The sequence below is a fragment of the Acuticoccus kandeliae genome (genome assembly GCF_003073115.1).
Map to the genome: position 1 here is coordinate 57,672 of NZ_QBBV01000001.1, position 57,671 is coordinate 115,342.

General features: G+C 68.6%; 49 protein-coding genes (2 of these 49 cut by a window edge). 24 read left to right on the plus strand and 25 right to left on the minus strand.

Annotated features, from left to right (window positions below; genetic code table 11):
- Together DBV35_RS00250 and DBV35_RS00255 are read left to right on the plus strand one after the other, a co-directional pair.
- A protein-coding gene (locus DBV35_RS00250; RefSeq protein ID WP_205648399.1) for a cyclase family protein crosses the window boundary here: on the plus strand, positions 1-237 show its 3' end. 681 nt of this gene lie to the left of the window's left edge; the window shows 237 of its 918 coding nt (coding positions 682-918); its start codon lies beyond the left edge, outside the window; its stop codon occupies positions 235-237.
- A 357-nt stretch (positions 238-594) separates the two neighbouring features.
- Complete coding sequence (locus tag DBV35_RS00255; protein WP_170134850.1) at positions 595-5,211, plus strand: malectin domain-containing carbohydrate-binding protein; 4,617 nt, start codon at positions 595-597, stop codon at positions 5,209-5,211.
- A gap of 90 nt (positions 5,212-5,301) precedes the next feature.
- On the opposite strand, the gene DBV35_RS00260 is transcribed toward DBV35_RS00255, so the two are convergent.
- The gene (locus tag DBV35_RS00260; protein ID WP_108658262.1) at positions 5,302-5,544 is read right to left on the minus strand and encodes a hypothetical protein; all 243 of its coding nucleotides are present in this window, start codon (positions 5,542-5,544) and stop codon (positions 5,302-5,304) included.
- Positions 5,545-5,778: 234 nt separating this feature from the next.
- Between DBV35_RS00260 and DBV35_RS00265 the strand changes: the two genes are divergently transcribed.
- On the plus strand, positions 5,779-8,046 hold the full coding sequence (locus DBV35_RS00265; RefSeq protein WP_170134851.1) for a BTAD domain-containing putative transcriptional regulator: 2,268 nt from the start codon (positions 5,779-5,781) through the stop codon (positions 8,044-8,046).
- 41 nt (positions 8,047-8,087) lie between these two features.
- Here the strand turns inward: DBV35_RS00265 and DBV35_RS00270 are convergent, their stop codons facing one another.
- Both DBV35_RS00270 and uxuA read right to left on the minus strand, forming a co-directional pair.
- Positions 8,088-9,551: a mannitol dehydrogenase family protein gene (locus tag DBV35_RS00270; RefSeq protein WP_108658264.1), complete on the minus strand. Its 1,464-nt coding sequence runs from the start codon at positions 9,549-9,551 to the stop codon at positions 8,088-8,090.
- Positions 9,548-10,756, minus strand: a complete 1,209-nt coding sequence (uxuA, locus tag DBV35_RS00275; protein ID WP_108658265.1) for a mannonate dehydratase — start codon at positions 10,754-10,756, stop codon at positions 9,548-9,550. The genes DBV35_RS00270 and uxuA overlap by 4 nt, the downstream gene beginning before the upstream one ends.
- 101 nt (positions 10,757-10,857) lie before the next feature.
- Between uxuA and DBV35_RS00280 the strand changes: the two genes are divergently transcribed.
- The 4 genes from DBV35_RS00280 (at position 10,858) to DBV35_RS00295 (ending at position 14,434) form a co-directional block, all read left to right on the plus strand.
- On the plus strand, positions 10,858-11,604 hold the full coding sequence (locus DBV35_RS00280; RefSeq protein WP_108658266.1) for a GntR family transcriptional regulator: 747 nt from the start codon (positions 10,858-10,860) through the stop codon (positions 11,602-11,604).
- Positions 11,601-12,578, plus strand: coding sequence for a TRAP transporter substrate-binding protein (locus tag DBV35_RS00285; RefSeq protein WP_108658267.1), 978 nt, complete (start codon positions 11,601-11,603; stop codon positions 12,576-12,578). Before DBV35_RS00280 ends, DBV35_RS00285 begins: the two co-directional genes overlap by 4 nt.
- A 69-nt stretch (positions 12,579-12,647) precedes the next feature.
- Entirely contained in the window at positions 12,648-13,157 is a 510-nt protein-coding gene (locus DBV35_RS00290; protein ID WP_108658268.1) for a TRAP transporter small permease, read from the plus strand.
- Positions 13,157-14,434 (plus strand): TRAP transporter large permease, encoded by a 1,278-nt coding sequence (locus tag DBV35_RS00295; RefSeq protein WP_108658269.1) that lies wholly within the window; start codon positions 13,157-13,159, stop codon positions 14,432-14,434. The genes DBV35_RS00290 and DBV35_RS00295 overlap by 1 nt, the downstream gene beginning before the upstream one ends.
- 22 nt (positions 14,435-14,456) lie before the next feature.
- Here DBV35_RS00295 and DBV35_RS00300 read toward each other — a convergent pair whose 3' ends face one another.
- Positions 14,457-18,014: a serine hydrolase gene (locus DBV35_RS00300; RefSeq protein WP_170134852.1), complete on the minus strand. Its 3,558-nt coding sequence runs from the start codon at positions 18,012-18,014 to the stop codon at positions 14,457-14,459.
- Positions 18,015-18,182: 168 nt separating this feature from the next.
- A complete protein-coding gene (locus tag DBV35_RS00305) occupies positions 18,183-19,466 on the minus strand; it encodes an NAD(P)/FAD-dependent oxidoreductase (RefSeq protein WP_157961505.1) in 1,284 nt (427 codons plus the stop codon).
- Positions 19,467-19,643: 177 nt separating this feature from the next.
- Here DBV35_RS00305 and DBV35_RS00310 point away from each other — a divergent pair, with 177 nt between their 5' ends.
- On the plus strand, positions 19,644-20,612 hold the full coding sequence (locus DBV35_RS00310; RefSeq protein ID WP_108658272.1) for a LysR family transcriptional regulator: 969 nt from the start codon (positions 19,644-19,646) through the stop codon (positions 20,610-20,612).
- Here DBV35_RS00310 and DBV35_RS00315 read toward each other — a convergent pair.
- Entirely contained in the window at positions 20,609-21,751 is a 1,143-nt protein-coding gene (locus tag DBV35_RS00315; protein WP_108658273.1) for an aminotransferase class V-fold PLP-dependent enzyme, read from the minus strand. The two genes, DBV35_RS00310 and DBV35_RS00315, sit on opposite strands and share 4 nt — an antisense overlap.
- A gap of 4 nt (positions 21,752-21,755) precedes the next feature.
- Positions 21,756-22,739 carry an ornithine cyclodeaminase family protein gene (locus tag DBV35_RS00320; protein ID WP_108660476.1) on the minus strand — a complete coding sequence of 328 codons (984 nt, stop codon included), beginning with the start codon at positions 22,737-22,739 and terminating at the stop codon, positions 21,756-21,758.
- A gap of 366 nt (positions 22,740-23,105) precedes the next feature.
- On the opposite strand from DBV35_RS00320, the gene DBV35_RS00325 reads away from it, so the two are divergent.
- Both DBV35_RS00325 and DBV35_RS00330 read left to right on the plus strand, forming a co-directional pair.
- Positions 23,106-24,239, plus strand: coding sequence for an NAD(P)/FAD-dependent oxidoreductase (locus DBV35_RS00325; protein WP_108658274.1), 1,134 nt, complete (start codon positions 23,106-23,108; stop codon positions 24,237-24,239).
- A gap of 20 nt (positions 24,240-24,259) precedes the next feature.
- A complete protein-coding gene (locus DBV35_RS00330) occupies positions 24,260-24,607 on the plus strand; it encodes a RidA family protein (protein ID WP_108658275.1) in 348 nt (115 codons plus the stop codon).
- A 65-nt stretch (positions 24,608-24,672) separates the two neighbouring features.
- On the opposite strand, the gene DBV35_RS00335 is transcribed toward DBV35_RS00330, so the two are convergent.
- Genes DBV35_RS00335 through DBV35_RS00360 form a run of 7 tightly spaced genes read right to left on the minus strand, consistent with a single transcriptional unit; the run spans position 24,673 to position 31,549 of the window.
- The gene (locus tag DBV35_RS00335; protein WP_108658276.1) at positions 24,673-25,641 is read right to left on the minus strand and encodes an ABC transporter ATP-binding protein; all 969 of its coding nucleotides are present in this window, start codon (positions 25,639-25,641) and stop codon (positions 24,673-24,675) included.
- Positions 25,638-26,642, minus strand: a complete 1,005-nt coding sequence (locus tag DBV35_RS00340; protein ID WP_108658277.1) for an ABC transporter ATP-binding protein — start codon at positions 26,640-26,642, stop codon at positions 25,638-25,640. The genes DBV35_RS00335 and DBV35_RS00340 overlap by 4 nt, the downstream gene beginning before the upstream one ends.
- Entirely contained in the window at positions 26,639-27,517 is an 879-nt protein-coding gene (locus DBV35_RS00345) for an ABC transporter permease (protein ID WP_108658278.1), read from the minus strand. The genes DBV35_RS00340 and DBV35_RS00345 overlap by 4 nt, the downstream gene beginning before the upstream one ends.
- A complete protein-coding gene (locus DBV35_RS00350) occupies positions 27,517-28,455 on the minus strand; it encodes an ABC transporter permease (protein WP_108658279.1) in 939 nt (312 codons plus the stop codon). The genes DBV35_RS00345 and DBV35_RS00350 overlap by 1 nt, the downstream gene beginning before the upstream one ends.
- A gap of 57 nt (positions 28,456-28,512) precedes the next feature.
- Positions 28,513-30,078, minus strand: coding sequence for an ABC transporter substrate-binding protein (locus DBV35_RS00355; protein ID WP_108658280.1), 1,566 nt, complete (start codon positions 30,076-30,078; stop codon positions 28,513-28,515).
- Positions 30,075-30,356: a hypothetical protein gene (locus DBV35_RS30050; protein WP_157961506.1), complete on the minus strand. Its 282-nt coding sequence runs from the start codon at positions 30,354-30,356 to the stop codon at positions 30,075-30,077. Before DBV35_RS30050 ends, DBV35_RS00355 begins: the two co-directional genes overlap by 4 nt.
- A complete protein-coding gene (locus DBV35_RS00360; RefSeq protein ID WP_108658281.1) occupies positions 30,353-31,549 on the minus strand; it encodes a trans-sulfuration enzyme family protein in 1,197 nt (398 codons plus the stop codon). The genes DBV35_RS30050 and DBV35_RS00360 overlap by 4 nt, the downstream gene beginning before the upstream one ends.
- Positions 31,550-31,645: 96 nt before the next feature.
- On the opposite strand from DBV35_RS00360, the gene DBV35_RS00365 reads away from it, so the two are divergent.
- Positions 31,646-32,545 carry a LysR substrate-binding domain-containing protein gene (locus DBV35_RS00365; protein WP_108658282.1) on the plus strand — a complete coding sequence of 300 codons (900 nt, stop codon included), beginning with the start codon at positions 31,646-31,648 and terminating at the stop codon, positions 32,543-32,545.
- Positions 32,546-32,799: 254 nt separating this feature from the next.
- Positions 32,800-33,663 (plus strand): aldo/keto reductase, encoded by an 864-nt coding sequence (locus DBV35_RS00370; RefSeq protein WP_108658283.1) that lies wholly within the window; start codon positions 32,800-32,802, stop codon positions 33,661-33,663.
- Positions 33,664-33,667: 4 nt separating this feature from the next.
- Here DBV35_RS00370 and DBV35_RS00375 read toward each other — a convergent pair whose 3' ends face one another.
- The 7 genes from DBV35_RS00375 to DBV35_RS00405 are packed head-to-tail and all read right to left on the minus strand — an operon-like array spanning position 33,668 to position 38,868.
- On the minus strand, positions 33,668-34,675 hold the full coding sequence (locus tag DBV35_RS00375; RefSeq protein WP_108658284.1) for a CopD family protein: 1,008 nt from the start codon (positions 34,673-34,675) through the stop codon (positions 33,668-33,670).
- Positions 34,672-35,022 carry a copper resistance CopC family protein gene (locus DBV35_RS00380; RefSeq protein ID WP_108658285.1) on the minus strand — a complete coding sequence of 117 codons (351 nt, stop codon included), beginning with the start codon at positions 35,020-35,022 and terminating at the stop codon, positions 34,672-34,674. Before DBV35_RS00380 ends, DBV35_RS00375 begins: the two co-directional genes overlap by 4 nt.
- 34 nt (positions 35,023-35,056) lie before the next feature.
- Entirely contained in the window at positions 35,057-35,338 is a 282-nt protein-coding gene (locus DBV35_RS00385; RefSeq protein WP_245943793.1) for a copper-binding protein, read from the minus strand.
- A 21-nt stretch (positions 35,339-35,359) separates the two neighbouring features.
- On the minus strand, positions 35,360-36,763 hold the full coding sequence (locus DBV35_RS00390) for a multicopper oxidase family protein (protein ID WP_108658286.1): 1,404 nt from the start codon (positions 36,761-36,763) through the stop codon (positions 35,360-35,362).
- Positions 36,760-38,220 (minus strand): TolC family protein, encoded by a 1,461-nt coding sequence (locus DBV35_RS00395; protein ID WP_108658287.1) that lies wholly within the window; start codon positions 38,218-38,220, stop codon positions 36,760-36,762. The genes DBV35_RS00390 and DBV35_RS00395 overlap by 4 nt, the downstream gene beginning before the upstream one ends.
- Positions 38,217-38,447: a hypothetical protein gene (locus tag DBV35_RS00400; RefSeq protein WP_108658288.1), complete on the minus strand. Its 231-nt coding sequence runs from the start codon at positions 38,445-38,447 to the stop codon at positions 38,217-38,219. Before DBV35_RS00400 ends, DBV35_RS00395 begins: the two co-directional genes overlap by 4 nt.
- A gap of 58 nt (positions 38,448-38,505) precedes the next feature.
- Positions 38,506-38,868, minus strand: a complete 363-nt coding sequence (locus tag DBV35_RS00405; RefSeq protein ID WP_108658289.1) for a hypothetical protein — start codon at positions 38,866-38,868, stop codon at positions 38,506-38,508.
- An 813-nt stretch (positions 38,869-39,681) separates the two neighbouring features.
- Between DBV35_RS00405 and DBV35_RS00415 the strand changes: the two genes are divergently transcribed.
- From DBV35_RS00415 to DBV35_RS00425, 4 genes are all read left to right on the plus strand, one after another.
- Positions 39,682-41,070, plus strand: a complete 1,389-nt coding sequence (locus tag DBV35_RS00415) for a multicopper oxidase family protein (protein ID WP_170134853.1) — start codon at positions 39,682-39,684, stop codon at positions 41,068-41,070.
- 88 nt (positions 41,071-41,158) lie between these two features.
- The gene (locus tag DBV35_RS30055; RefSeq protein WP_157961507.1) at positions 41,159-41,308 is read left to right on the plus strand and encodes a hypothetical protein; all 150 of its coding nucleotides are present in this window, start codon (positions 41,159-41,161) and stop codon (positions 41,306-41,308) included.
- 249 nt (positions 41,309-41,557) lie between these two features.
- Positions 41,558-42,043 (plus strand): c-type cytochrome, encoded by a 486-nt coding sequence (locus tag DBV35_RS00420; RefSeq protein ID WP_108658292.1) that lies wholly within the window; start codon positions 41,558-41,560, stop codon positions 42,041-42,043.
- Positions 42,044-42,181: 138 nt separating this feature from the next.
- Entirely contained in the window at positions 42,182-42,724 is a 543-nt protein-coding gene (locus DBV35_RS00425; protein ID WP_157961508.1) for a hypothetical protein, read from the plus strand.
- Positions 42,725-42,932: 208 nt separating this feature from the next.
- On the opposite strand, the gene DBV35_RS00430 is transcribed toward DBV35_RS00425, so the two are convergent.
- The gene (locus DBV35_RS00430) at positions 42,933-44,030 is read right to left on the minus strand and encodes a type 2 periplasmic-binding domain-containing protein (protein ID WP_157961509.1); all 1,098 of its coding nucleotides are present in this window, start codon (positions 44,028-44,030) and stop codon (positions 42,933-42,935) included.
- A 91-nt stretch (positions 44,031-44,121) separates the two neighbouring features.
- Between DBV35_RS00430 and DBV35_RS00435 the strand changes: the two genes are divergently transcribed.
- Positions 44,122-44,754, plus strand: coding sequence for a TetR/AcrR family transcriptional regulator (locus tag DBV35_RS00435; RefSeq protein WP_108658295.1), 633 nt, complete (start codon positions 44,122-44,124; stop codon positions 44,752-44,754).
- Positions 44,755-44,969: 215 nt separating this feature from the next.
- Here DBV35_RS00435 and DBV35_RS00440 read toward each other — a convergent pair whose 3' ends face one another.
- Positions 44,970-45,869 carry a LysR family transcriptional regulator gene (locus DBV35_RS00440; protein ID WP_108658296.1) on the minus strand — a complete coding sequence of 300 codons (900 nt, stop codon included), beginning with the start codon at positions 45,867-45,869 and terminating at the stop codon, positions 44,970-44,972.
- A 118-nt stretch (positions 45,870-45,987) separates the two neighbouring features.
- On the opposite strand from DBV35_RS00440, the gene DBV35_RS00445 reads away from it, so the two are divergent.
- The 6 genes from DBV35_RS00445 (at position 45,988) to DBV35_RS00470 (ending at position 53,976) form a co-directional block, all read left to right on the plus strand.
- Positions 45,988-47,043, plus strand: a complete 1,056-nt coding sequence (locus DBV35_RS00445; RefSeq protein WP_108658297.1) for a TRAP transporter substrate-binding protein — start codon at positions 45,988-45,990, stop codon at positions 47,041-47,043.
- Positions 47,040-47,675 carry a TRAP transporter small permease subunit gene (locus DBV35_RS00450; protein ID WP_108658298.1) on the plus strand — a complete coding sequence of 212 codons (636 nt, stop codon included), beginning with the start codon at positions 47,040-47,042 and terminating at the stop codon, positions 47,673-47,675. The genes DBV35_RS00445 and DBV35_RS00450 overlap by 4 nt, the downstream gene beginning before the upstream one ends.
- A complete protein-coding gene (locus DBV35_RS00455) occupies positions 47,672-48,955 on the plus strand; it encodes a TRAP transporter large permease (protein ID WP_108658299.1) in 1,284 nt (427 codons plus the stop codon). Before DBV35_RS00450 ends, DBV35_RS00455 begins: the two co-directional genes overlap by 4 nt.
- Before the next feature lie 76 nt (positions 48,956-49,031).
- Complete coding sequence (locus DBV35_RS00460) at positions 49,032-51,110, plus strand: hydantoinase/oxoprolinase family protein (RefSeq protein WP_108658300.1); 2,079 nt, start codon at positions 49,032-49,034, stop codon at positions 51,108-51,110.
- A complete protein-coding gene (locus tag DBV35_RS00465) occupies positions 51,107-52,834 on the plus strand; it encodes a hydantoinase B/oxoprolinase family protein (RefSeq protein WP_108658301.1) in 1,728 nt (575 codons plus the stop codon). The genes DBV35_RS00460 and DBV35_RS00465 overlap by 4 nt, the downstream gene beginning before the upstream one ends.
- On the plus strand, positions 52,831-53,976 hold the full coding sequence (locus DBV35_RS00470) for an alanine racemase (protein WP_108658302.1): 1,146 nt from the start codon (positions 52,831-52,833) through the stop codon (positions 53,974-53,976). The genes DBV35_RS00465 and DBV35_RS00470 overlap by 4 nt, the downstream gene beginning before the upstream one ends.
- Before the next feature lie 62 nt (positions 53,977-54,038).
- Here DBV35_RS00470 and DBV35_RS00475 read toward each other — a convergent pair whose 3' ends face one another.
- A complete protein-coding gene (locus DBV35_RS00475) occupies positions 54,039-55,256 on the minus strand; it encodes a GGDEF domain-containing protein (protein WP_157961511.1) in 1,218 nt (405 codons plus the stop codon).
- Between the two features lie 568 nt (positions 55,257-55,824).
- On the opposite strand from DBV35_RS00475, the gene acmB reads away from it, so the two are divergent.
- On the plus strand, positions 55,825-57,018 hold the full coding sequence (gene acmB / locus DBV35_RS00480; protein ID WP_108658304.1) for a methyl acetate hydrolase AcmB: 1,194 nt from the start codon (positions 55,825-55,827) through the stop codon (positions 57,016-57,018).
- A gap of 85 nt (positions 57,019-57,103) precedes the next feature.
- Here acmB and DBV35_RS00485 read toward each other — a convergent pair whose 3' ends face one another.
- A protein-coding gene (locus DBV35_RS00485; protein WP_108658305.1) for an acetamidase/formamidase family protein crosses the window boundary here: on the minus strand, positions 57,104-57,671 show its 3' portion. 374 nt of this gene lie beyond the right edge of the window; only the last 568 of its 942 coding nucleotides appear in the window; its start codon lies off the right edge, out of view; its stop codon occupies positions 57,104-57,106.

The following is a 57,671-nucleotide window of genomic DNA, read 5'->3' on the forward strand; positions in this document are numbered from 1 at the left end:
AAGATCATCTTGACCGGCGCCGACACCTGGGCCGTCGAGGCGGTGCCCGGCGAGAACGCCGACAAGCCGTTCGAATGCCACATGCAGCTCCAGACACGGCGCGGGATCTGGAACATCGAGAACCTGGACCTCAGCCAGCTCGTGGCCGATGGCGCGCATGAGTTCCTGTTCGTCTGGGCCCCGCTCAAGATGAAGGGGGCGACGGGGTCGCCCGGCAACCCGGTCGCGCTCTACTGACTTGCGGCCAACCGAGCGCCCGCGACGGCGCTCGGTCTCTGCGCAAAGCGTGCGCGCTCAGGGCCGAAATCGCGCGTTTTTCAGCCCGTCCTCATGTCGCCATGGAGATTTAGAAGAGTTATAATCTTTCTCATCAACGCACCAGTATTGCGGCGCTCATAAAATAAAAAGGGGAAAAAGGTGGCGCAATTCGTAATCGACGACACGTTCGGGAAGACTCAGGACGGGCCGGGTCAGCTCTACGGATACAGGCTTCCTGTTCTCGGGTCCGGATATACGGGTTACAGCTTTCCGCCAGCGTTTTCCGGTGCGGCGTTTCAGGTGCAGGCGCCTGTCTCCGGCCCGGCGGAAGACAGTTTGGTCGGGAATTCGTCCGGCGGCTGGGCCGATGCTTTCTTCGGTGCCGCGGGTGACGACACGCTCGTCGGCCTCACCGGCGGCGACTATCTCGTCGGCGGCAGCGGCGACGATTCCGTGGAAGGCGGCGACGACAACGACAGCATCTGGGGTGATTATTCCGACACCCACGTGATCGTCGAAGTCGATTCATTCAACTACTGGCGAAACCCGTCGGAGGCGGATCCCAGCGTCGTCGGCAACGACATGCTGGACGGCGGCGACGGCGCCGACACGCTCTATGGAGGCCCCGGCAGCGATCAGCTCTATGGCGGGCCCCGCGGCGCCGGGAACACGGATGTCCTCACCGGCGGCGACGACGCGGATGCGTTCTATCTCACCTACACGTCGCAATCCTCAGGCGGCGGGACCAGCTTCTGGGCCGGATTTGCCGAGGAATATGTCGCCGGCATCGGGGGTGACGGGGTCAGCGCCGGGGTGAGCGCGCTCGGCGGCGCGGTCGCGAAGGACTTCTTCGAGACCGTCGCCGGATCCGTTCTCCTCGGCGGCATGAGCACGGCCCTCGGCGACCTCGCGGGCGCGGGCATCAGCCTCCTCTTCGGCATGAACAAATCGCCGACGCCGCAGCCGACCGGTGAGGACGTGATCGTCATCACCGACTTCGACCCCCGCGAGGACGTCCTCTTCCTGCCGCTCGACACGGGCGGCGGCTCGGGCAGCGATGCGATGACGCTGGAGGCGATCCCGGCGAATTTCGGCTCCGCGGCGACGAACAACCCCTACACGCCGACAGGCAACAACCCGAACTCGGCGACCGGTGAATCCGGCTGGGGCATCCAGTTCACGAAGGGAACGTCGAACACGATTTTCGCCGAAGTCTTCCTCGACCCGGACTTCCTCGCCGATTTCGGCATCAAACCCGGAACCTCCAGCGAGGTTTCGTACGACTTCATCCATGACATCTTCAACCTCGCCGTCGTCATCGACGAGAACGGGGTCCAGCAGTCCGAGAATGTCTATCCGTTCCCGACGGACCCCGCGGCCTATACGGACGGCGTCGTCCCATCGGTGGCCGACACGCCGGTCGACTTCAAGGCGCCCAGCGACACGCTCACGCGCGTCTATGGTGCGTTCGGCCCGCAGATCTTCGTCGCGCCGACGACGACTCTGACCACCGTCTTCGTCGCCGGCACCAACATGGGCGACATCGCCTTCATCACCGTCGACGGTTTTGCACCGGACGACTGGGACAATGCCGCCGTGGTGGCCCAGGTCAGCAATGCGTCCTTCATCCAGGGCTATGGCGGGGACGACATCCTCAACGGCTCCATGGGCGAGGACAGCATTTTCGGCGGCGATGGCGACGATTTCATCTACGGTTGGAACGCCGCCAGCGCGCCGAACCGCGACCAGCTCTATGGCAATGGCGGCGACGACACGCTGTTCGCCGCAAAGCCGCTCGGCGGACGCGCCGCGGCGGATTTCGACGGCGACGACACCGTGTCGGGCAATGTCGGCAACGACACGGTGTCGTTCACCTTTTCGCGCGTTGCCGTCACGGCGAGCCTTGCGACCGGCACCGGCACCAACGCCGGCGACGACGCCTCCGCCGGGCCCGCCTACACCTTCGTCAATGTCGAGAATCTGACGGGCACCGATTACGACGACTCCCTCACCGGCGATGAGAACGACAACATCTTGCAGGGCAATGCCGATACCGACACGCTCGACGGTGGCGGTGGCAATGATACGGCCGCCTATACCGACAATGTCGGGAAGGTCGCGGCCAGCCTGCCGGACGGGACGGCCAGCGAATATGGCGCGGACGGGTCGAGCGACGCCGGCACCATCCAGTCGACGGACCTCCTGAGCGGGATCGAGAATCTCACCGGCTCGGCCTTCGACGACACCCTCACCGGTGACGATGACGACAACATCCTTCAAGGCAATGCCGGCAGCGACTGGCTGGCGGGCGGAGGCGGCAACGACACCGCCTCCTACGCGGACAATAGCGGGAAGGTGACGGTCGACCTGAAGGCCGGGACGGCTTCGGAGTTCGGGCCGAACGGCGGATCGAGCGCCGGGACGATCGTCTCGACCGACAGCCTTTCCGGCATCGAGAACGTCGTCGGCTCGGCCTATGCCGACGTGATCGCCGGGACCGACGACGGCGCGGAGGCGCTGTCCGGCGCGGCGGGCAATGACAGCCTCTCGGGCGGCGGCACAAACGATACACTCGACGGCGGCTCGGGCGACGACACGCTCGATGGCGGCGACGGCGACGATGCCGCCACCTATGCCGAAGACCTCGGCAAGGTGGCCGTGGACCTCGCCGCGGGCACCGCCCAGCAATATGGCGAGGACGGGACGGACGCTGCCGACACCGTGGCCTTCAAGGACGCGCTTTTCGGCATCGAGATCGTGGTCGGCTCCGACTATGACGACACCCTCCTCGCGTCGGACGATGGCGAGGATTTCAACGGCGGCGCGGGTGACGACACCGTCTATGGCGGCGCGGGCAACGACATCCTGGACGGCGGCGACGACGACGATGTCGTGAGAGGCGATGACGGCGATGACAGCCTCATCGGCGACGACGGCAATGACCTGCTGAACGCCGGCGACGGCGCGGACACGGTCGATGGCGGCGACGACAACGACACCGTCTACGGCGGTCTCGGCGCCGACACGATCACGGGCGGCGATGGCGACGATTCCCTCGTCGGGGGGACGGACGGGGTCCTCTACAGGGTGAACGCGGGCGGCGACGCGGTCCTCGCGCCCGACGGCAGCCTCGATTGGAGCGAGGACACGGCGGCCGACAAGAGCCCCTACCTCGTCACCTCCGGCAACATCTTCGATACAGCGGCCCCGATCGACTACGTTCCGGCGGCTGTCAACGATCAGCCGATCGACCTCTTTGACCAGGAGCGATGGTATTCCAGCCACATGACCTGGGAGTTTCCGGTCGAGACAGACGGAAACTACGAGGTTCGCCTCTATCTCGTGGAAGGCGTCGAAGAGCCCAACCCGAACACGCCACCCCCCACGCGCATCTTCAACGTGGAGATCGAAGGCACCGCCACCGGCGATTTCGTCGACATCAATCCGTTCGTCCAGGGTGGCCAGAACAATGGCGGTCTCGGCCGCCAGCCCTACGTCTTGGCGAACACGGGCAAGGTCACCGACGGAACGCTGACGCTGACCTTCGTCCCGCAGGTCCAATATCCGAAGATCAACGCGATCGAGATCGTGTCGTTGACCCCGTCCGACGCGTCGGGCAACGCGATCGGCGGTGGTGACGGCAACGACACCATCCTCGGGGACAAGGGCAACGACACGCTGTCGGGCGACGCCGGCAACGACACGATCACCGGGGGCGCGGGCGACGACATCTTCGTCCTCGCGGAGGGCGACGAGACCGACACGATCACCGACTTCGAGATCGGCATCGACCTGATCGGCCTCGCCGGGGACCTGACGTTCGATGACCTCGTCCTGTCCGGCTCGTCGATCCGCTACGGCAGCGTGACGCTCGCCACGCTGGAAAATGTCGACACGGCGAACCTCACCCAGAACGATTTCGTGCCGCTCGACCCGGATGTCGCGCCGGACCCGATCACCGATGGCGGGGGCGGAACGGCGGGTGACGATTCGATCTTCGGCTCCGATGCGGCCGACACGCTGGCGGGCCTTTCCGGCAACGACACGCTGAACGGCAATGGCGGCGATGACGAGATCGATGGCGGCTTCGGCGACGACGTCATTCGCGGGGATGATGGCGACGACTGGATTGTCGGCGGCTCCGGCGACGACACGGCGACCGGCGGTGACGGGCGCGACGAACTCCGCGGCGGGTCAGGCCACGATGTCCTCGCAGGCGCGGGCGGCAACGATACGATCAACGCGGGTGCGGGGCATGACGGCGTCAATGGCGGGTCGGGCCACGATGCCATCGACGGCGGCGGGGGCAACGACACGCTGAACGGCAACACCGGCAGGGACACGCTGGACGGCGGCGCGAACGGCGACGACAGCCTCGCCGGCGGCGACAGCGCCGACCTGATCAGCGGCCGCACCGGTCAGGACGTGCTGGACGGCGGGAGGGGCCAAGACACGCTCCAAGGCGGTCGCGGCGACGACAGCATCGCGGGTGGCAGCGGCGACGACCTTGTCCGGGGTGGACAAGGCGCCGACGACCTCTCCGGCGATGAAGGCGACGACCTGATGACTGGGCTCGCCGGTGGCGATGGCATCCACGGCGGGCGCGGGGACGACACCCTCGCCGGCGGCGACGGCGACGACGTGCTGGAGGGCGAGGCCGGGGACGATCTGCTCCGCGGCGAGGCGGGGGACGATTTCCTGCGCGGCGGTTCCGGAGCGGACCGGATGTCCGGCGGAACCGGCGAGGACATCTTCGCGATCGCCGTCGGTCCGGGCGGCGACATCATCGTGGACTTCGAACTCGGCGCGGACCGGATCGGGCTCGAGGGCGGGTTGCGGTTCGGCGACCTGTCGTTCGATGGGGCGCACATCAGCGTCGATGGCGAAATCATCGCGACGCTGAGGGGCGTCGACACCAGTTCGCTGAGCTATCTCGATTTCGTGCTCGTGTAGGGGCGGGGAGCAGCGGGCTCGCGGATCGGACGAGGATGCCGGACGTGCCCGGAGAGGGGCACGCCGGCTCTCACCCGCCCGCGCGGTTCGTCACTGCGCGGGGCGCACCAGGACCGTGTACCGGCCGATATGGGAGCGCGGCACGCAGTCCTCGTATTTCTCCGCGTCCTCGTCGGGGCAGACATGGGCGGGGACGAGGTAGTTGTCGGTCTTGATCAACAGCTCGACCTCGGACGTCGGCTGCTCGCCGCCAACAGCGGGGTCCGCATACGAGGATGTGGCGATGGCGAGGATGGCAAAGCCGGTGGCGGCCGCCAGGATGATGGCCTTCATTGCGGTCTCCTTGGTCAGTCTTCGGATTCCGCCTCATGCAGATCCGGATCTTCGTGATTGGGAGAGCCGGCCATGGAGCCGTGACTGTGCTGTCATCGCGGGCGTTACACTTGCGTGAAAGCCGCCGGAAACCGTAAAATCGCGGGCGCTGGCCGCAGAAAGATTGGCGGGTGAAGGAGCCGCAGCGACCCGATGGGCGCTCCGCCGCCGAATCGCCCGCGCTGGGGGGCCACCATGGGGAAGGATCAGGACACCTCCGTCGATCCCGCGCCGTTCCAATTCCGGCTGGTCGGTCGCGCCCGCGTGCGTGTGGCCGGCGAAGAGCGCCCGATCTCGGCGACGAAGCATCTCCTGCTGCTGGCGCGTCTCGCGCGCACGTCCGACCGTGCCGCCACGCGCGAGCAGCTTTCCGCCTTCCTCTGGCCCGGCTCTCCCCCCGAGAACGCGCGCGCGAGCCTGCGCCAGGCGCTGACCCGGCTGCGCGCGACGCTCGACGGGCCGGTGGATCCGTTCGAGGCCGACCCCGTGCGCGTCGCCTTGCGGCACGGGGCCTGGGAGACCGACCTCGACGAGACGGGCGATGCGGGCGCAAACCTCGCGTGCGGCGGGACCTTTCTCGACGGGATCCAGGTTCGCGAGCCGGAGATCGAGGAGTGGCTGGAGGCCGAGCGGCGCACCGTCGCCGCGACGGTCGCGACGCGGCTCCGAAGCGCCGTCCATGCGTGCGTCGCGGCGGAGGGGCCCGAGAGCGCGATCCCGCTCGCGCTGCGCCTCGTCGCGCTCGACCGCCTCGACGAGGAAGACCATCGCCTGCTGATGCGCCTCTACCACCAGAGCGGGCGACGATCGCAGGCGCTCGGCCAGTTCGAGCGGCTGAAGGCGGTTCTCGACAAGGAGATCGGCGCGGTGCCCGATCGCGAGAGCCGCCAGCTCGCCGAGGAGATCCGCCGGGGGGCGCCGCCAGCGCCCGCCGCTCCCGTGCCCGGCCCCGCGGCGCACAATGGCGGGTCCGGCGCTGCGCAATTGCACGCATATCCTGCCGCGAACGGGGCGAATGGCGAGGCCATCATGCATCCGGGCGCGGCGGCGACGATGCCGGCGGGGCGCCCGCGGTCGCCGCCGACCTTGCTGTCGGGCCTCGGCGGGTCGACGCGCGCGGGGGCGGTGACCCGCGGCCGTGCGGGGCGGCGCCGGCGGATCGCGGCGACGCTCGCGCTCGCCGCGGCGGCGGGGGTGGGCCTCTGGTGGGCGAAGCCGTGGCGCGCGGCGACGCCGACGGCGTCCGAGGCGCGGATGACCTATCCGCTGCCGCAGGTGCCCTCGATCGCGGTGCTGCCCTTCGCCAACATGACCTCGGAGGGCGTGCCGGACGTGGTGATCGACGGCCTGGTGGAGGAGATCATCGCCTCGCTCGCCAAGATCCCGCAGATCTTCGTGATCAGCGGCAACTCCACCTTCACCTACAAGGGGCGGGAGGTGGCGGCGGCGACGGTCGCGGAGGATCTCGGCGTGCGCTACGTGATGGGCGGCAGCGTGCGCGGCTCGGAAGAGCGGGTCCGCATCACCGCGAGCCTCGCCGACGCGCTCGACGGCCGCCAGGTCTGGGCCGACACCTATGATCGTGCGGTGGGCGACGTGCTGGCGCTCCAGAGCGAGATCGCGAACCGGATCGTCTCGGAGCTCAACGTGACGCTCGTCTCCGGCGAGCTCGCGCGGCTGCAGGAAAGCACGACGAGCGACCCGGACGCCTACGCGCTGTTCCTGAAGGCGCAGGCCGCGCCGCGGAGCACGCGCGAGGACGTGCTGCGCCGGATCCGCCTCTATGAGGAGAGCCTCGCCCGCGATCCGGGCTTCGCCGCGGCGCTGGCGGCCTGGGCGGTCGACCTCGCGCGGATGGGGCGGACGGGCATGGCGGATCGCGATGACGTCTACCCGCGGGCCGAGGAGATCGCAGAGGCCGCGATCGACGCCGATCCCGGCTATTCGGGCGGCTATCTGGCGCTCAGCACCCTCCGCCGCTTCCAAGGCGATTTCGAGCGGTCGCTGGCGCTGGTGGAGGAGGCGCTGGCGATCGCGCCGAACGACGCCGACGCGGTCATGTACAAGGGGCGGATGCTGCGGCTGCTGCCCGGCCGGGCGGAGGAGGCGATCGCCACCATCGAGCAGGCGATGCGGCTGAACCCGTTCTATCCGCCGGACTATCTTTCGCAGCTGAGCTGGGCCTATTTCGCGGCCGAGCGGTACCCGGAAGCACACCAGACTGCGCTCGACTATGCCAAGCTGCGGCCCAATCACGACCACGCCCACTGGCGGCTCGCGATGACATATTCGATCCTCGGCGAGCCCGAGAAGGCGGCCGAGGAGGTGGCCGCGACCCTGCGGCTGAACCCCAGCCGGACGATCGCGGCGACGCTGGCAGCCTCACCCTACGCGACCTCGAACGCGGCGCTGATGGAGACAGAGATCGCGGCGATGCGCGCCGCCGGCTTCCCGGAGGAGTAGGGGGCCGCCCGGATCCCGGCGTGCGCAGGCGACGCGGTCGGCTAGACCCCTTCGGCCTCCCGATCGATCGCGCCCCGCATCCCGTCCGCCAGCATCCGCGACAGCCTTTGCGTGACCGCCTCGCGCCACGCTTCGCTCGCGGCAAGCTCCGGGGGAACGAGCCCCGTGATCGCCTGCGCGTGGCGCAGGATCTCACCGGCGTCGGTGCTCGCGATGGTGAGCGACGCCTCGAGCGGGTCGCGCAGCGCGTAGGGTTTCCCGTCTTCACCCCGGCCGAGCGTGTAGCGGAGCCAGGCCGCGGCCGCGAAGGCGAACGGGGCGAGAGGATGGCCGCGGCGCATCGCCTCCAGCGCCGGGGCGAAGATGCGCTGCGGCATCTTCTGCGAGCCGTCCATCGCGATCTGGTAGGTCTGGTGGGCAAGGTGGGGGTTCGCGAACCGCGCCAGGAGATCGTCGGCATAGCGGGAGAGGTCGACGCCCGGCACCGGCGCGAGGGTCGCCGCCGCGGCGGCAAGGTGTCGGCGGATGAGGGCGGTCAGCGCCCGGTCCTGCATCACATCGCGCACGAACGCGTGGCCGGCCAGAAATCCGGCATAGGCGAGCATGGAGTGCGCGCCGTTCAGCATCCGCAGCTTCATGTCCTCGTAGGGCCGGACGTCCGACACGAAGACCGCGCCGCTCGCCTCCCATGCCGGGCGTCCCGTCGGGAAATGATCCTCGATGACCCATTGGGTGAAGGCTTCCGTCTCTACGGCGGCCTCGTCCCTCCGGCCGGTGAGCGTCTCGGCGAGCGCCAGCGTCTCGGGTCCGCGGGCCGGGGTGATGCGGTCGACCATGGTGGACGGGAACGCGACCTCGCCGCGGATGAAATCCTCGAGGTCGGGCGCGGTCCGGGCCGCGAAATCCGCGAGGAGGCCGCGCACGACCCGGCCATTGTCCGGGAGGTTGTCGCAGGGAAGCACCGTGAACGGCTCGATCCCCGCCGCGCGCCGCCGGCCGAGCGCCCACACGAGAAGCCCGGCGACGCCTTCGGGTGCGTCCGGCGCGGCAAGGTCGGCCTCGATCGCCGGGTGGGAAAGGTCGACGCCGCCTGTGGCCCGGTCGACGCCATAGCCCTTCTCGGTGACGGTGATGCTCACGATCCGGGTCTGCGGGGCGAGCAGCGCGTCGAGCACCGCCGGCCGGTCGTTGCGCAAGGAGAGGGCGGCGGCGATCGCGCCGACGACCCGCGCCCGCGTTCCGTCGACACCGCGCTCGATGAGGGTGTAGAGGCCGTGCTGCGGCGTCAGCTCCTGCGAGGGCGTGGTGCTGCGCAGGCTGACCCCGGCGATCCGCCAGTCACCGCCCGCGGCGGCCAGCGCGTCGTCCGTCGCCACCGCCTGGTGCGCCTTGTGGAACGCGCCGAGGCCGAGATGGACGATGCCGACCCCGTGGTCCTCACGCACATAGGCCGGGCGGGCGACGGCGTCGGGCAGGCCCTCGGTCGAGGCGAGGCGAGGGATCATGCCGGGATCCGCGGCTCGAGCGCACGCATCACCCCCCGCAGCTCGGCAAGGCCCTTGAGGCGTCCGATCGCCGGGTAGCCCGGCTGCGCGTGACGGCCGAGATCGTCGAGAATGTCCTGCCCGTGGTCGGGACGGAACGGGATCGACCAGTCGGCGCGACCGGTGCGCCTGCGTCGCGCCTCCTCCGTCAGGATGGCCTCCATGAGGGCGACCATGTCGGTGTCGCCGCCGAGATGCTCCGCCTCGTAGAAGGAGCCGCGCAGGGCCGGAGTCTCGCGCTTGACGTTGCGCAGGTGGAGGAAGTGCACGCGGTCGCCGAGGCGCGCCATCATGCCCGGAAGATCGTTGTCGGGCCGCGCGCCGAGCGAGCCGGAGCACAGCGTGATCCCGTTCGCCGGGCTCGGCACCGCGTCCATCACCGTCTTGTAGTGCGCTTCCGTCGACATGATGCGCGGAAGGCCGAGGAGGGGGAAGGGCGGATCGTCCGGATGGCAGCAGAGGCGCAGCCCCAGCTCCTCGGCCGTCGGGACCACCTCGGAGAGGAAGTCGATAAGGTGCGCGCGCAGCGTGGCCTCCGACATCGTGGCGTATTCGGAGAGGTGGCCGCGCACGTCCTCCAGCGACATCCGCTCGGCCGCGCCCGGAAGGCCGAAGACGACATTGCCCGTCAGCGCCTCGCGCGCGGCCTCGCTCATCGCGGCGAAGCGTTCGGCGGCGGCCGCTTTCAGCGCGTCGTCATAGTCGTCCGCCGCGCCGGGCCGCTTCAGGATGTGGAGGTCGAAGGCGGCGAAGTCGGTGAGGTCGAAGCGCATGCAGGTGGCGCCCGTCGGCAGGCGCCAGGCAAGGGCCGTGCGCGTCCAGTCGAGGACGGGCATGAAATTGTAGCAGATGGTCTCTATCCCGGCCGCCGCGAGGTGGCGCAGCGATTGCCGGTAGGCCGCGATGTGCGCGCGCCAGTCGCCCTGCTGCTTCTTGATGTCCTCCGAGACGGGGAGGCTCTCCACCACGTCCCAGCCGAGGCCGGAGGGGGCGCCGTCGGTCATCGTGGCGATCTCGCGCTGCCGCTTGGCGATCTCTTCCGGCGTCCACACGGTCCCCGTCGGCACGTGGTGCAGAGCCGAGACGACGCCCTCCACCCCGGCCTGCAATACGTCGTTGATCGACACGCGATCCTGCGGCCCGAACCAGCGCCATGTCTGCTTCATCGTGAGGTCCCCCTTCGGCTCGGACCGTCATACCAGTTCAACCGCGTTGCCGACTAGTATGGAAGTATGGTAACCCCGCCTCATCTCGAGGAGAGGCGATCTTGGCCGACCTGCAACCCCACTGGGCCCTGGACCCCGGCCAGCCGATCTCGCCGCAGCTCCATCGGATCCTGCGCGAGAGGGTCATCCTTGGGGATCTGCGTCCGGGGCATAAGATCTCCGAGACCGAGATCGCCGTGCGCTACAATGTCAGCCGCCAGCCAGTGCGCGAGGCGTTCATCAAGCTCGCCGAGGAAGGCCTCATGGCGATCCGCCCGCAGCGCGGGTCGATCGTCACCAAGATCGCCTTCACCGCCGTTCACGATGCCCGCTTCCTGCGCGAAGCCGTCGAGGCTGACGTCGTGCGGCTGGTCGCGATGCTCGCCGATCCCGCACTCGTGCGCGAGCTCCGCCGGCAGCTCGAACTCCAGCGCGACGTGGCGTCGACGGAGCCGTCGCGCTTCATCCATCTCGACGAGATCTTCCACCGCACCCTTGCCGAGGGGGCCGGAAAGGGCGGCGCCTGGCGCGTCGTCCAGGGCCTCAAGGCGCAGATGGACCGCGTGCGCTACCTCGCGCTCGGCCAGTTCCCGCTGAATCGGCTCATCGCCCAGCACACCGCCGTCGTCGACCATATCGAGGCCGGCGACATTCCCGGCGCGGAGGGCGCGATCCGCGTCCACCTGCGCGAAATTCTCCGCGACCTGCCGCAGATCCTGCGCAGCCACCCGGAGCTGTTCGACCAAGTGCCGGAGGGGGATCTCCCCGAACCGGCCAACGCACCGTTTTATGGAGGAGGAAATCCATGAACTTCAGCACACGACTGAAAGGCATCGCCACGGCCATCGTGGCGGCGAGCATCCTGGTCGCGCCCGCCATGGCGCAGGAGAAGACGCTCAAGCTCGGCCACCTCGCCAATGAGGAGAATCCCTGGCACAAGGCCTCGCTCAAGTTCGCCGAAGAGCTCTCCGGCCTGACCGACGGCCGCATCACCGTCGAAGTCTTCCCCAACGAATCGCTGGGCAAGGAGATCGACCTCATCAACGGCATGCAGCTCGGCACCGTCGACATGACGATCACCGGTGAAAGCCTGCAGAACTGGGCGCCGATGGCCGCTCTCCTCGCCGTCCCCTATGCGTACAAGTCCATCGAGCACATGGACGAGGTGGCGAGCGGCGAGATCGGCGACAAGATCGAGGCGCAGATCGTCGAGAAGGCGCAGATCCGCCCGATCGCCTATTTCGCCCGCGGTCCGCGCGAGCTGACCTCCAACCGCCCGATCAAGACGCCGGCCGACCTCAACGGTCTGAAGATGCGCGTGCCGAACGTGCCGCTCTTCGTGGACGTGTGGTCCGCCCTCGGCGCACAGCCCGGCCCGATGGCCTTCTCCGAGGTCTTCACCTCGCTGCAGAACGGCACGATCGAGGCCCAGGAGAACCCGCTCGCCCTCATCCGTTCGGCGAGCTTCAACGAAGTCCAGAAGTACGTGAACATGACTGATCACGTCCGCTCCTGGATCTACCTCACCATCTCCGAGCTCACGTGGAGCCAGCTCTCCGACGAGGACAAGGCGGCGGTGATGGAAGCGGCCAAGCGGGCGCAGGACTATGAGCGCGGGCTCTTCGAGGAGTCGCTCGCGGCCGACCGCAAATATCTCGAAGAGAACGGGATGACCTTCGTCGAGGTCGACGGTCCCGCCTTCCAGGCCGCGGCCAAGGACGCCGTTCTCGCCAACGTCAATGACGAGATCAAGCCGACCGTCGAGGCGCTGTTCGCCCAGTAAGGCCCGGCTGTTTCGCTGGGACCAATTGTCGGGCCGGCCCGCGCGGCCGGCCCAGATGCGGGGGGAGTCATGAAGCTCGTCGGCCATTTCATCAGTCTGTTCGTCGTCCTTGCCCGGATCGGCGTCGGGATATCGTTCGCGGTCCTGATCGTCTCGGTCATGGTGCAGGTCATCGGCCGCGTGTCCGGCTCCGGCCCGGTCTGGACCGAGGAATTGACGCGATACGCGCTCCTTTATCTCGTCGCCTTCGGCGCGGGGCTCGCCTTCCGGTCTGGCGATCTCGTCAATGTCGATGTCGTCTGCGAGTCGCTTCCGGGCAGGATCCCGTGGCTCCTGCGCCTCTTCGCGGCGATCGCGACCGCGGGCCTCGCCCTCTATCTCCTCGCCGGTGCGTGGCGCTTCACGTCGATCGGCAGCATGCAGACCTCGCCCGCGCTCGGCGTGCGCATGCACTTCGTCCATTTCAGCGTCTGGCTTCTCCTGGCGCTCCTCGCGCTCTTCGCCGTGCTGCGCATCGTCGGGATGCTGGCCGGAACGGAAGACGGCGCGCCCCGCAACACCTCCGAGGACCTCTCCTGATGGACGTCGCCATCCTGTTCCTGGTCTTCGTCGTCGGCCTCGTCGTCGGCATTCCGGTGGCGATCACGCTCGGCCTCTCCTCGCTCGCCTATCTCCTCGTCGCCGGCATTCCGCCCGTGGTGATGCCGCAGAAGATGTACGCGGGGATGGACGTTTTCGTGCTCCTGTCGATCCCCGGCTTCATCCTCGCCGGCAACCTGATGAACAGGGGCGGCATCACCCATCGCATCATCCGCTTCGCCAACGCGCTGGTGGGATGGATCCGCGGTGGCCTCGGCCTCACGAACATTGCCGCCTCGATGCTCTTCGGCGGCATCACCGGCACAGCCGTCGCGGACGCGGCCTCGATCGGCGGGGTGATGATCCCCGGCATGAAGAAGGCCGGCTACCCGGCGGATTTCTCCGCCGCCGTCACGGCCGCCTCGTCGACGGTGGGGCCGATCATCCCGCCATCGGTGCCGATGATCATCGTGGGCGCGCTCTCCGGCATCTCGGTCGGGAAGATGTTTCTCGCCGGGGCGGTGCCGGGCATCCTCATGGGCCTCGCCATGATGGTGACGTGCTACATCATCTCCGTGCGCCGGAATTTCCCGCACCAGCCCTGGCAGGGCGGCGGAGAGGTCGTGCGCTCGTTCGGCGGCGCGGTCTGGGCGCTCGCGATGACCTTTCTGATCATCTACGGTCTCCTGTCCGGCCTCTCGACGCCGACCGAGACCGCGATCATCGCCTCCGTCTACGCCTTCGTCGTGGGCGCGTTCATCTATCGCGAGCTGCCGCTGCGCGAGTTGCCGAAGATCCTCATCGACAGCGCCATCTCGGCCGCGGGCATCCTCGCCCTGGTGGGTTTCGCCAATGTCTTCGGCTGGATTCTCGTCTCTGAGCGCATCCCCCAGATGATCGCCGATGGCGTCCTCTCGCTGACCGGCAACAAGTATGTGGTGATCCTCCTCATCAACCTGCTCCTCCTCTTCGTGGGCATGTTCATGGAGACCATCGCGGCGCTCATCATCCTTTTCGTGCCGCTGCTCTCGCTCGCCACGGCGGTGGGAATCGATCCGCTCCACTTCGCGACCTTCGCCGTCCTCAACCTCATGATCGGCCTGACGACGCCTCCGGTCGGCGTGTGCCTCTTCGTGTGCGCGGGCATCGCGCGTCTGCCGCTCGCCCCTGTGGTGGTGGCGATCGTTCCCTTCCTGGTGACGAACATCCTGGTCCTCTTCGCGGTGTCTTACTTCCCGCCGCTCGCGACCTGGCTGCCGTCGGTCCTGACGCCGTGACGCGCGGGCCCTCGCCGTGCCGTCACCAGCGCACGGTGAGGCCGACGCGCCCGCCGAAGGCGTGGCCTGAACTGTCGTCCACCCGAACGTCATAGTCGCCGGACGCGAACAGGCTGACCTTGTCCGACACCGCCATCGACGCGCCAAGGTCGAGCTGCACCCGCGTGCCGCCGGTCCCGGCATCGAAGGTCGTCTCGTTGCCGCCGCCGAGCCCCGCAAACGACACCTCCGGGCCATCGCTGAAGGCGTGCCAGAGGTTGGCCCGCGCCCAGCCGGTCATGGTCCAGCCATTCTCCAGGGTCCATGCGCGGCCTACCCGCGCGCCGATGCGGCCGAAGACGTCGTCCGCCGCGTCATAGCGGACCAGGCCGTAGCGGTCCGCGCCGTCCTCGAAGGAGAGGCGCTGATAGACGAGTTGCCCCTGCGGCTCGATCTCCCAGCCTTTGCCGAGGTCGAACCGGTAGCCGGCCTCCACCGAGCCGATCACGCCGAACCCGTCGGTCTCCAGCGTCTCGCCCGGCACCGAACGCGCGCGGGCCTCTTCGTAGAAGGTGCCCTGCAGCACGGTATCGATGTGCAGCCCACTCGCCCGCGAATGGCTCCAGTAGGCGCCGAGCGAATAGGCGTCCATCGACACCTTGCCGGCCGAGCCGCCATAGACGGCGTCGACGTCGCCGCGCGCATGGCCCGCGCCGACATAGAAGCCGATCCCGTTCCGGACCGCCTCGTCGGGCAGCGACAGCGGGTGTTCGTAGCCCGCCTGGAAGCCTGCGAGGTCGACATCGTAGCTCGGCCCGTCCTCCTCGAAGCGGTTCAGCCGCGCCGCCGCGTCGCCGCCGCCGGAGCCCTGGCTGCCGGTCCTGCCGAACACGCGGCCCCAGGCGCTCTGATCGCCCGGCGCACGGGCCGCGATGCGGTCGTCACGGGTGCCGAGAATGGCAAGGCCGTATTGCGAGGCGATGGCTGGGAGCGCGGTGTCGACCGCCACCTCCGGCCTCAGATCGGGCAACGCATCGCCTCCGGTCGCGCCGCCTTGCGTCGAGCGCAGGAACCAGTCGTCGCCCCCCGATGCGCCGCCCCGATAGAGGCCGTACTCGAGCGCGCCGCTCGCGACGCGGCTCCCGAGCGTGAACGCGCTTTCGGTGGTCGTGCCGCCATTCACCGTCTCGACGAGTGCGATGCCGTCGCCCGTGGTGAGCCCGCCATCGCCGATGGGCGCGACGAGGACGCTGGTCGACCCGCGCGCGAGTCCGCCATCGATGATGAGCCGGTCGGCGCCGCCGCCTCTGTCCAGCGCCGCGTTCATGACGAGCGCCCCATGGGCGGCGGCATAGTTGCGAACGGTCAGTCTCTGGAAGCCCGCCCCCACCGGCGGCGCGAACGCGATCGTGCTCCCCGCATTCACCAGATCGTCGACCTGCGAATGCACGCCCACCCCGGCGGCAGGAAGCGTCCACACGCTGCCGTCGGCCAGCGTGAGGTCGATGCGCGCATTGGGCGACCGGGTGATCGCGCCATCGATCCGCGACCCGGACGCCGTGAGCGTCAGGGCCGTTCCCTCCGCGACCACAGCCGTGCCGCTTGCGGACGAAAGGGCGCTGTCCGTCAGCGAGAGCACGGCGCTCCGGCTGTCCGACAGGCCGTCCAGCGAGAACGCCGCGACTGCCGCCGCGGAGGTGCCGAGGGCGGCGACGCTCACACCGTCGAGATCGATCTGCGCGCCTTGTCCGAGCACGATCGCATGCGCATCCGCGCCGTGCGTCAGCACCGACCCGCCGGCAAGCGCGACGGAAGCCCCGTCCCCTTGGGCGAGCACGCCGTAGCTTCCGGGCGCCAAGGTCTCGACCGTGAGGTTCGTCCCCAGCATCCGCGCCGCGCCGTGGGCGGCCGCGATGCGCAGGCCGATGCCGTCCCCGCTCAGCATGATCCGGCTGTCGCTGAGGTCGACCGTGCCGTTCGCCTCCACCCACACGCCGTCGCCGCGCGTGAGGTCGATATCGACATCGCTCCCCCGGATCGTCGCGGGTGCGTTGCCTCCCGCATGAAGGCCCGCGAGGGCCGAGCCGGTGATGCTCACGCCGTTCAACTCGGCGATCGCGTTGTCCCGCGCGTCGACGCCGATGCCGCTCACCTCGTCCCCGGCCAGCACGATGTTCACGTCCGTCAGGGTGAGCGAGGCGGTCCCCGTGGTCGTGCCGAGAAACGCGCCGTCGCCGCCGACCGAGGCCGTGATGTCGCCGCCGTGAGCGAGGGTCACGCTGCCATCGCCGACATAGATCGCCGGCACGTAGTCCTGGATGGGCTCCAGCGTCACCCAGCCTTTGGCCGTCGCCGAACCGCTATTGTCGGCATAGACGGCCGCGCGCGTGAGGAAGGGGCCGCTGATCAGCCCGGTCCAGACCGTGTCCGCGCCGATCGCCTCGCGCCGGCCGTCTGCGGCGATCTGGATCTGGTTGTCCGGCCCGGTCCAGCCGAGGATCTCCAGAAGCTCGCGGAAGAGATGGGCCGGCGCATCCGGATCGTCGGGATTGCTGGAATTGATCAGGATGCTGATCGTGCGATCATTCGCCCGGTCGTACATGACGAGCGCCTCGAAGCCGAGGCCGTTGCCGGTGTGGCCGATAAAGCCGGAGATCTCGCCCATCCCGAAGCCGTAGCTGTCATATTCGGGACTTTCCGGGTCGGTCGCGGTGCTGCCGAACGACTTCAGCCGCTCGACATATTCGCGCCGGGAGATGAGCTCGCCCGTGCCGACCGCTTTCCCCCAGCGTTCCAGATCCCCGATGAGGCCGATCAACCCACCCGACGCGCCCGCGCCCGACGTGTTGAAGGCGGCGAGCGATTCCGGGCCGTCGCCGTCATTGGCGTCGATATAGCCGACGGCATTCGGCGAGGGCATGGCATTCGCGCCCTGGTACACCACCGAGCTGAGCCCGAGTTGCTTGGAGAGGCGCCGCTCGACTTCCACCGACCAGTCATTGCCCGTTGCGGCCTCGATCACTTGCCCGAGCAGCACGGTGTTGGTGTTGGAATATTCATAGGCCGTACCGGGCTTGAACTGCAGCGGCTCGACGAAGGCGAAGGCGAGCAATTCCTCCGGGGTCCAGTCCCGGCCGGGGTCCGCGACGAGCTCCGGGCCGAAGGCGGGGGATGCGGTGTAGTTGAAGAGGCCCGAGCGCATCTCGGCGAGCTGGCGGATCGTGATCACGTCGCCGCTCGGCACGCCGCTCACATACTTGCCGACGGGATCGTCGAGATTGATCCGCCCCTCGTCCGCCAATTGCAGGACGACCGTCGTGACGAACGACTTCGTGACGCTGCGATAGCCGAAATAGGTCTCCGGCGTCGGCGCGGCGCCGGTGGCGATGTCCGCCACCCCGGAATTCGAGGTCCAGCGAAGATCGCCTTGGCGGATGGAGACCGTGGCCCCCGGAATGCGCTTGGCGATCAGCGCCTCGTCGATGGCGGCCTGCATCTGCGCGGCGGTGGTCGGATCGTCCCACGGAACATCATCCGCCGCTTGCGCGAAGGCGGACGCGCCTTGTGCGCAGACCATCACAAGCGCGGCGACGATGGGCAACCGACGACGACCCGAAGCGAACATGCCGTACAATGCGGCCCCCAAAGCTCTGATTTTGCAGTGCTTCGGCACCGTACCAGCGTGTCGCCCGATCGTCCCAGTGCCCTAGCCGCGCGGGTCGCGGGTAAGGACGCGCGTGCGACGAAAATACGACAAGCGGCGGTCTCGCTAGACGTCCTTCCCGGTGCGCCAGACGCCATACGCGGTGCGTGCGTGGTAGCCGATCGAGCGGAACGGCTCGGGGGGCATCCGCGAGGCCTGCCCGTACGCGGCGATGCTGTCCGGAGCGCGGTTCGCGCCTTTGATCAATTCGGCCAGTTCGTGGCCGAGCAGCGTGAACTTCATGATGCCCGACCCGTTGCAGCCGAGGATGGCGTAGAGGCCGTCCGTCACCTCGCCGCAGAACGGCGAGTCGTTCAGCGTGATGGCGATGACGCCGCCCCACTGATGCTCGAACCCGCCTGCCGCGGCGAGCGGGTAGCGCTTGTGCGCCGCGCTCAGCAGTTTTCGGCGCACAATATCGGCGCTCGCCTCGCGCTCGTATGAGTAGGCGCTTCGGACCAGCAGGCGGCCGTCGCGTGTCTTGCGCATCGTAGTGCCGAATTTCAGCGCCGGGACGACACCCCACACCGGATCCTCGCCGAGCTCCGCGAGCGCCTGTCCGGAGAGCGTGGGGGTGAGGCCGGCATATGTGTAGACGGCGACGGTCCGGTCCTTGAGGAAACCGAGCTGACGGGCGAACGCGTTGGCGGCGAGGATGACCGTTTTCGCGCGCACGCTGCCGCCGTCGGTGATTGCGGTCCAGCCGCCGGCGTCCTGCGTGAGGTGGGTGATGGGCGTCTTCTCGTAGAGCTCGACCGAGGCCGGCAGGGTCTCGGCGAGGCCGCGGATCAGCGCCGCCGGCTGAACGAACCACGACTCCGGCGTGAACAGCGCGAAATGATAGTAGGGCGTCCCGATCCGCCGCTGCAGCTCCTCCCGGTCGAGGAGTTCGACCGCCATCCCGGCAGACTGGTAGGATTGCGCGCTCGCCCTCAGCGAGCCCTCTCCGCGGGCGGTCGCGGCCGCCCGGAGGGCGCCGGCGCGCTCCAGGCCGCAGTCGATGCCGTTTTCCTCGATCAGGCGGCGGATGAGGTCGAGGCCGCGGTGGCCGGCGTCGGCAAGTCCGTTGAAGCGATGGGCCGCGTCGCTCGGCCGGACCGGTTGCATGAAGCCGGAATTGCGGCCGGCGGCGCCCTCTCCGACGACCCCGGCATCGAGCACGGCGATGCGGGCATCCGGGTCGAGTTCACCCAATCTGCGCGCCGCGCCGAGCCCCGCATAGCCCGCGCCGACGACGAGGAAGTCGACCCGGATATCGCTCGTGAGCGGTGGTCTGGGCTGGCGCTTCGGCAGGAGCGCGTTCCAGCCGGAGGGGGTCGCGTAGAGAGGGCTCGGGGCGAGGGTCCACATGAAATCAGGCCTCATTGGGTTCTGGAAAAGCTGAGAAAGAAAGGGGGGCGACCGCGTCCTCGGCGGCTGGCACACATTGTGCTAGGTCATGAGTTCATTACCCAGCGGAATAGTCTGGCTCTTGCCCGGGGCGTCGCGGCCACCGCCGTGTCTGCCGGAGAGTGGAAAGAGGGCGCGATGGACGCAGTCGAAGCCAACCCTTCGCAGGAAGCGGAGTTCACGCCGCGCGAGATCGAGGTCTTCGCCGCGGTCATGCTGCACGGGACGACGACCAAGGCGGCCGACGCGCTCGACATCACCCAGCCGGCGGTCAGCAAGATGCTCGCCCAGCTCGCCGAAAAGGCGGGCTTTCCGCTGTTCCGCAAAAGCCGTCAGCGGCTGGTGCCGACGCCCGAGGCGCATATGCTCTATGCCGAGGTGCAGCGCGTCTTCGAGTCGGCGCGGAAAATCTCGCGCGCCGCGAAGGATATCCGCGAGCTGAAGGGCGGGCGGCTCAATATCTGCGCGCTGCCGGCATTCGGGTTGACGCTGATGCCGGAGATCATCGCCAGCTTTTCGCAGCAGCATCCGTCCGTCTCGATCACGCTCGACATCCGCTCGTCGGTCACCGTCAGCCAGCGGGCGAGCCGCAACCAGCTCGACATCGGCATCGGCGTTACGACTTCGGACGAAAACCCCTCGCTCGTCCGCCGCGCGCTGGCTTCGACGCCGCCGGTCTGCGTGATGCCGAAGAACCACCCGCTCGCTCAGCTGAAGGTGGTCGAGGCCGACGATCTCGACGGGGTCGATTTCATCTCGATGGGTCTTGGCGACCCGATGCGCAGCCAGCTCGACGCCCTTTGCGTCAAGCGCGGCATCTCCCGCGCGCTGAAGTTCGATGTCGGCCAGTCCTCGGCGTGCCTCAGCCTCGTCGCTTGCGGCGCGGGGGTCGCAGTGGTCGACCGCCTGTCGGCCTGGATGGCCCGAGACCTGCCGATCGAGATCCGTGATTTTCGACCCCATCTCGATCTCAACCTCAGCGTCTACAGGCCGTGGGGCGTCATCGCGTCGACCGCGGCCGACGCGTTCACCGAGCATCTCATTCGAACGACCCGCAACTTCATGAATGGCGTCGACGCAGGCATCGCGGAACTCGCGGCTGACTAGCGACGCGGCAGCGTATCGAACAGTCGGGCAATGTCCGCCTCGTCGTTGTAGACGTGCGGCGACACGCGCAGCTTCGGACCGCGCACGGTCGCGTGGACTCCGGCGCGCTTCAGGATGGCGCCCGTCTCAGGCGTGAGCGCGTCGCCGAGGTCGAGGATCGCGATATGGGGCGCCCGGTGGACCGGCCGCTCGACGCCGAGACCGCGCTGCTCGGCCTCGGCCCATACGGTGTCGTTGAGATGGCGCAGGCGCGCCGATACGTCCTCCAGCGTCCACCCCTCGATGAGTTTCATTGCGGCGATCGCCACCGGGAGGACCGCGAAGTCGGACCGTTCGCCCATGTCGAAGCGGCGCGCGCCGGCGAGGAACTCGGCGACGGCCGGCTTGTAGAAGTCGGACTTGTCCCCGCCGACGCGGTTCCAAGAGTGATGCTCGATCGGCCGTCCGCTCTCCTGCCACTTCGGATCGGCGTAGAGGAACGCCAGCCGGTAGGGGCCGAGCAGGAATTTGTACGTGGCGAACGAGAGGAAATCCGGGCGGACGCGGGAGACGTCGAACGGCAGCGCGCCGACCCATTGCGTGCCGTCGACCACCAGGCTGGCGCCGGCAGCCCGCGCCGCGACCGCCACGGCCTCGAGGTCCACCGCCATGCCCTCGAACCAATGCACCATCGTTCCCGCGACGACCGCGACCGGCCGCGTGGAGCCCTCGATCGCCGCGATCAGCGCCGCGGTCCAGTTCCCGTCCGCCGGTTTCGGGGCGATCTCGATGTGGGCGCCATTCTGGAGCGCCTTTTCGTACCAGACATAGCGGTGCGACGGATGCTCGTTCTCCATCAGCACGATCGCCGAGCCGGCGGGCACGGGCACGTTCGCGGCGGCGACGGCGATGCCGTAGCTCGTCGCCGCCGTGACCGCGACATCGTCCGCGTGCGCGCCGATCATCAGGGCGGCGAGGCGGCGCGCCTCCTCCACCTCGTCATAGTAGGCGTCGATCGTCATCTGCCAGGGCGCTGCCTTCACCGTGGCGCCGCGCTGTCCCGCGGCGACGGCCGCCGATGGCGTCGGGGACATGTAGGCGGCATCGAGGTAGGCGATGCCGGCCGGAATGTCGAAATGGTCGCGCTGACAGGTCAACATCGCGTCACATCCTGAAGTCGGTGGTGGTGCCGAGCCCGGCGCGGAGCGCCTCGGCGTAGACGAGGTTGGCGAGCTCGATGTCCTGCGCCGGCACGCCGAGCGAGCGGTAGATCGTGATGTCGGACCGCTCGCGGCGGCCGGGCGCCGTCCCCTCGAGCACCGCGCCGATCTCGGCCTCGATGGAGGCTTCCCCCGCCTCGATCAGCTCGGCCGCAGCGGCAAGCGCCATCGTGCGCCAGTCGACGAAGACGCGGGCGCGGCGCACGCACACGGCATCGAGCTCGCGGCAGGCCGGGACGCTGGCGCCGACGGCGTTGATGTGGACACCCTCGGGCAGCCAGTCGCCGAAGAGAACGGGCGTCTCGGAAGAGGTCGCGGTGCAGATGATGTCGGCATCGGCGACGGCCTCGCGCGCGTCGGCGACCGGGCGGGCATCGAGCACAGCGTGATCGTCCGCGAACCGGGCGGCCTTGGCGGGGTCGCGGCCCCACACGCGCAGGGATCGGATCGGCCTCACCTTCGCGATCGCCTCGACGTGGCGGCGTGCCTGCTCGCCGTAGCCGAGGACGCACAGCATCGCGCTGTCGGGGCGGGCGAGCGCGTCGGTGGCGACGGCGCTCGCGGCCGCGGTGCGCCACTGCGTCAGCGCCCCGCCATCAAGGAGAGCGACGGGCCGGCCGTGCGTCCTGTCGAAGAGCACGATGACGCCGCGATGCGACGCGAGGCCATGCGCGAAATTGTCGGGAAAGACCGACAGGACCTTCGCCCCGAAGCGCGGCTGATCGGCGAGGATGCCGGCCATGAGCGACAGGCAGCTCCCCGCGCCGCCGGGCAACGGCAACGTGCGCCGGATGTCCTGTTCCGCGATGCCGTTCGAGGTCTTGCGCAACGCCGCCCCCGCGGCCTCGAAGGCAAGGCCCGGCGTCACCACCGCGCGGATCGTCGCCTCGTCGATCAGCAGGAGGCCATCCACCGCGTCTTCGATCATGTGCAGGTCCGGTTGCGTCACCGCACGACCCTAACAGCCGTCCGCCTCCGTCTAGGCCGGAGATTTGATAACCTTTCGCGCCGAGTTCACGTGGCGTGTTCATGTAACGCGGCGCCTGCATCAAGGTCATAACTTCAGGCAAGCACCGGACGCGTCGCGTTCAATTGACTCCCAACCGACGCTGTTGCGAGCTTGCGTGCATCGCGGTGTGCGTGCGAGTGCCGACCGCGTCGGATCTTCATCACCCTCTGCCGCTCGCGCGCAGCGTCCACCCAAACACCAGCAACCCGTTCCCCGTGCCGCCACATCATCCGGGATCGTCGATCGCGGGGGCCGGCATCGCACATGACCCGGAGGTCAATCACCATGCGTGTCGTCGTCATCGGCTCGGGCATCGTCGGAACTTCAGTCGCCTACGAATGCGCCAAAGCGGGCGCGAAAGTCGTTCTTCTGGAAGCCGGCAGAATCGCCGGTGGGACGTCGACGGTCAGCTTCGCCTGGACGAATGCGACGGGCAAACGGCCTCGCGCCTATTTCGCGCTCAATGTGGCGGGCATGCGCGCCCACCTCGAGCTGAAGCGGGACTTCCCCGACGCGCCGTGGTTCTTCCAGAGCGGCGGGTTCGAGTGGCGCACGACACCGGCCGGGATCGCGGCGTTTGAGGAGGACGTGCGGCAGATCTCCGAATGGGGCTACGGCGTCGAGTGGGTCGACCGCGAGACGGTCGCCAGGATGGAGCCCGACGTCACCGCGACCGGCGAGGGACCGATCGCCTATTTCGCCGAAGAGGGGTGGGTGGACCCGGCCCTCTATTCGGCCTGGCTCATCCGGGCCGCGACGTCCCGCTGGGGCGCGGAGGTGTTCACGGGCGCCCGCGTGGTGGCCGTCGAGACGCAGAACGGCCGCGTGGTCGGCGTGCGAACCGCCGACGGGACGCAGATCGCGGCCGACCATGTCGTGAATTGCACGGGCGGCCTGTCGGGCCTGGAACTCGGGGACGCACCGGCGCTGCCGCTCGCCTCCACCGTCGGCGTGCTCGCCTTCACGCCGCCCGTCGCGCTGACGCTGCGCAGCCACGTCCACGCCGACGATCTCGACATGCGCCCGGACGGCGCGGGCCGCATCATGATCCACAAGGTCTCCGTCGACGACACGCTGTCCGAACCGCAGACGCTGGCGACGGACGGGCCCGAGGCGACCGCGTTGCTGGAAGCGGCCCGTGCGGTCCTGACCGGGCTTGAGATGGTCCCGATCGAGGCGATCCGCTCAACGGTGCGGCCGATCCCGGCGGACGGCCTCACCTGCGCCGGCGAGATGCCGGGGATCAGCGGCTACTCCGTCGCGGTGACGCACAGCGGGGCGACCATCGCGCCGCAGCTCGGCAAGGTCGTCGCCGATGAAGTCGTGCGTGGCAGGACGCACGCGGAGATGGAGAGCTTCCGCCCCTCGCGCTTCTTCGCGACCGGCAATTCCGGCACGCCGCGGCGCGCGGTCGCCTGACGGACAGAAAGCAGAACCGGATGAGCATCGAACGCTACGAGACGAACCCGAAGCTGAGCCGCGTCGTCGTCCACAACGGCACGGCCTACCTGTCCGGCCTGACCGCCGACGACAAGACCGTCGGCACCAAAGAGCAGACCGCGCAGGTGCTCGCCAAGGCGGATCAGCTTTTCGCCACCGTCGGCACGGACCGGACGAAGGTGCTGCTCGCGCACATCTACCTGCGCGACATCGCCGACTGGGACGCGATGAACGAGGCTTGGATCACCTGGCTCGATGGCGCGGCAGCGCCGGCGCGGGCGACGGTGGCCGCCACCCTCGGGCTTCCGGAGATCGCGGTCGAGATCCAGTTCACCGCCGCGATCTGAGCGGCCGGCAAAAAGCCGGTGGTCCCGCGTGGGGCCACCGGCTTTTTTGACGCCGTCGCCGCCGGTCAGGCGGCCGACGCGCGCTCCGGCGCGAAGTGGCACGCCGCGATCTGACCAGGATTCGGCGTTCTGAGGGGCGGCGGCGTCGCGCAGACATCCACCGCGCTCGGGCATCGCGTGCGGAACCGGCAGCCGGAGGGCGGGTTGACCGGGCTCGGCAGCTCACCCTTCAGGATGATGTGCGGGCGCTCGCGTTCGATGTCGGGGTTGGGATCCGGCACGGCGGAGATCAGCGACTGCGTGTAGGGATGGGCGGGGTCCGCATACACATCGCGGCTCGCCCCTTCCTCGACGATGCGGCCGAGATACATCACATAGACCCGCTTCGCCGCTTGCCGCACCACCGCGAGGTCGTGCGCGATGAGCAGGCACGACATGCCCATCTCGTCCCGCAGCTTGAGGAAGAGGTTCATGATCTGCGCGCGGATCGAGACGTCGAGCGAGGAGACCGGCTCGTCGCAGATCAGCACCTCCGGATCGGCCGCGAGCGATCGGGCGATGCAGACGCGCTGGCGCTGGCCGCCGGACATCTCGCGGGCATAGCGCGTCGCCATCTGCGGCGTCAGGCCGACCGCGTCGAGCAGCTCGCCGGTCCGCGCCGTCCGCGCCTTGGCATTGCCCTCGCCATTGATGACGAGCGCCTCGTCGATCGCCTCGCCGATGGTCTGGCGCGACGAGAGCGACGAGTACGGGTCCTGGAAGATGAACTGGACCGAGCGCCGCGCCTTGCGCTGTTCACGCGTCGACAGGGTCAGGAGATCGACGCCCTTGTAGACGATCCGCCCGGACCGCGGCCGCTCCAACCCGACGATGCTGCGCCCGAGCGTGGACTTCCCGCAGCCCGATTCGCCCACGAGGCCGACGATCTCACCCGCGCCGAGCGTGAGGCTGACCCCGTCGCAGGCGCGCACCTCCTCGCCCGTGGTGCGGTCGCGAAACCAGGTGACGAGGTTCTCGACGGCGAGCAAGGTCATCGGGCGTGCTCCAGCACGGGTGCAACGGGGGAGGGCGCGCGAACGGGGCAGGCGGCGCTGCGGCCGGCGCCGAGGTCGATCAGCGTCGGGCGCTTGTCGCGACAATCCGGCAGCGCGAACTCACAGCGCGGCGCGAAGGCACAGCCCGGACGCGGCTTCGAAAGGTCCGGCGGGGTGCCGCCAAGGCCGCGGAACGGCGCGTCGAGCGGTCCGCGCAGCGTCGGCACGGAGCGCAGAAGGCCGGCGGTGTAGGGATGGCGCGGCTCGAGGAGCACGTCGCGCACCGGCCCGGCTTCGACGACCCGCCCGGCGTACATCACCGCCACCGTGGTCGCGAGGGTCGAGACGACGCCCATGTCGTGCGTCACGATGACAATCGCCATTTTGAGCCGCGCCTGGATATCGCGCAGGAGATCCATGATCTGCGCCTGCACCGTCACGTCGAGCGCGGTGGTCGGCTCGTCGGCAATGAGGAGGCGCGGTTCGCCGGCGATCCCCATCGCGATGCCGATGCGTTGGCGCATCCCGCCGGAGAGTTCGTGCGGGTATTGGGTCAGCCGGCGTTTCGGATCGGAGATCCCGACGAGCGCCATCAGGTCCGCCGCCTGTGCCGCGGCGGCCTTCGGTCCGAGTCCGCGGTGCTTCTCGATCACTTCGGCGATCTGCCGGCCGATCTTCCGCGAGGGGTTGAGCGAGGACAAGGGATCCTGGAACACCACCCCGATCCCGCCGCCGCGCATCCGGCGCAGGGTCGGCTCGTCGGCACGCAGGAGGTCGACGTCGCCGAACCGCACGCTGCCCTTTATGTCGGCGGTGACACCGCGCGGCAGCAGGCCGAGCGGGGCCATGTTCATCACGGTCTTGCCGCTGCCGCTCTCGCCGACGACCGCGAGCACCTCTCCCTCGGAGACGGAGTAGGACACACCGTCGACGGCACGCACGGTGGCGCGCGGAGTGTAGAGGTCGATCGTGAGGTCGGTGACGTCGATGACGGGGTTCACGCGACGGCCTCCTTGGCGAAGATCGCCTTGGCGCGGGCCAGCGCACGCGCCGACAGCGGCTTCGGCGATTTGGACAGGGCAATCGACTCGCCGAGGAGATTGAAGCCGACGACCATCAGCGTCAACGCGATGCCGGGCAGGATGACCTGACGCGGGCTCTGCTCCAGATAGGGGAGCGCCGACACCAGCATCTGCCCCCATTCCGCGGTCGGCGGCTGGACGCCCATTCCGAGGAAGGACAGGTTGGCGATGGCGAGCGCGAGCTTGCCGGCATCGGCGCTGGCGTAGATGAGCACTGCGCCGAGCGCCTCGGGCGCGAGGTGGCGGGTGATGATCCTCGGCCGGCTCGCGCCGAGCACCCAGAGGCTCTCAATATGCGGTTGCTGCACCGCGGCCGCGACGACCCCGCGCGTCAGTCGCGCATAGATCGGCACCCAGGCGATCGCGAGGGCGATGATCATGTTCCAGTAGCTCGGACCGAACACGCCGACGATCGCGAGCGCCACGACGAGAGAGGGCACCGAAAGGCCGAAGTCGATGATGCGCATGAAGATTTCGTCGACCCAGCCGCCGAAATAGCCCGAGATCGTGCCGATCGTGAGGCCGACGCTGCCGGCCATGCACAGCACGAGGAACACGCCGACGAGGGTCGTCTGCGCCCCCTTGATGAGCCGGCTCAAGGTGTCGCGGCCGAGATTGTCGGTGCCGAGCGGGTGCTCCCAGCTGAAGGTCTGGTCGGCGCTCATCAGGTCTTGCCGGTTCGGGTCGTAGGGCGAGATGAAATCGCCGAACACCGCGATGAAGATGAAGAAGCCGACGATGGCGATCCCGAGCGGCCCGAGAATCTTCAGTTTCGAGAGGGTTCGGGCAAGCATCAGGCGGTCCTTGTGCGACGCTGCATCGGGTTGATCGCCATCACCGACAGGTCGACGATCAGATTCACGACGATGAAGAGGACGGAAAAGATCATCAGGCAGGACTGCAGCACGGGAATATCCCGGAAGCGCGCCGCCTCGACGAAGTAGTTCCCGAAGCCCTGCCAGGCGAAGATCGGCTCGATCAGGATCGCCGATTGCGCCATGAAGGCGAACTCCATGCCGAACGCGGTGACGACGACCGGCACGATGTTCGGAAGGGCGTCGACCAAAAGGATCCGGCGGCGGCTCATCCCCTTCGACAAGGCGGTGATGACGTAGGGGCGGCTCATCGCGTCCTCCAGCGACACGCGGGCCACGCGCGAGAGCACGGCGCCAGGCAGCAGCCCCATGGCGATCGAGGGCAGGATCCAGGACGCCGGACCCCTGAAGCCGAATGTCGGGAGCAGGTTCAGCGTCACGCCGAACGCGTAGATGAGCAGAGCGGCGAGAAAGAATTTCGGCGTCGAGATGCTGACGAGGGCAAAGGCGCGCAGCAGCCGGTCGACGGCGCCACCCGGCCACGCGGCGCCGCAGAAGGCGAGGCTGAACGCGACGATCAGTGCGACGAGGCTGCCGCCTGCGACGAGCGTCAGCGTCGCGACGCCACGCTCGGCGAGCGCCTCGGCGACCGGTTCGCCGGTTCGCAGCGAATGGCCGAGATCTCCCTGAAGCACGTCGCCGACCCAGTAGCCGTACCGCACGATCATCGGCTGATCGAGGCGGTACTCGCGCGCCACCTGGTCGACGACCTCCTGGCTGACGAAGCCGCCGCGAAGCTCAGCGATGAGCGCGGCGATGTTGCCGGGGAAGGCGGCGATGAGGATGAAGGAGAACACGGACGCGATGACGATCAGGACGATCGCCGACGCGATTCGGTTTACGACCAGCCGCAGCATGGGGCACTCCGCGAAATTGAAGAGAGCGCGGCGGGGGCTGCCCCCCGCCGCGGCAGGTCAGTCCGCAACAACGAGGCCGGTGAGCGGCATCTCGTACTCGGTGGGCGGGACCACGAAGGTGCGGATGTTGTCGCCGTGCGCCCAGATCCGGGATTTGTGGAAGATCGGCGCGATGGCCCAGTTGTCGTGCAGCCAGTCGTACACCGCCTGGAACTTGGCGGCCTGCTCGGCGTCAGACGCGGTGACGGCGGCCTGGATCAGCGGGTCGAGCTCGGTCGACATGTAGATCTTGCCGTCGGTGCCCGCCTGGATGGTCGAATCGAACATCTGGACGAGCGTGTTGAACGGGTCGTAGGGCGCGCCGTTGGTGATGAACAGCGAGACGTCATAGTGCATCGACGGGATCTCGCCGTGCCGCGCCGCGTGGTCGACGTTGCGCAGCGACATCTTGATGCCCGCCTCGGCGAACATGTTCTGGAGCACCTCGCCGATCTCGCGCGAGCCGGCCACGGCGTCCTCGGAGATCAGCATCTCGATATCGAGCGGTTGGCCGTCCTTCGTGCGCGTGTCGCCGTCTCCGGTCCATCCGGCTTCCTCGAGCAGCGCCTTCGCCCGCTCGACGTCCTTCGCCGGCACCTCGTAGCGCGTGCCCGAGTTCGGCACGACGTCCGGGTAGAGGTTCATGGTCGGCGTCGCGTAGTCCTTCATGATGACCTTGGCGATGGCCGGACGGTCGATCAGGAGGTTGAACGCCTCGCGCACCTTCACGTCCTGGAACAGCGGGCGATTCGGATTGAACCCCATCACCAGCGTGTCGGCGCCGACGTCGGACACCACCGTCATGCCGCTCGACTTCAGCGTGAGCGCGTCCTGCGGGGAGAGCGCGGCGATGAAGTTGCCACCGATCGCGTCGATCTCGCCGGCGCGGAGCGCGGACAGGCGGCTGCGGGCGTCCGGCAGAACGGTGAGGACGACGCGGTCGAGGTCGATCTTCTCACCCCAATAATTCTCGTTCGGGACGAGCTCGGTCGAGCCGGCGGTCTCGCTCGCGACCTTCCACGGGCCGGTGCCGACCGGGGCGACATAGGCGCCGTCCTTGTCGACCGATTTCGGGCTCAGAAAGCGCACCGGGCGAACGTAGGCGAACTCGGTCAGCGCGGTCGGCACGCGCTCCTTGAAGTGGACGGCGACGGTGAGGTCATCGATTGTCTCGAGACGGTCGAAATTGGCGGCGACCGCGAGCCAGTTATAGTCCTCCTTCGGCATCCAGCGCTCGAGATTCCAGGTCATCGCCTCGGCATTCCACGGCGTGCCGTCGGTGAAGGTGACGTTCGGGCGCAGATGGAAGGTGATCGTCTTGCCGTCCTCGGAGACCTCCCAGGACTCGGCGAGCGCGGGGACGATCTCACCGCCGCGCACGTAGTCGACGAGCGGGTCGAAGACCATGTCCTGGACCGCGAACATGCCGACATAGCGCTGGGGGTCGAGATTGCCGGCGGTGCGCGCCAGCGGCAGGCGCAGGACTTTCTCCTGCGCGACAGCTTCGGTGACGAAGCTGCCGGAACCGAACAACGCGCCGACAACAAGCGCGACGCCAACGAGGTTTCGACGCGTGAGGATCAAGGTTCCATTCCTCTGTTCTGGTGATTAAAGGTGTCGCGCAAACCTGCGGACAGCCCGCAGGTCGCCTGTCGTCGCAAACCGCCGGGCCGCGACCACAACGCGTTGTTGTGGACGTGTTCGAGGCTGGCGAGCCCCAAACGGCCGCCCCGGTGATGCGCGATGGGCGTCATGCCTTCGTCGCGACGACCCACTGCGCAGCCGGCAAGCACGCTCAGAAAAGTGGCATCAAGCCAAAGGCGCAACTGACTTTTTTGACTTTGATCATGGTCTAAACTCATGATGTGGCCGCCGCTCGCAGAGAGGTCCCGGCGCGGGCGTCCAGCGCCGCGACGAACGCGGCGAGATCCGCGATCAGATCCTGCGGATCCTCCATCCCGATGCTGAGGCGCAGGACGTGCTCCGGCCCATCCCAACGCGTCGCCGTCCGCATCGGGTGGACGGCGGATGGCGCGACAAGGCTCTTCGTCCCGCCCCAGGACGCACCGATGGAGATGAGGCTGAGGGCGTCGAGCGCGGGCAGGAGGTGAGGCGAGGCTTCGGGCGAGAAGACCACGCTGAAGACCCCCGCAGCGCCGGTGAAATCGCGCCGCCACAGATCGTGGCCGGGCGCGCCGGGGAGGGCGGGGTGGAGGATGCGCGCGACATGGGGCTGCCGCGCCAGCCAGCGGGCGACGGTCAACCCGCTCGCGGCCGCGCGCGCCAGGCGGACGGCGAGCGTGTCGATGCCACGGCAGACCAGCGCGCAATCGTCCGGCGAGACGCCGATGCCGAGCCGGCCGAAGGCCCGCTTCAGTCTGAGGCCGAGGTCCTCGTCGCGCACGGTGACCGACCCCATGAGGACGTCTGAATGGCCGCCGAAATGCTTGCTCAGCGCCTCGACGACGAGGTCGACCCCGTGATCCAGCGGGCGGAAGGTGAGCGGGGACGCCCACGTGTTGTCGCTGCCGACGAGCGCGCCCGCGGCGTGCGCCATCTGCGTGATCGCGGCGATGTCCTGCATCTCCATCGTCAGCGAACCCGGCGACTCCGTCCAGACGAGCGTCGCGCCGGGCACCCGCGGGGCCAGCGCGGCGAGATCGCACGGGTCGTAATATTCCGCGGCGATGCCGAGCGCGGCGAGTTCGTGGGCCGCGAAGTCACGCACGGGGCCGTAGACGGTGTCCGGCAAGAGCACGCGATCGCCGGTCTTGAGGATCGTCAGGAAGGCCATCGTGATCGCCGCCTGGCCCGATGGCGCGAGGACGGTGCGCACCCCGCCCTCCAGCTCGGTCAGCTTCATTTCGAGGTGGCGATGGGTCGGCGTGCCGTAGAGCCCGTACGTGTACCCGTCCGGGCCGCGCTCGAACCGGCGTGTGAAGGATTCGGCGTCGGCGTAGCGGATCGTGGAGGCGCGATGCACCGGAACCGTGAGGCTGTCGTATCCGTCGAGGTTGACGGGAACGCGCGTCACGCACCGCGTGTCGTCGGTCATGGGGAACTCCGGCTTGGTTGTGCCGAATGTTGACCGCCTCAGCCGGCGCAATCCAATATTACTTTTCCCCCTTTCAATTCCTGTAGGTTATAGCCTTTGGACGTCCGCCAACTCGAAGCCTATCAAGCTGTCATGACGCTCGGGACGACGGCACGGGCTGCCGAAATCTTGCGCATCTCGCAGCCGGCCGTCAGCAAGGCGATCGCGGGGCTGGAGCGGTCGGTTGGTTTCCCCCTGTTCGAGCGGGAGAAAGGGCGCCTGGTTCCCTCGGCCGAAGGGCAGCTCTTCTTCGCCGAAGTGCAGGCGACGTTCGCCGGGCTCACGAAGCTCCGCAGCGCAGCGGCGCGCATCCGGGACTACGGTTCCGGCGTCCTGCGCATCGGCTGCCTGTCGGCGTTCAGCACCAATCTCGTCCCGAGCGCGATCGCGGCGTTCTCGCGCGCCGCGCCGGACGTCGCGGTCTCGCTGTTCGTGATGGGCTCGTCGGCGCTGCGGGACATGGTCGCGGCGGGTCAGCTCGACGTCGCCATCGCCGCCGACGAGGTCGACACGACCGGCGTCGAGGCCGAATTCTTCGCCCGGATCCGTGCCGTGGTGGCGCTGCCGCCGGGCCACCCCCTCGTCGCGCGCGACGCGATCTCTCCCTCCGACCTCGACGGGTTGCCGTTCGTGGCGCTCGCTCCGGAGGACACGACGCGGCGCGAGGCGGAGGCGATGTTTGCCGACCACAACGTCTCGCCGCGGGTGGTGGTGGAGACGGCGTACTCCTCCACCGTCTGCGCGCTGGTGCTCGCCGGGGTCGGCTGCGGGATCGTCGATCCGGTGACGGCCGTCGGCGCCGTCGAACGCGGGCTGGTCCTCAAGACCATCGAACCCTCGGTCCACTTCCGCACGCTGCTGCTGTTCCCGCCCAAACGCCGGTCAAAGCTCGTGGCGCGGTTCTGCACGGCTCTGGCGGACTGCCGCGACGCCAGCGGTCTGCTCCTCGAGCCCTAGGAAGGCTCGACCGGGTTGGCCCCGATGGCTCAGCGGGGCCGCCGTGGATGGTCCCGGACTTATGATTCGGACTCATAAGTCACTGCGGCCGCGCCGCGCTAATCAGGACAGATCCCACGACTATCTTCCGGTCATCAGATGCGATGGCGGCGGCGCGTTCCGTCGCTGATCGGGCGACGACCGCCTATGGCGGCCCCCGATCGCGCCTTGGCGGCGCGCGGCGCGCCGAGGCCATGTCAGAAAGGTCCGAAAAAATGATCTTGAACGAAACATACGCCCTGCCGAATGGGGTCGAGATCCCGAAGCTCGGCCTCGGCACCTGGATGATCGACGACGGCGCGGTCGCCAAGGCGGTGCGCACCGCCGTTGACCTCGGCTACCAGCATATCGACACGGCGCAGGCCTATGCGAACGAGCGTGGCGTCGGCGAAGCCGTTCGCGATTGCGGCGTTCCGCGCGCCGACCTGTTCGTGACGACGAAGCTCGACGCCGGCATCAAGGACCATGCCGGGGCGAAGGCGTCGATCGACGGGTCGCTCGCGACTCTCGGCCTCGATTATATCGACCTCATGATCATCCACAGCCCGCAGCCGTGGTCGGAATTCGGCGGGGCCGACCGGCACTTCGAAGGCAACCTCTTGGCATGGAAGGCGCTCGAGGAGGCGTATGAGGCCGGCAAGATCCGCGCGATCGGCGTGTCGAATTTCCAGAAGGCTGACCTCGCCAACCTTCTCGAAAACGCCTCGATCAAGCCGATGGTCAACCAGATCCTCGCGCACGTCAGCAACACGCCGTTCGACCTGATCGCGGACTGCGAGCGGAACAGCATCCTTGTCGAGGCCTACTCGCCCGTCGGCCACGGGAAGATCCTGAACAATGCCGAGATCGGCGCGATGGCCTCAAAGTACGAGGTCAGCGTTCCGCAGCTCTGCATCCGCTATTGCCTTGAGCTCGGCTTGCTGCCGCTGCCGAAGACCGCGAACCCGGATCACATGCGCACGAACGCCGATGTCGATTTCGAGATCTCTGACGCCGACATGGAGACTCTGAAAAACGCGGAGTCCATCAAGGACTACGGTGATGCGAGCATCTTCCCGGTCTACGGCGGAAAGAACTGAAGCCTCATACGGTCAGCTCCCTCCGCGTTGGTGACACCGAATCCGTGCGCAAGGATCGGTTCGGGCATGCGCACGGCCACGATGAACGCGCGGATGTGGCGGCGATCCGGGCGGGCGGGGTGGCCATCGATGTCAGGAATGCGGTGGTCGCGAAGACCAGGATGATGGCGAGCGCTTCCAGCCTGATCGAGCGGACGAGGTGGTCGCGCGCGGCGGGTTCTCCCCGGTTCAATGACGGGACGAGCCGCAATTTGTTGAGTGCCGCCAGGGCGAGGACGGCCGTCACGATGCCGAGCTTCAACACCAGGAGCCTGCCGTAGGGGCTCTCGATGAGGCCCGTCGGATCGCGGACGAGAAAGGCCGCGAAAATTGCGCCGGCTGTCACCAGAGCCGCCACGATCCAGACGGCTGCACGGCCGAAGGCGTCGAGGATGGCGGCGGCGTCGAGAAGCGAGGCGCGCCGCGCGATCATCGCGAGCGGTGCGAGAGAGCCGAACCAGAAGCCGATGGCCGCGAGATGCACCGTCAGCACGATCGAGAGGAGCCATCGCGGCTCTTCGGTCGCATGGCCGGCGAACGCATAGGAGAGCGCGTACGTGATCGCGCCGGCGAGCGAGAGGGCGCGCCCGACGCCGCGTCGAAAGAGGCAGAGCCCGACGAGCGCCACGGCGAGGCCGGCCACGCGAACCGCGACCGCCGTGCCCACCGGACCGTCGAGGACGATCTCCAGCATCATGGCGTCCGTCATGCCGGCGAGGTCCAGGCCGGATAGGTGGCCGGCCCGCACGCACACGCCGGCGAGCGTTGCGGCCGCGGCGACGATCGCCGCGATGCCGCCGACCCATGCGGTCCTGTCCATCACGCGCCGCATCTCCGCCGCGTTGCTCTCCGGGAATGCCCAACGGCCGAAGGCGGCGAGGAAGAGCCCGCTGCCCACGCAGAGAAGACCCGCGGCGTAGCCGAGGGCCCGCACGAGGATCCCGAAGAGGGCGAAGCCGTCGATGTCGCTCACGGGGCGATCGTGAAGTCGACGGTGCCCTCCATCACGTGACCGTCGGCGCCCATGCCCCGCCACTCGATCTCGTAGGCGCCGGGGGCCATGGCGCCGCTGGGCGTCGCCTCCAGCGTTGTGACGGGCTTCATGCCGTCGGTGCGCGTCAACGGGACCTCCCCGTCGGGCCCGACGAGCTTGAGCACCGTGATCCGCATCGGGCCTCCGAAATTGAGGCGGACGAGGTTCGGCGCGACGGTGAGGGTCTCACCGTCCTTGGGCGTGCCGGGCTGGGAGGACGAGTGCGCGGATGCCGCCATCGGCGCGGCGGCGAGCGCCGCCGCCAGGACGAGTGTCATGATTTTCATGGTTTCCTCCTTTTTTGGGACGCGCGGCCCGCGCCTATTCGACCTCGATGATCGTGAGTTTGCCTTCGATCCGGTCCACGTTGAACGTGATCGACTTCCCGACGGGCATCTTCTCCAGCATCGCCGGGTCCGCCACTTCGAAGACCATCGTCATCGCCGGCATGTCGAGGTTCACGATCGGGCCGTGCTTGATCGTGACACGGTTGCGGCGGGTGTCGACCTTGGTGACCTCGCCCTTCGTCGCATCGGCATGGGCGGCGGGGGCGGCGAAGACGAGGCTCGCCACGAGCGCGGCATAGATCGGCAGTTTCATCATGGGGTTTTCCTGTTCAGGGGTTTATCCGCGCGGCGTCGCCGGGCGAGGGGTGTGGTGCTGGTGATCGGCGGGGTTGACCGGTGCGTCCGGCGCGACGGTCGACGGGCCTGCGGCGGAGGCGGCCTCCGGCAGCGCGCCGGTCCATTCGTAGGCGACGGTGCCGGGCGGGTGGTCGAACCAGCCGGGGTCGGCATAGTCGTCCGCGGCGAGGCCCTCGCGGACCTTCATCACCGTGAACATGCCGCCCATTTCGACCGAGCCGAACGGGCCCCATCCGCCCATCATGGGCTCGGTGTTGTCCGGCAGGGGCATCGACATCTGCGCCATGTCCGCCATGCCCTCGGTGCCCATCGGCATGTATTCGGGCTGCACCAGGCGGATCTTGCGTGCCACCGCGGACTTGTCCGCGCCGATGAAGGTCGGCACGTCGTGACCCATCGCGTTCATGGTGTGGTGCGACTTGTGGCAGTGAAGCGCCCAGTCGCCTTCGTGGATCGCGTCGAACTCGTAGGCGCGCATGGCGCCGACGGGGATGTCGATCGTCACCTCCGGCCAGCGCGCTTCCGGGCGCACCCAGCCACCGTCCGTGCCCGTCACCTCAAAATGGTAGCCGTGCATGTGGATGGGGTGGTTGGTCATGGTGAGGTTGCCGACCCGCACGCGCACCCGGTCCCCCTTCGCGGCGACGAGCGGGTCGATGCCGGGGAAGACGCGGGAGTTGAAGGTCCACAGGTTGAAGTCCGTCATCTCCATGACGCGCGGCATGTAGCTGCCCGGCTCGATATCGTAGGCGGAGAGCAGGAAGACGTAGTCCCGGTCGACCCGCATGAAATCCGGGTCTTTCGGGTGGATGACGAAGAAGCCCATCATGCCCATCGCCATCTGCACCATCTCGTCGCCGTGCGGGTGGTACATGTGCGTGCCGGACTTCGTCAGCGTGAACTCGTAGACGAACGTCTTGCCGGGCGGGATGCCGGGCTGGGTGAGGCCGGTCACGCCGTCCATGCCGCACGGCAGGATGAGGCCGTGCCAATGGACCGAGGTGTGCTCCGGCAGCCGGTTGGTGACGAAGATGCGAACGCGCTCGCCCTCCACCGCCTCGATGGTCGGCCCCGGCGACTGGCCGTTATAGCCCCACAGGTGCGCGATCGTTCCGTCGGACAGCTCCCGCTCGACCGGCTCGGCGACGAGGTGGAACTCCTTCACCTCGCCGTTCATGCGAAACGGCAGTGACCACCCGTTCAGCGTGCAGACCGGGCGGTAGGGACGGCCCTCGGCCGGGGCGAGCGGCGCCTGTGTCGCGGCGCTCTCCATCACCGGCGCGTCGGGGAGGCCCATGTTGGCCGTCTTCGACCAGGCTGCGGTCGAGACGAGGGCGGCGCCGGCGCCAAGCACCGCGCGACGCGAGACGTTGCGGCCGGTCATTCTGCGGCTCCTTCGGCTTGTGCTGTGGCGGTTTCTGCCGGAGCGGCGCCCGCGACGCCGCCGCCCCAGATCGCGGCGGTGACGTCGATCTCGGCGAGATAGAAGTCGCGCCGCGCGTCGAGCGCCGCGCGGGCGCTCTCGATACGCGCGCGGGTGTCCGCCAGAAGGTCGAAGGTCGACGTGATCATGCCGTTATAGTTGAGGAGGGATTCGTCCTCGACGGCCTTCCTCAGCGGGACCACCGCGTCGCGATAGTGCCGCGCGATGTCGTAGCTTCCCCGATAGGAAAGGTGCGCCGCGCGGGCCTCGGAGCGGACAGCGACGGCGCGCGCCGCGAGGAGGTTGGTGGCGCGCATGATCTCCAGATTGGCCTTGCGCATCCGCGCCGCGCCGGTGTCGAAGATCGGGATCTCGAACTCGACCTCGAGGCGCGGGGTGAGGCGGTGCTCGACCTCCGTCACCTCCTTCCCGTGGTCCTCGGAGGTCGATTCCTCCCGCTCCCATTCGACGCCCGCCACCACCTGCAGGTCCGTCAGATAGCGCGTCGCCTTGGTGAGGCCGTAGCTGCGCGCGAGGGCCTCGAGCTCCAGCTTGGCGATCTTGAGGTCGACGCGATTCTGCAGCGCCGCGCGTTCGATCGCGCTCTCGTCGCGGATGCCTCTCGGCAGCGACGGAAGGCCGTTCGGCACTTCATAGGTGAGGTTGGCGCCCCAGAGGCCGAGGAGACGGGTGAGCTTCTCCTTGGCGAGGCGAGCGGCGAGCACCGCCCGCGCCTTCTCGGCCGTGAGTTCGGCATAGAAGGCCTGGTTCCGGGCCTGCTCGATCTTCGGGAAGGCGCCGGTCCGACCGAGCTCGACGCTGAGTTCGGCCGCCGCGTCGGCAGCCGTCAGCGCCTGGTTGAGCTCGCCGACGACACCCCATGCCGCCGCCGCCTCCACCCATGCCCGGCGCGTCTCGAGCGCCAGGGCGAGGGTCTTCTCCACGGCACGGCTTTGCGCCTGCCGGGCCCGCGTCTCGGCGATCGCGACCCGCCGCTCCCGCGTCGCGTACGAAAGGATGTTCGCGATCAGGAGCCCTTCGAGCGCCTGCGTCATGACGTTGAGGCTCGTTCCCACCGACACCGCCGGATTGACCGGAAGGCTCTCCTGCCAGAGGTCGGCGAAGGCGATGCCGAGGTCGGCATAGTCGGCCTGAAGCTCGCGATTGTTGAGGAGCGCGACCTTCACGGCGGTGTCGATGTCGATCGTCCGGCCCGCGACGAGGGCGCGGACGCGGGTCTCCGTCTCGGCCTGTTGCACCGCGTTGGTCGCCCAGCTGCTCTCGGTCTTGGTGACGGGACGGGCGGCGTTGCTGACCTCGACGAAGCCGCGATCGACCGGGAACTCGGCCGGCGACACACAGCCGGCGAGGAGGCCCGCGAGAGCGCTCGCACCCGCGACATGGGCGAGGCGCCTCATGAGCCGACCCTCGGCCGGGCGAAGCCTTCCTCGGCCGCCGGGGCAGACGGGGGCGGGTCGGGCTCGACCGGCATACGGTGCGTGTAGCCGGCGGTGGGCGCGGGTGGCGCGGGATGATAGGCGGCGAGCGTCGGCACGGCGGCCGGCGGCAACGGGTCGGCGACGTAGGTCGCACTCCCGCAGCCGGCCACCGACGCGGCGAGCGCGCCCGTGATGAGACGAAGCATGATTGTACCGGGTCGATTGATCGGAGGCAGAAGTCGGCGCGACGACGCGCGCCAGCCGTCAGATCGCTCGGGGTGGACGCTCCGCGTGTGACACGGGCCCGGCTTCGCCACGATCCTGTCGCGGCGCGAAGCGGACGGCGAGACGCGCTTCGCCCGTCACCGTCCGGATATCGACGAGGGCGATGGCGGGGCAGTGCGCGGAACAGCCGACGCAATGCTCCGAATCTGAGCAGCCTTTCGCCGCCTTGTCCGCGAGCGAACCGGTGTCGTGGCCGCCGGCATGACCGTCATGGTGCTGGTCCGGCCCCGCCATGTGCGCGGCGATGCCCATGTCGGCCGCTTTCGCAGGCACCGCGTGACCCGCGCCGGCAAGGGCGAGGGCCATCGACAGGACGGCTGCAAAGATGACGCGGACGAGCATTCAGGACGCGGCTCCGGAAGGTCGGCCGAGTTAAACACGTCGTGGGAATTGAACAAGCCGCAATGTGCGGTGCGCTCGTCTGACGTCCACAACGCGGTAAAATCGACACGTGCCGCGAGGTCGACCGGACGGCGCCGCGCGTGGCGCGACCTGGCTTTGGCCTGGAATTCGGCCGACAGTTCCGGCCGGGCGCCTCGCGTTGACACGGCGTCTCGCCGCCGCCATCAATGAAACATGCGTCTGATCGCTTGGCTGCTCACTGTGTTGGTCTTGGCGGGGCTCGTCACGAGCGCGCCGCCCTCCAGGGGCATGCTGCACGCCGCGATGGCGATGACGCATGACGGCGCTCCGGGCGCCCAGACCGAGGCACCGGCCGACAAATCTCCTTGCCCCATGGGCCACTGCCGGGACGGGGCGCCGAGCCAGCACGACTGCGCCATCGGGCTTGGAGTGTGCGGCGCGGCCATTCCCGCAGAGGCACCGCCTTTCCTGCGAACGGCAGGCCACGCGGCACGCGTGCCGCTGGGGATCGCCTCCAGCATGACCCTCGCACTGGCGCCGAGCGACCCACCCCCGCCACGATCCTCCGCCGTCCGGCTCTGAGCGTCCGCGCGCCGCATTCGCGGCAGGCAGGATGCGCGAGCCGCCTCTCTCACCGGATGTTCGCCGGCGTGAGACTGTGCGTCCGCCCTCATGGGGCGGCTCTGCGGGGAAAGCCCCGCCTTTCTAGGCCGACCGGAAATCCGGTGCGGGCCATGGAAAACCGCAATGCGTTCACTCCTATGTGATGCTCCGCTCAGCCGGAGAAGCATGATGTTCGGCGCAGCCACCGGGGCTGCGAGCCTCTGCCTGGCGAGGCCGACCCTCGCGATGACCCCGCCGACCCGCCTGGTCGCGGCCGTGGGCCAGCAGGCGCTGCCCTTTGCCAACGCCGGACGGCCGGTCGAGACTTGGAGCTATAACGGCACGGTCCCGGGGCCGCTGCTGCGATACAGCGTGGGCGACAGGCTGGAGGTCGAGTTCGAGAACCGCCTCGACGAGCCGACCGCCGTCCACTGGCACGGCCTGCGACCGCCCAACGCGATGGACGGCGCGGCGCAGCTGACGCAGGCGCCGGTCGAGCCGGGTCGCGCGATGACCTATTCGTTCGATCTCAACGATGCCGGAACCTACTGGTACCACACGCATTTTCGCGGCTGGAACCAGCAGGATCGCGGCCTCTACGGGATCATCATCGTCGACGAGGCCGACCCACCGAAGGTCGATCGGGACGTCCTCCTCGTGCTCGACGACTGGGTGCTCACCCCGGACGGCCGGCTCGACACCGATTTCGGCTCGCTGCACGAATGGGCCCATGCCGGCCGTCTCGGATCCGTCGCGACGATCAACAACGCGGTGGATGCCGCGATCCCTTTAACGGCCGGCGAACGCGTCCGGCTGCGGCTTGCCAACGTCGCCAACGCGCAGATCTTCGCCCTGATCTTTTCCGGACACGACCCCGTGGTGATCGCCGAGGACGGCAACCCCGTGGCCCCGCGCGCCCTCGGTGACGAACCGCTCATGATCGGCCCCGGCCAGCGGGTCGACCTCATCGTCGATGCGGTCGGCGCGCCGGGGTCGAGCCACGCGATCGGCGCCTACACCCTGACCGACGAAATCAGGCTCGGCCGCTTTATCTATGGAGCCTCCTCCGGGGGCAGCGGTCTCGCGGGCACCCCCGTCGCGCCGCTCCCGGCGAACGCGCGCCCCGTCCTCGACCGCGCAAACGCCCGCCGCATCCCGCTGGCGATGGAAGGCGGTGCGATGGGACGGATGCGGGGCGCCATGATGGGCGGTCGCATGATGGGCATGCAGGATCTCGTCACCAATGGCCGCGTCTGGGCGTTCAACGGCGTCGCCGGCGATATGGACGTTCCGCTCGCCAGGTTGAGGCGCGGCGAGACCGTCGTGATCGACATGGTCAACGACACGGCCTTCCCGCACGCCATGCACCTCCACGGCATGCATTTCCGCGAGATCGAGCGGAACGGCACCCCGGTCGACGGCCCCTGGCGGGACACCGCGCTCATGGCCTCGGACGACCGGTTGTCCATCGCCTTCGTGGCGGAGGCGGAGGGCCGGTGGATGCTCCACTGCCACATGATCGAGCACCAGGCCGGAGGCATGATGACCTTCGTCGAGATCGCGGAGGGGCCCGGCTGAGGCGGCGGACGGGGCATGACCGTGAGGACACACATGTCAAAGCCGCCGAGGGTCGCCGTGCGATCGTCGGCCGCGTCAGGACGCGTCAATGCAGACGCTCACCTTCACCCGGGAGGGACGCATGGGGTTCCACATGGACGGCTGGGGCATGGGCTTCATGGGTGGCGGCGCTTGGTTGTGGGCGCTCGCCATCCTCATCATCGGTGTGCTCATCGGCGTTCTTCTCGCGCGGCGCTAGCCGCCGGGGTGAGTCCGGCCCCTGTCGGCCGACGCCGACTTCAGAGCCCGACGCCGCGCCGTTCCGTCACGTGACGGGGCGGCCGGTGTCCATGTTTTCCAAAAGGGAGGTGAACATCTTGTCGAAGACCAACCGGGTGATGTCGGCCGCTGCCGCGGGCGACCCCATCCACCCTGCCGCGTGCGGTCGACCGTCACCGCCATCGCGATTCCCGTCGCATTCCAGCATCGCCCGGATGGGGAGGGGCGTATGAAGCGTCCCCTGATCATGGCCGGCATCGGCGTGTTGGTCGGGCTCGTGGCGGTGGCCGGCGCCGTGTTGTGGTCGCGGCCTCAGCCGGCACCGTCCATCGCGCTCCATCCGCAGGATGCCGCGGTGGTCGCCGAGGGCGCCGCAATCTACGCGGCCCAATGCGCCTCTTGCCACGGAGCGTCCCTCGAGGGTCAGGCGAATTGGCGGGATCGCGGACCGGACGGACGCCTGCCGGCACCCCCTCATGACGAAACGGGCCACACCTGGCACCACCCGGACGCCGTCCTGTTTCAGCTGACGAAGGATGGCCCGCCGAAGCAGATCGGCAATGGCGAGCCGTATTATTCCAACATGCCCGCCTATGGCAGCGTCCTCAGCGACGCCGAGATCGTCGCGGTTCTCTCCTACATCAAGAGCCGCTGGCCCCCCGACATCCAGGCCCGGCACGACCAGCTGAACGCGCAAATGAATGCGAGCCGCTAGCCTGGCGATTGGCGTGTTGAGCGCCGCATCATCGCCCGTGCCCGACTGAATGGAGCATTCTGCAATTGGCGGCGCCGAACATCAGGCGCTATCGTCGCGGGGTTCAGCACGGGTTCCGTTCGGTCATAGGACGTGAAGATGCGCATACGAATTCTCGCCAAAGCATGCGTCGTGGTCCTGTGCGCCGCCCCGCCGGCCTTTGCGCAGCATGCCGGGCACGGGGCGATGCAATCGGCGGGTCCGAGGGAGCCGGGAAACGGCGCCTTCGCCTCGATCGCGGAGATCGTTCTCCTGTTGTCGCAGGATCCGACGACGGACTGGTCGAAGGTGAACATCGACGCATTGCGCGACCATCTCGTCGACATGAACGCGCTGGTCCTCGGCGCGGTGGTCTCGTCCGAGACGCTGTCCGATGGGCTGCGGATGACGATCGACACAGAGGGCCGCCCGGGTTTGGCGGCCGCGCGGATGGTCCCGGCCCACAGCGAGGTCCTTGTGGCGGAAACGGGGTGGATGTCCGAGGTCGAGCAGAGGGAGGGCACGATCGTCTGGACGGTGCGGAGTGCCGCCGAGCCGGACATCGCGCGCATCAAGGGGCTGGGCTTCTTTGGCCTGATGGCGACCGGCGATCACCACCGAGAACACCACCTGGCGATTGCGCGGGGGGCGCTGGCGCACTGATCGGGCGCAGACGAATGCTGCAGGTCGGCTGAGGGGATCTCATCACCGGATTTCCGTCGGGGCGACGACCGTGCGATGCGCACGCCGGTCGATGGCGGGACAATGCTACTCTGGATGTGGCCCATAGAGCAGTGGCAGACTTTGGCTGGCCTCCCGCATCTCATCGCAGACACGCGTCTCCGCGCCGGAGTCCTGAAGGCCCCCGGAATTATCCGATCATCTCGTCCATGAGATCCGTCACGCTCGCGAGCACTGCGCCGGCATCCGCGACCCCCTCGCTCTCCTGCGCGCGCGCCCATGCGGACTGGACGTCCCGATACCGCGTCGCCGTCTTCCAGCGCTCGACCTCGTCGGCGTCGAGGATGCGGACATCGGCTCCGGCGCGCCTCAGATCGTCGAGCTGAGCCTCGAAGCTCGCGTCCATCACCGCGCCCAGGCTTTGGTACGACGTCGCGGCCGCCCGCTGGATCGCGCGCCTGTCCTGCGGCTCGAGCCCGTCCCAGACCGACCGGTTCATCGCCAGAGGATATACGTGGCCGAGCCAGAGATCCTTCGAGACGAGGATGCTCGGCGCCGCCTCATGGACGTTCAGCATGTATCCGCTGTCGACATTCACCATGAGGCCGTCCAGCGTCCGCGCCTTCAGGGCGTCGTAGATCTCCGGTCCCCAGTGCATCCTCACGGGAGTCGCGCCGGCATTCTTGAGGAAGTCCAGATGCCAGAAGCTGGCGGAGCGCCATCGCCCGTCCTTCAATCCGCCGAGATCGGCCAGCGGTGACGTGCTGAAGAACGCGACCGGATAGCCCGTTCCGAAGAACAGCGGAACGATGTCGTTTCTCTCGAACTCGGCCGTGAAGGCCGGGATCTCCGCGTGGGCCCTGCGGAAGAAGTCGACCTGCCGGCTCCCGGTGGGGCCTGTCGGAAAGCTCTTGAAGATCTGGTGCAGCGGCAGTTCCTTCGCCGTGTATTCCGGCACCGTGGTGGCCATGTCGGGGCCCCCCGTCCGGCTGACCGCGCCGAGCGCGTCGTACGCCGCGGCGATCTCGCCGTTCCAATGATCATTGACCTTCAGCCGCCCGTCCGACTCCCGCTCGATCGCCGGGAAGACCACGTCCTTCAGGAACCGGGTGCGCATCCCGCCGAGTGGTTCGTGGTCGCTGAAGGTGAGGACACGGGCGGGCGCGATCCCCGCCTGTGCGCCGGCGGTGCGGGGCAGGGACGCGGACGCCGCCACTCCGGCGGCGCTGGCCAGGAACGACCGGCGGCTCAAGCATGCACCGTGGCCCGTCGTGCGGCTGTCGGTCATTCGGATCTCCATGTCGGCCAGGAATGATGTGGCTTGATGATGCTTCGGAGCCAATATACCTGAAGGATCCTTCAGCTTGGTATTCGCATTCATGACCGACGCCATTCCACCCCGGCTGCAGCTCAGGAAAGCGCCGATTCAGGCCCGGTCGGAGGCGACGCTGGAGGCGATCCGCGAGGGCGCGATTCAAGTTTTGCTCGCCGACGGCCTGTCCCGGCTGACGACCACCCGTGTCGCGGCCCGCGCCGGCGTCTCGGTCGGCACGCTCTACCAGTACTTTCCGAACAAGGAGGCCCTTCTGTTCGCGCTTCTGCGCCGTCATTTCGAGGCGCTCGCCGATGCCATCGAGCGGGCGTGTGCCGGCGACGAGCGCCGACCGCTCGATGACGTGGCCGACGCCATCGCCGACGCCTATGTCTCGGTGAAGGTCGCCCGCCCCGACGCGACGGCGGCCCTCTACCGGGCCGCGGGAAGCATCGACCAGTTCAAGCTGCCGGTCGGCATCTATGAGAGGCTCGAAACGGCGGCGGTCCGGGCGTTGGAGAATGCCTCCGACGTGTCCTTTGCGGACCACAAGCGGGTGGTGTTCACCCTCCTGTCGGCCCTCGCCGGCCTGTCCCGCGGCAGCTTCAGCGACCTGGCTTCGGGCCCGGACACCCTCGACAGGTTCCGACAAGACGCGACACGGCTCGCGCGGGCCTATCTCCGGGCCGCGGTCGACTGAAAGTCCGAGCGCTGCGGCTGACGCCAGCGTAGGGGGCGCGAGGATGTGCGAGGCGTTGGACCGCATCCCGGCGCATACGGTCGGACGAACGAACCAAAGGTCAGGACACTCGAACGCGCGCGCTGCCGCGGCTTGAGGTCGTCATCCACTCCCTGCCTCGCACTCGACATCGCTCGGACCGTGGCGCCGCAGGGCCGCGCGCCCACCGCACCCCATCACTCCGGCCGGATCGCCCCGATCGACACGAACTCGTCCGCGATGAAGGAGGCGATGAAGGCGACGTCGTCGGACCATGTCTCCTTCAGGGCGGCGACGGAGAGGGTTCGCGGCGGGATCGCGGGGTCGGCGTCGAAGCGGCAGATCCTGTCGGCGATGTCGCTGCGGATCAGCGCCGGAGTCATCACCGCGAAGCCGAGCCCGGCGGCGACGAGCTCGCTGGTCACGGTTAGCGAAGTGCAGCCGCTCAGCGACTTCGGCGAGGTGCCGGCCTTGTCGAACCACTCGCGGATGGTCCGTCCGATGGTCGACGATTCGGGCTGCGTGAAGATCGCCTCGCCGGACAGGATGGCGGGGGTGAGGACCGTGCCGGCGAGCGGGTGCTCCGACGGCCCCACCCACGACAATTCGACCACCCCGAGAGGGCGCACCACGATGTCGTCCGCGGCGGTCGCGTCCGTCGTCACCACGACATCGAGCTGACGCTCGTCGAGCTGGCGCAGGAGCGCCGCGCCGACATCGACCGCGAGCTCGATGCGCAAGGTCGGGCTCCGCCGGGCGAGCTCGCGGACGAGGCCGGGGAGGGCGAGGCGCGCCACGGTCTCCACCACGCCGAGCCGCAAGAGGCCCCTCAGCCGGTCGCTGCTCGCCTCGTCCTGGATGTCGCGGGCGATGGTGAGCATGCGCTCGGCCTGCGTCTGGATCGCCTTGCCGGCTTCCGTCAGGCGCACGCGCGCCCCGGAACGGTCGAACAGGGTGCATCCGAGGTCGCGCTCGAGCTCGCGGATGCGGCCGGAGACCGAGGGTTGGGTGAGGCAAAGCTGCCGCGCGGCGGCGCGAAAGCTGCCGAGCCGTGCGATCCAGTAGAACGTCTCGATCTGCGCCAAGGTGATCCGCATGATAGGATCAGGCTATCACCTCATCCGCCGAATACAATTGGAGCCGATCACATCGCTCGTTGTAGCCTCCGCGTCGGGCCACTGCGTCCGGCAGTGGACGGAACATTGAGGCAGCGACATGAAGCGATCTGGTCTACTTCTGGCGTCATGGGCTCTGGCCACGTCGCTCGCGGGCGGCGCGAACGCGCAGGAGCTTCAGGAGCTCCGTCTCAAGGTCATCGGTGGCTGGAGCAACGTCACCATGACGACGCAGGTCGAGCAGCCCTTCTGGGAAAAGACCATCCCCGAAATGTCCGACGGCCGCATCGGCGCCGACTTCAACAGCCTCGACACGCTGGGCCTGAAGGGCAACGAGACGCTGCGGCTCCTCAGCCTGAAGGTCGCCGACATCGTCACCGGCCCGGTCAGCTTCGTCGCCGGCGACTTCAAGCTCTATGACGGTCTCGACCTCGCGGGCGCGATCCTCGACATCGACACGATGAAGAAGGCCGTCGACGCCTACCGGCCGGTCATCGACAAGAACATGCAGGACAACTTCAACGCCCATCTCCTGATGATGTGGCCATCGCCGCCCCAGGTGCTGTTCTGCAAGGGCGACATCACCGGCGTGAAGGATCTGGCCGGCAAGAAGATCCGGACCTTCAACCAGACGCTCGCCGATTTCGTCGATGCCGTCGGCGGCACGCCGGTGCAGCTCTCCTTCGCCGAGGTCGTGCCGGCCCTGCAGCGCGGCACCGTCGATTGCGGCGTCACCGGAACCGGCCCAGGCAACAGCGCCAAGTGGTGGGAAGTGACCGATCACCTGTTCCCGCTGGTGCTCGGCTGGGCGCCCTATTTCAGCGCGGTCAACAAGGATACCTGGGACGCGCTCGACGAGCCGACCAGGGCCTTCCTCACCGACGCCTTCGCCAAGCTCGAAGCGGAGATGTGGGCGCATGTGGCCGAGGTCGCGACCGACGGCGTCAACTGCAACACCGGCCAGGGCGAGTGCACCAACGGCATCAAGGCCAACATGGCGCTGGTGGAGGTGTCGGACGCAGACCGTGAGCTTCTGGCCGGCATGGTCGGGACGACGATCCTGCCCCGCTGGGCCGAACGCTGCGGCGAAGCCTGCGTCGCCGACTGGAACGGCACCGTCGGCAAGGCCCTCGGCTTCGAGGCGGCCGCGAAGTGATCGATAGGGCGCGCACCATCGAGAACGGCGGCGGGCCGTTGCGGTGGTTGCGCGCCGTGTCCCGCGCGATCCTCATCGCCGGGGGACTGATGATCGTCGCCGCCTGCGTGCTGATCGTCGTGGAGGTGGGGCTGCGCCAGCTCCTCGACCGGTCGCTGGGCGGGGTCGACGAGCTCGCCGGCTTCGCGCTCGCGGTGGGCACCTCCTGGGCGTTCGGCGCCATCCTCATCGACAAGGCACACGTGCGCATCGACACGCTCTATAGCCGCTTCGGCGACCGGGTCCGGACCATCGCCGACATCGTCGGACTTGTCGGGACCCTCGCCTTCGCCGCCACCCTTCTCCTCTTCTCGGTCGAAGTGCTGCGCTCCAGCGTGCGCTTCGGGACGACCTCGCAGGGCGCGCTCGCGCTGCCCGTCGCGGTGCCGCAGGCAATGTGGGTCGGCGGCCTCGCGTGGTTCGTCCTGGTGACGGCGGTCCTGCTCGTGGCGAGCGTCTTCGCGGTCCTCTCCGGCAATTGGCGGCGCGTCGGGACGATCGCCGGGGCGCGCGGCATCGAGGACGAGATTCGAAGCGAAGTCACCCGCGCCGGGGCCCTCTCGCAGGTCCCGAGCGGCGAGGGGCGGCAATGATCCTCTTCGTCGTCGTCGCGATGGCGGTGCTCCTCGCGGTCGGGCTGCCGGTCGCGGTGGCGCTCGGGCTGATCGGCATCGGCCTCGCGGAGTTCTTCAGCCCGCTGCCGCTCATCCGGGCGATGGGCGAGGTCGCCTGGACCTCGTCGACCGGGTTCCTGATGGTCAGCGTGCCGCTCTTCGTGCTGCTCGGCGAGATCCTGCTGCGCTCCGGCATCGCCGATCGCATGTACGCGGCGGTGGCGGCCTGGCTCGCCTGGCTGCCCGGCGGTCTCATGCACGCCAATATCGGCTCGAGCGGGCTGTTCGCGGCGATGTCCGGATCGAGCGTGGCGACGGCGGCGACGATCTCGACGACCGCCATGCCGCAGATGGACAAGTACGGCTACGGCCGGCCGCTCTTTCTCGGCTCGCTCGCCGCCGGCGGCACGCTCGGCATCCTCATTCCCCCGTCGATCAACCTCATCGTCTACGGGCTCATCACCAACGCCTCGATCCCGCAGCTCTACCTCGCGGGGATCGTGCCGGGGATCCTCCTCGCGCTCTTCTTCATGACCATCGTCGCGGTCGCCTGCACGCTCCGGCCGTCGCTCGGCGGGCGGTCCGTCACGGTGAGCTGGTCCGAGCGGATCAACCTTCTCGCCGAATTCGTGCCGCCGCTTTGCATCTTCGCGGTGGTGGTCGGCTCGATCTATCTCGGCTGGGCGACGGCAACCGAATCGGCGGCCCTCGGGGTCGCGGCGGCCGTGGTGCTGACCATCGTGCGCGGCCGCTTCAGCGTGGCGATGTTCATGGAGGCGGTCGAGAACACGATGCGCACGACCGGGATGATCATGCTGATCGTCGTGGCGGCCTTCTTCCTCAACTTCATCATGACGGCGCTCGGTCTCACCAACCAGGTGGTCCAGCTCGTGACGACGCTGGACCTGTCGCCGACCGAGCTGATGCTCGCGGTGATCGTCTTCTACATCGCCCTCGGCTGCTTCATGGAGACGATGGCCATGATGATCGCGACCGTGCCCATCGTGGCGCCGGTGGTGGTCGCCGCCGGGTTCGACAGCGTGTGGTTCGGCATTGTCGTCGTGGTGCTGATGGAGGCGGCCATGATCACGCCGCCGGTGGGCATCAACCTGTTCGTGATCCAGGGGATGCGCACCAGCGGCGGGATCGGCGAGGTCTCGCGCGGCGCCGCGCCGTTCCTCCTCGCGATCTTCCTCCTCCTTGCCCTGCTGGTGGCCGTCCCGGAGGTCGCCCTCTTCCTGCCGACCGCGCTCCGATGACCGGCAGCCGCGACCCATCCGGTCTCACCGACGCCTCACGGCCGATCGGCACCATGACCTGCCTCGAAGGAACGCAATGACCCGCTCAGCCTACCGGATCGGCATCGACATCGGCGGCACCTTCACCGACATCGCGCTGGTGGAGGCGGGCGGCACGGTCGATATCCGCAAGGTCGCGTCGACGCCGGACGATTACAGCCGCGGCATCGCGCTCGGCCTCGAGGCCCTCATCGCCGAGCTCGGCATCGATCCGGGCGCCATCACCGGCATCGTCCACGCGACGACGGTCGCCACCAACACCATCCTGGAGCTGAAGGGAGCGCGGACCGGCCTCGTCACCACCGCCGGATTTCGCGACGTGCTGGAGATGCGCCGCCTGCGCATCCCCGTCCTCTACGACCTCCAGTATGACAAGCCGCCGCCGCTGGTGCCCCGCCGCCTGCGCCTGGAAGTGCGCGGCCGGATCGGCCCGGACGGCGCCGAGCGCGTGCCGCTCGACGAGGCGGATGTCGCCCGCGCGGCCGAGACATTGCGCGCCGAGGCGGTCGAGGCGGTCGCGATCAGCACCTTGCACGCCTACGCGAACCCCGCGCACGAGATGCGCATCGAAGCGCTCTTGCGCGAGCGCCTCGGCCCGGACGTGTTCCTCTGCCGCGGGTCGGAAATCCTGCCGGAGATCCGCGAGTACGAGCGGACGAGCACCGTCGTCGTCAACGCCTATGTCGGCCCGGTGATCCGCCGCTATGCCGACGCGCTGTCGGCCCGCCTGCGGCGCCTCGGGATCACCGCGCCGATCATGATGATGCACTCCGGAGGCGGCGTCCTGCCCCTCGCGACCGCCGTGGAGCGTGCCGCCTGGCTGGTGGAATCCGGACCGGCGGCGGGTGTGATCGCCTGTGCCCGCCTTGTGCGCGGCGAGCGGCGCGGTGCCAATGTCATCTCCTTCGACATGGGCGGCACCACCGCGAAGACCGCCTTGATCGAGGACGGCGAGGCCGCGCGCACCGACGAGTACGAGGTCGGTGCCGGGATCAACCTGTCCAGCAAGCTGGTGAAGGGCGGCGGCTATCCGATCCGGATGCCGTTCATCGACGTGTCGGAGATCGGGGCCGGCGGCGGCAGCCTCGTCGCGGTGGACCGGCTCGGCCGCGTGACCGTCGGGCCGCAGAGCGCGGGGGCGATGCCCGGCCCGGTCTGCTACGGGCGTGGCGGCACCCGCGCGACGCTGACCGACGTGTTCGTCGGGCTCGGCTATATCAGCGACACCGCGCTCGCGGGTGGGTCCATCGCGGTCGATGCCGAGGCCGCGCGCGACGCGCTGGCACGCCAGATCGCCGAGCCGCTGGGGCTCGATCCGGGCACCGCGGCGCGCGGCGTCCTCGCCCTCGCGGTCTCCACCATGACGCGCGCGGTGAAGGCGGTGTCGACCTATCGCGGGCGCGATCCGCGCGACTTCACCCTCGTCGCATTCGGCGGCAACGGACCCGTGGTCGCGGCCGACATCGCCGCCGCGCTCGGCATCCGCCGCATCGTCATCCCGGTTGCGGCCGGGGTTTTCACCGCGTTCGGGCTTCTGCGCTCCGACATGGAGGAGGAGCGCGTCAATTCCGTGCTGGAGGACGCCCATCAGGTCTCCGGCGATCGGTTGGCCCAGATCCACGCCGGTCTCCTTGCGCGAGCCCGTGACGCGGTGCTCGCCGACGGTTTCGATGTCGCGACGGCGCAGCATCAGGTCAGCGCGGACCTGCGCTATTTCGGCCAGGCCTATGAGCTCAACGTCGCGGCGGCCGATGGGGGGCTCGACGGCGCCGCGCTCGCCGAGGGCTTCCACCGCGAGCACGAGCGCACCTACGGCCACCGCTCGGGCACGGACCCGGTGCAGCTCGTCAACCTGCGCCTCACGACACGCGTGCCGATGGCGTCGGCCGTCACCGGCTTCGCCGCCACGCCGCCGCGGGCGACCCGCGACCGTTGCGCGGTCTTCGAGGGCGGCCCCATGCGCGTTCCCGTCATCTCCCGCGCCGCGCTCGACGAGGGGCCGCGCGCCGGCCCCTTCATCGTCGAGGACTATGACTGCACCTGTGTCGTCCCGCCCGGCGCGGCGGCGCGGCTCGACGCGCTGGGCAACATCGAGATCGAGGTGGGCGGGCAATGAGTGACGTCGATCCGATCACGCTCGAAGTGGTGCGCAACGGCCTGTCGGCGACCGCCGACGAGATGGCGCTCATCATCATGCGCAGCGCCTATTCGCCCGTGGTGCGGGACATCATGGACTACTCGACCGGCCTGTGTGACGCGGACGGCGCGATCATCGCGCAGGGCCTCACCCTGCCGATCCAGCTCTGCTCGTTCCCGCGCGTGATGCGCTTCGTTCAGGAGCGTTTCGGCGACGACCTCGCCGAGGGCGACATCTTCATCACCAACGACCCCTACGGTTCCGGAGGCCAGCACCTGCCGGACGTCTACGTCCTGAAGCCGGTGTTCGCGAACGGCACGCTCTGCGGTTTCGCCACCACCGTCGCCCATCACACCGATGTCGGCGGCATCGTTCCGGGCAGCGTCGCGATCTACGCGACCGAGATCCAGCAGGAAGGGCTCCGGATCCCGCTGGCGAAGCTCTACGAGCGCGGACGGCCCAACGCCGTGCTGTTCGACATGATCCGGTGCAACACGCGCCAGCCGGTGGAGGTGCTGGGGGACCTGCGCGCCCAGATCGCCGCCTGCCTCACCGGGGAGAAGGGCCTCCTCAGCCTCATCGAGCGGTATGGCGCGGACACCTTCTCCCGCTATGTCGACGCGCTGCACGACCACGCCGAGGTGGTGATGCGCGAGACGATCGCCGAGCTTCCGGACGGCGTCTACGTGGCGCACGACTTCCTGGACGGCCTCGGCGAGACCCCCGACCCGATCCGCATCAGCGCGACCGTCACCATCACCGGCGACACAATCGCGATCGACTTCGCCGGGACATCCGACCAGGTTGCCGCCAGCATCAACTGCCCGATCTCGCTCCCGGAATCCGCCGCCTTCGCCGCGATCCGCTGCCTTGCCCATCGCGACATCCCGAACTGCGGCGGATATCTGCGTCCGATCACGGTGACCGCGCCGGAGGGCTGCCTTCTCAATCCGCGCTACCCGGCCGCCTGCGGCGCGCGCGGGGTCGTCGGCTACAGGGTGTTCGACGCCATCATGCAGGCGCTGGCCCAGGTGGTGCCGGAGCGGGCGATGGCCGGGTGCGAGGGCGGCCCCTTCCTGATGGCCGGCGGGGGCGAGTGGCAGGGCCGCCAGTTCGTCCTCAACGAGATGCTGGTCGGAACCTGGGGCGCGCGTTTCGACCGCGACGGGATCGAGGGAATCTCCAATCCCGCCGCCAATATTTCCAACCAGCCGATCGAGCTGATCGAAGCGGAGATGCCGGTGGAGATCCTGTCTTACGGCTTCGTGCCCGACTCGGGTGGACCGGGGCGCAATCGCGGCGGGCTCGCCTTCGTGCGCGAGTTCCGCTTCCTGCAGGACATCCGCTTCAACCTCCGCGGCGACCGGCGCGATCATCCGCCGTTCGGCATCGACGGCGGGCGACCGGGCGCGCCATCGGCCCACATCCTCGTCGACCGGGACGGGGCGGAGACGGCGTTGCCCGCGATGCCGATGCAGGGCTTCACCGCCAAGGCGGGTGAGGTGTTCCGGCTGGTCGGCGCGGGGGGCGGCGGCTTCGGCGACCCGCTGTCGCGCGACCCCGAACGGGTCCTCGCCGACGTGCGCGAGGACAAGGTGACAATCCACGGGGCGGAGCGCGACTACCGGGTGGTGATCGACCCGCGCACACTGAGCGTGGACGAAGGCGCGACCGCTGCGCTGCGCGAAGGAGCCGTCGCATGAGGGGCGTCGCCGCGCTGAACGCGCCGCTGATCGGCACCCCCGACAGCCGCGCCATGCTGGAGACGCCGGCGCTGGTGCTGGACGCCGCCGCGTTCGAGGCCAACACCGCTCAGCTTGCGGCGCTGTCGGGCGCTCACGGAATGGGCCTGCGCCCACACGCGAAGACCCACAAGTGCGCGACCATCGCGAAGCGCCAGCTTGCGCTCGGGGCCAACGGCATCGCGTGCGCAAAGCCGGGCGAGCTCCTGGCCCTCTTCGAGGCCGGCATCCGGCCCCTGATGCTGACCGCGCCGATCGCCAGCGCGCGCAAGATCGCGCGTCTCGCCGACGCGGCGGCGCGCGGGGCGGAGCTCACCGTCGTCGTGGACCGGGTGGATCTCGTCGAGGCGTTCGCGAGCGCCGCCCGCGCCGCCGGCGCCCGCATCGACGTGCTGATCGATTGCGACACGGGGCTGGGGCGAACGGGCGTGGTGACGGCCGATGAAGCGGTCGCGCTCGCCCGCGCCGTCGCCGCGGAGGACAGCCTGCGCTATGTGGGCGTCCAGGCCTATGCCGGTCTCGTGCAGCATGTTCATGCGCACGTGGATCGCCGTGCCGCGAACGACGCGGCGAACGCCCGGCTTCGCGCGATCCTCGACGGGCTGGAGGCCGCTGGCCTTGCCGCCTCGATCGTCAGCGGTGGCGGCACCGGCAGCCATCTCCTCGATTTCGAGGCCGGTCTTCTGACCGAGGTTCAGGCCGGCTCCTACATCTTCATGGACGAGGGCTATCAACCCGTCGATTTCCACGGCACCGAAACGGCGGTTTTCGCGACGGCGCTCTTCGTGGACGTGACGGTGGTCGCCCACAGCGCCGCCGGTGAGGCGATCACCGACGCGGGGTCGAAGAGCCTCGCCATCGACGGTCCGCCGCCGCGCGTCTTCCGGGACGGCGTGGAGATCGGCCGGATCGAGTGGGCGGGGGACGAGTTCGGCCGGGTCAAGACCGCCGCCGGCCACGAAGCCCCCGCGCCGGGCACGCGCCTCGCCTGCACGGTCCCGCACTGCGACCCGACGGCCAACCTCCACGACTTCATCCACATCGTGAGGGATGGACGCCTCGTCGAGATCTGGGCCATCGAGGGGCGGGGGCTGTCGGACTGAGCGCGAGGTCGTTCAGCGTGCAGCCTGTTTCCGGGGGCAGGAGCTGAAGTGCGCTGAAGACATCACGTGGCGAAGGCGGCGCGCACCAGATTTCGTCCATCTTCCTTTGAGCGGTAGAGTTGTCGGTCGGCCTCGCTCAACAACTCCCTGAAGGGCAGCCGGACATCATCGGAATATCCGATGCCGACACTGACCGTAAAACGCACGACGACGTCGCCGGCGTTCACCTGCTGCGCCTCGATCGCCTGTCTGATCCGCTCGGCGATGAGTGAGGCGTCGTGCGTCGTCGCGTTCGGCAGAAGCGCCACGAACTCCTCGCCGCCGATGCGGGCGGCAACGTCCGTCTCGCGCAGGTTCGCACCGATGACCATGCCGCACCGCTCGATCACGCGATCGCCGACGAGGTGGCCGTGGGCGTCGTTGATGGACTTGAACCGGTCGATATCGACGATGAGGACGGCGCGCTGGGTGATGGTCGGATCCATCATCTTCGCGGCCGCCTGTTCCAGGCCCGCTCGGTTGAGAAGGCCGGTCAGCGGATCCTGCAAGGCGGCTTTCTTGAGCGTCTCGGCCCCACGCTCATAGGCGAGGGACAAGGAGAAGGCGCCGCTCGCGACGATGTGGATCGCGGCGTTCATGAGGTGGATGTTGAGGAAGAGGTCCTCCGGCAAAAGGTTGTCCATGCTGTTCTGGGCCAACCAGCCCTGCATCACGCGAAGCACGGACGAGGCGACCATGATCCCATAGGCTGCGATGAGCCCCCAGACGGAGGGCAGGTGCCGATGGCGCTCCGACGCCAGCGTATGGATGATGGCGACGAGCTGGATCGTCAGCACGACATTGACGGCGCCGAAGACGACCCCGGTGCCGAGCATGTCGGCCGAGTAGAGCAGTCCGGCGACCAGGAGCGTGAGGCATGCGGTCGCGAAGTGTGTCGGCGAATACGCGAAGAACGCGCGAATGGCCTGCCACCGAAAGCCCAAGCCGATTGCAAGAAGGCAGTTCGGGAGCAAGAGAGCGTCCTGCGATCCGCCAATTCTTTGCGAGAAGATGAGGAAGGCGACGGAGAAGATAATGTTCGCGACCGCGAGATTGAACCAGTATCCGCGGTTGACCATCCTCGACCAGGCGACAAGGTAGACGACGGAGAAGACAAATAGAGACGCGGCGTTGACGATGAATACTGTCGCGGCGTCCAAGTCGGCCAGACTGTGCATCGGTGTCGTCCCAGCGTCGGCGTGTCGAATCGACGGCGGTCGCCGCGACTTGCGTGAAATCACTCTGAACTTGAAGCGGCCGCTCGGGCGAGCCGGGCCATGAGGTGGTAACGCTTAGACTTATGCTTGCAGCGGACCTGCAATCAAGCACTATAACGCATCGCGTTTGCACAAAAGCCGACCGCGAAGCTCTTTGCGGCCATCGCTGCGCATCCGGTTACGGACGATCAGCCGATGCCGTGCGACGAGCGTCGAAGGTCCGCGTGTTCGTCGACGGCCGATAGTCATCTGAGCCGTTCCGAGCGGCGGGGCACGTCCGTGCACGCATCCACGCGCATGCATGTCGCCGGGTGTCGCCGGCCAACTCGGGATTTCGGCCAACATTTGCTATGCTGGGCCGCCGTCCGAGGGCGATGCGAGCCCTCCGAGGGCGTCGATTGCGTGCGCGCGTTCCAAGTCGAGTGCGATTGCAAGGTGCTGGCCCCGCCACGCTGCGCCCCTCATTGCGACGGGGGCGTCGACGGCGGTCCGCCATCACCAACGGGCCAAGGCCCGACCGGATCAGAACCATAAGAATCGCCAGCTAGGCCTCTGTCCGAAAGGCGCGGGGTCCATGTCCAGGGAGGACAACATGCTGAACGAATTCCACAGAACGGCCGACGCCATCCTGGCCTCCGCTGCGGGGGGCGAGCCGCGTGTTCCAGGCGTCGTCGCGATGGTCAGCGATCGCAACGGCAACATCTACGAGGGGGCGGCCGGAGAGCGCGTCCTCGGCGGCGGCGATGCGATGACGACGGACAGCGTCTTCGCCCTCTTCTCGACGACGAAGGCCATCACCGGCACCGCCGTCCTGCAACTGGTGGAGGACGGGCGGCTCGACCTCGACGCGCCCGCCGGCACCTATGTGCCGGACATCGACAAGCTTCAGGTGATCGAGGGTTTCGACGATGCCGGCGAGCCGCGCCTGCGCGCGCCAAAACGGCGGATCACGACGCGCATGCTGATGCTCCACACGGCGGGCCTCGGGTACGACATCTTCAACAGCACGTACAACCGGTTGGCCCAGGAGAAGGGGCAGCCGAGCGTCATCGAGGCGTCGAAGCGCTGCCTCATGACCCCGCTGCTCTTCGATCCGGGCGAGGAGTGGGAGTATGGCAGCAATCTCGACTGGTGCGGCCAGGTGGTCGAGGCGATCACCGGCAAGCGCCTCGGCGAGGTCTTCGAGGAGCGGATCTTCGGCCCCCTCGGCATCGTCGACACGACCTTCTCCCTCAATGATCGCCTGCGGCAGCGGCTCGCGGGGATGCACAGCCGGGGAGAGGACGGGTCGCTGACGCCGATGGAATTCGAGCTGCCCTCCGATCCGGAGGTCCACATGGGCGGTCACGGCCTCTACGGGACGGTCGGCGACTACATGAAGTTCATCCGCATGTGGCTGAACGACGGTCGTGGGCCCGGCGGTCGCGTGCTCAAGAGCGAGACGATCGAGATGGCGGTGAGGAACGGGCTTGGCGACAAGAAGGTCAAGATGCTGCCTGGCGTCATCCCCTCGCTGTCCAACGACGCCGAGTTCTTCCCCGGCCTCTCGAAGTCCTGGGCGCTGAGCTTCATGTTGAACGACGACACGGCGCCGACGGGCCGCCCCGCCGGCGTGCTCGGATGGGCGGGCCTTGCCAACCTCTTCTTCTGGATCGACCGGCAGAACGGCCACGGCGGCTTCTGGGCGACCCAGATCCTGCCTTTCGGAGACCCGGTCTCGTTCGGCAAATATCTGGAGTTCGAAACGGCAGCCTACGCAGTCCCGCTCGCGGCGCGGGCGGCGTGACGGCGCCGATGGAGCACGGCACCGACCGCGGCCTCTGCCCGCAACGGGCGCCGGATGAGGGTGGGAAGGCTGTGGCGGGACGCCCTCAAGTGAGGGCGTTCTTCGGCAGCATCATGTGACAGCCCTTCTCACCGTCGACGGTCTGCGTCACGCGCAGATCGCCCTGGAGAGAGCAGAGCATATAGGCCTCTTCGCGGGTCAGGCTGGTCCGGCGGCAGATGTGCCCGATCATCTCGCGGACCGCGATCCGTGCCGCCTCGTCGAGATCCTCGTGAAGGCCGATGCTGATGAGGTGGGTGGCGCTTTCCGCGAACGGGTAGGCATAGCCGAGATCCTTGCGCACGGTGAGCCTGAAGCTCCCCGTGAGGCCCGTCTCCAACGCGCTGATGCAGACTTCACCGTCCCCCTGAACGCCGTGACCGTCGCCGGCGGAAAACAACCCACCCTCGACGAAGACCGGCAGGTAGAGGGTCGTGCCGGCCTGGAGTTCCTTGTTGTCCATGTTGCCGCCGAACTTGCGCGGCTGGACGCTGGGGAGCCGCCCCCAATGCGCGGGCGGCGCGACGCCCATGACCCCGAAGAACGGTGCCAGCGCGATCTCCTTGCCCCACGGGAGCCGCGCCGTCCGCTGCTGAATGTCGATCTCGGGATGG

Coding starts and splice junctions, on each gene's coding strand:
- DBV35_RS00465 (WP_108658301.1), top strand. CDS start 51,107: ATGAGTGACGTCGATCCGATCACGCTCGAAGTGGTGCGCAACGGCCTG.
- DBV35_RS30055 (WP_157961507.1), top strand. CDS start 41,159: ATGCAGACGCTCACCTTCACCCGGGAGGGACGCATGGGGTTCCACATG.
- DBV35_RS00345 (WP_108658278.1), bottom strand. CDS start 27,517: ATGCTTGCCCGAACCCTCTCGAAACTGAAGATTCTCGGGCCGCTCGGG.
- DBV35_RS00315 (WP_108658273.1), bottom strand. CDS start 21,751: ATGTTGACCTGTCAGCGCGACCATTTCGACATTCCGGCCGGCATCGCC.
- DBV35_RS00390 (WP_108658286.1), bottom strand. CDS start 36,763: ATGACCGGCCGCAACGTCTCGCGTCGCGCGGTGCTTGGCGCCGGCGCC.
- DBV35_RS00350 (WP_108658279.1), bottom strand. CDS start 28,455: ATGCTGCGGCTGGTCGTAAACCGAATCGCGTCGGCGATCGTCCTGATC.
- DBV35_RS00310 (WP_108658272.1), top strand. CDS start 19,644: ATGGACGCAGTCGAAGCCAACCCTTCGCAGGAAGCGGAGTTCACGCCG.
- DBV35_RS00425 (WP_157961508.1), top strand. CDS start 42,182: ATGCGCATACGAATTCTCGCCAAAGCATGCGTCGTGGTCCTGTGCGCC.
- DBV35_RS00405 (WP_108658289.1), bottom strand. CDS start 38,868: ATGCTCGTCCGCGTCATCTTTGCAGCCGTCCTGTCGATGGCCCTCGCC.
- DBV35_RS00385 (WP_245943793.1), bottom strand. CDS start 35,338: ATGATGAAACTGCCGATCTATGCCGCGCTCGTGGCGAGCCTCGTCTTC.
- uxuA (WP_108658265.1), bottom strand. CDS start 10,756: ATGAAGCAGACATGGCGCTGGTTCGGGCCGCAGGATCGCGTGTCGATC.
- DBV35_RS00330 (WP_108658275.1), top strand. CDS start 24,260: ATGAGCATCGAACGCTACGAGACGAACCCGAAGCTGAGCCGCGTCGTC.
- DBV35_RS00285 (WP_108658267.1), top strand. CDS start 11,601: ATGAACTTCAGCACACGACTGAAAGGCATCGCCACGGCCATCGTGGCG.
- DBV35_RS00320 (WP_108660476.1), bottom strand. CDS start 22,739: ATGATCGAAGACGCGGTGGATGGCCTCCTGCTGATCGACGAGGCGACG.
- DBV35_RS00415 (WP_170134853.1), top strand. CDS start 39,682: ATGTTCGGCGCAGCCACCGGGGCTGCGAGCCTCTGCCTGGCGAGGCCG.
- acmB (WP_108658304.1), top strand. CDS start 55,825: ATGCTGAACGAATTCCACAGAACGGCCGACGCCATCCTGGCCTCCGCT.
- DBV35_RS00455 (WP_108658299.1), top strand. CDS start 47,672: ATGATCCTCTTCGTCGTCGTCGCGATGGCGGTGCTCCTCGCGGTCGGG.
- DBV35_RS00400 (WP_108658288.1), bottom strand. CDS start 38,447: ATGCTTCGTCTCATCACGGGCGCGCTCGCCGCGTCGGTGGCCGGCTGC.
- DBV35_RS30050 (WP_157961506.1), bottom strand. CDS start 30,356: ATGAGTTTAGACCATGATCAAAGTCAAAAAAGTCAGTTGCGCCTTTGG.
- DBV35_RS00395 (WP_108658287.1), bottom strand. CDS start 38,220: ATGAGGCGCCTCGCCCATGTCGCGGGTGCGAGCGCTCTCGCGGGCCTC.
- DBV35_RS00260 (WP_108658262.1), bottom strand. CDS start 5,544: ATGAAGGCCATCATCCTGGCGGCCGCCACCGGCTTTGCCATCCTCGCC.
- DBV35_RS00265 (WP_170134851.1), top strand. CDS start 5,779: ATGGGGAAGGATCAGGACACCTCCGTCGATCCCGCGCCGTTCCAATTC.
- DBV35_RS00295 (WP_108658269.1), top strand. CDS start 13,157: ATGGACGTCGCCATCCTGTTCCTGGTCTTCGTCGTCGGCCTCGTCGTC.
- DBV35_RS00445 (WP_108658297.1), top strand. CDS start 45,988: ATGAAGCGATCTGGTCTACTTCTGGCGTCATGGGCTCTGGCCACGTCG.
- DBV35_RS00270 (WP_108658264.1), bottom strand. CDS start 9,551: ATGATCCCTCGCCTCGCCTCGACCGAGGGCCTGCCCGACGCCGTCGCC.
- DBV35_RS00380 (WP_108658285.1), bottom strand. CDS start 35,022: ATGAAAATCATGACACTCGTCCTGGCGGCGGCGCTCGCCGCCGCGCCG.
- DBV35_RS00435 (WP_108658295.1), top strand. CDS start 44,122: ATGACCGACGCCATTCCACCCCGGCTGCAGCTCAGGAAAGCGCCGATT.
- DBV35_RS00470 (WP_108658302.1), top strand. CDS start 52,831: ATGAGGGGCGTCGCCGCGCTGAACGCGCCGCTGATCGGCACCCCCGAC.
- DBV35_RS00370 (WP_108658283.1), top strand. CDS start 32,800: ATGATCTTGAACGAAACATACGCCCTGCCGAATGGGGTCGAGATCCCG.
- DBV35_RS00305 (WP_157961505.1), bottom strand. CDS start 19,466: ATGTGGACCCTCGCCCCGAGCCCTCTCTACGCGACCCCCTCCGGCTGG.
- DBV35_RS00460 (WP_108658300.1), top strand. CDS start 49,032: ATGACCCGCTCAGCCTACCGGATCGGCATCGACATCGGCGGCACCTTC.
- DBV35_RS00325 (WP_108658274.1), top strand. CDS start 23,106: ATGCGTGTCGTCGTCATCGGCTCGGGCATCGTCGGAACTTCAGTCGCC.
- DBV35_RS00420 (WP_108658292.1), top strand. CDS start 41,558: ATGAAGCGTCCCCTGATCATGGCCGGCATCGGCGTGTTGGTCGGGCTC.
- DBV35_RS00335 (WP_108658276.1), bottom strand. CDS start 25,641: ATGACCTTGCTCGCCGTCGAGAACCTCGTCACCTGGTTTCGCGACCGC.
- DBV35_RS00430 (WP_157961509.1), bottom strand. CDS start 44,030: ATGACCGACAGCCGCACGACGGGCCACGGTGCATGCTTGAGCCGCCGG.
- DBV35_RS00440 (WP_108658296.1), bottom strand. CDS start 45,869: ATGCGGATCACCTTGGCGCAGATCGAGACGTTCTACTGGATCGCACGG.
- DBV35_RS00290 (WP_108658268.1), top strand. CDS start 12,648: ATGAAGCTCGTCGGCCATTTCATCAGTCTGTTCGTCGTCCTTGCCCGG.
- DBV35_RS00360 (WP_108658281.1), bottom strand. CDS start 31,549: ATGACCGACGACACGCGGTGCGTGACGCGCGTTCCCGTCAACCTCGAC.